Below are 56,323 nucleotides of genomic sequence, written 5' to 3' on the forward strand. Positions count from 1 at the left end.
CCCTCACCCCGCGTGGCACCCCCCCCCCCCCCCCCCCGCCCGCCCCCCCCCCCCCCCCCCCCCCCCCCCCCCCCCCCCCCAGCTCCAGCGCCAGCAGCACCGTCAGCGACAGCGGCAGCGCCTGAAGGACCCCTTCAGGTACTTCGGGCGCCCCTGGCAAAGGAAAAGCCCGGACGCACGAGGCGCGTCCGGGCTTTCCGGTGTTACGGGCTCGAACTCAGAAGTCCATGCCGCCCATGCCACCGGACGGGTCGGCGGGAGCGGCCGAGGCCTTCTCCGGCTTGTCCGCCACGACGGCTTCGGTGGTCAGGAACAGCGCCGCGATGGAAGCGGCGTTCTGCAGCGCGGAGCGGGTGACCTTCGTGGGGTCCGGCACGCCGGCGGCGAGCAGGTCCTCGTAGACACCGGTGGCGGCGTTGAGGCCGTGACCCTGCGGGAGGGACTTGACCTTCTCCGCCACGACGCCGCCTTCGAGGCCGGCGTTGATCGCGATCTGCTTGAGCGGCGCCTCGACGGCGACCTTGACGATGTTGGCACCAGTGGCCTCGTCGCCCTCGAGCTTCAGACCGGCGAAGGCTGCCTCGGCGGCCTGGATGAGAGCGACGCCACCACCGGCGACGATGCCCTCTTCGACGGCGGCCTTGGCGTTGCGCACCGCGTCTTCGATGCGGTGCTTGCGCTCCTTCAGCTCGACCTCGGTGGCGGCACCGGCCTTGATGACGGCCACGCCGCCGGCCAGCTTCGCCAGACGCTCCTGGAGCTTCTCGCGGTCGTAGTCCGAGTCCGAGTTGTCGATCTCGGCGCGGATCTGGTTGACGCGACCCTGGATCTGGTCGGCGTCGCCCGCACCCTCGACGATGGTGGTCTCGTCCTTGGTGATGACGGCCTTGCGCGCCTTGCCCAGCAGGGAAAGGTCCGCGTTCTCCAGCTTGAGGCCGACGTCCTCGGAGATGACCTGGCCACCGGTCAGGATCGCGATGTCCTGCAGGATCGCCTTGCGGCGGTCACCGAAGCCCGGGGCCTTGACGGCGACGGACTTGAAGGTGCCACGCATCTTGTTGACGATGAGGGTGGCCAGGGCCTCGCCCTCGACGTCCTCGGCGATGATCAGCAGCGGCTTGCCGGACTGGATGACCTTCTCCAGCAGCGGCAGGACGTCCTTGACGGTGGAGATCTTGGAGCCGAAGAGGAGGACGTACGGGTCCTCGAGCTCGGCTTCCTGACGCTCCGGGTCGGTCACGAAGTAACCGGAGATGTAGCCCTTGTCGAAGCGCATACCCTCGGTGAGCTCGAGCTCGAGCCCGAAGGTGTTGCTCTCCTCGACGGTGACGACGCCTTCCTTGCCGACCTTGTCCAGCGCCTCGGCGATGAGCTCGCCGATGGTGCGGTCAGCGGCCGAGATCGAGGCGGTAGCAGCGATCTGCTCCTTGGTCTCGATCTGGACGGCCATCTTGTGCAGCTGCTCGGTGATGGCCTCGACGGCCGCCTCGATGCCGCGCTTCAGGCTGATGGGGTCGGCCCCGGCGGCGACGTTGCGCAGACCCTCGCGGACGAGAGCCTGGGCGAGCACGGTGGCGGTGGTGGTGCCGTCACCCGCGACGTCGTCGGTCTTCTTGGCAACTTCCTTGACGAGCTCGGCCCCGATCTTCTCCCACGGGTCCTCGAGCTCGATCTCCTTGGCGATGGAGACACCGTCGTTGGTGATCGTCGGCGCGCCCCACTTCTTTTCGAGCACGACGTTCCGGCCCCGCGGGCCGAGGGTCACCTTGACGGCTTCGGCGAGGATGTTCAAGCCGCGCTCAAGACCGCGGCGGGCGTCCTCGTCGAACGCGATCAGTTTGGCCATTGCGGTGTGGTCCTCCGGTATTGGGCGCCGCCGCACGCCTACTACAGCGCGGCGGCAGGACTCTTCCTCGGCCAGGCTCGGTGCCCGCGACGGACGACCCACCCGATCAAGGGTGCGGCCTCACCGTCCCGACCTTCAGGCGAGCGATCGGTGACCGCTCTGCCTGGCACTCGACGGCGTCGAGTGCCAATGTCGTGTTTAGCACTCTCCACGGTCGAGTGCAAGAACCGCAGGTCAGCGCGGTGGTATTCAGTTGCTCGGCTTGATGGAGATCGACGAGGGCGGCGCCTTCAGCGACGATCCGGGGGCCTGCGACTGCGAGCCGCCGGGGCCGACCGGGATGTTCGGCGCGGTGGTCTGCGGGCCGTTGCCGCCGCTCGAATCACTGAAGATGAAGATCGCCGCGACGATCGCGCCCGCGACCACGAGGGCGCCGACGACGATCCAGATCCACTTGGCGCCGCTCTTCTTGGGCTGCTGCCGGAAACCGCCCTGCTGCTGCGGCGGGCCATAGCCAGGGGGCGGGCCCTGCTGGAAGCCACCCTGTTGGAAGCCGCCCTGCTGCTGCGGCGGGCCGTAACCGGGGGGCGGTCCTTGCTGGTACCCGCCCTGCTGGAAACCACCCTGCTGCGGCGGCGGGCCATAGCCGGGCGGCGGCCCCTGCTGGGGCGGGGGACCCTGCGGTCCCGGTCCCTGCTGGCCGTAGCCGGGCTGCTGTCCTCCGTACGGGTGCACGGGGCCCCCCTCTCCCTGTGGCGGCGTGTTCTGCCGTGGCGCCTGCTGCGGTGCGGTCTGCTGGACCGGCGCCGCGGCCCCGGGCGGGCCGGGCGGCTCGTTCGAAGTCGCGAGCGGACCGAGCGCGCGCCTGGCGGCCGCGATCATCTCAACACAGTTGGGGTAGCGATCGGCGGGATTCTTCGCCATTCCCTTGCGGACGACCTCGTCGATCCCGGCAGGCAGGCCGACGATCCGCGAGATGGCCGGGGGCTCCCCGTTCAGATGTCCCTTGATGACCGTCTGCACGTCGCCCTTGAAGGGCGGGCTGCCGGTCAGGCAGGCGTACAGGACACAGGTGAGCGCGTACTGGTCGGTGCGGCCGTCGAGCGGCTCGCCGCGCAGGTGCTCGGGGGCCGCGTACGTGGGCGAGCCGAGGAAGTCGCCGCCGCGGGTGCGGTGCCCGGTGGCGCCGCGGCGGGTCAGGCCGAAGTCGGCGACGTAGACGTGCTCGCGCGAGGTCTCCTTGCTGGTGACCAGGACGTTGGCCGGTTTGACGTCGAGGTGCACGAGACCCCGGTTGTGCAGGGTGTCGAGCGCGTCGGCGACCTGGTCGAGCATGGTCAGCGCGCGGGCGGGCGCGATCGGGCCGCCGGAGATCAGCCCGGCGAGGTCTCCGCCGTCGACCATCCGCATGGCGATGTAGAGCATGCCTTCGAGCTCGCCGAAGTCGTACAAGGGCACGACGTTGGCATGGTCGATCGCGGACGTGTTCCGCGCCTCGTCGACGAAGCGTTCGCGGAACTCGGCGTCGGCCCCGAGGTGATCACCGATGACCTTCAGTGCCACCTTGCGTCCGAGCCGCACGTCCGTGGCCTTGTAGGTCACGCTCATGCCGCCCTTGCCGAGCACACCGTCGATGCGGTAGTTGCCCAGCCGGCGACCGGTCAGGTCCCCCGACTCATCGCCTGTCACGCAGCGAAGCGTAACGCGCCAGTTCCGGAGGCCGCCGGGGGTCGGCCGAAGTCCCGCTAGGAGACCTTGCGTACGTCCGCCGCCTGACTCCGCCCGTCACGCCCGGACTGGACTTCGAATTCCACGCGATCACCCTCGTCGAGCGTCCGGAATCCGTCGGCCTGAATGGCCGAGTAGTGGACGAAGACGTCGGGCCCTTCGGTGGATTCGATGAATCCGTAGCCCTTTTCCGAGTTGAACCATTTGACGGTGCCGACTGTCACGACGCACTCCCTCAGCACAGGATCCGCCGGCCTCGCCTGCCCCGGACGGCGGTTTCGAGTGCAGTTCACGCTACCCGAATCACCGGCGTCGGCAATGCTCAATTCGTCTTAAGGTCATCCGCGAAAAAGCCGCCTATTGCGCGCTTGCACAAGGACGCGTCCTGGTCCCGCGAAGTCCAGCGCGAGCCCTTCGCCGGTGCGGACGGACTGCGGGCCGGACTGGTCGACCGCGCGGAGACGGCACTGCACGGTGTCCGGGTAGGCGAGCAGGAAGTCCGGCCGCACGGTGACGAGTTCGCCCGCGGTGAGTTCGAAGGCGTCGACCGGGCCTTGCGCGGCCAGCACGAGCGGACCGGTTCCGCTGTAGTGCTCCAGAAAACCGGAGTCGGCGCCGAAGAGTTTCTGCAGCGGCGCCCAGCCCGGATCGAGCCGGACGGTCGCCGGCCGGGCGAGGATCGCGTCCCGGCTCACGCACCAGCCCGCCCCGCCGGTGAACTCCAGCGGGTAGACGTCGCCGGCGGTCAGCGGCGCGAAGTCGATCCAGCCGCCGCCCTCCGGCGCGTTGAACACCGAAGGCGCGGCCTTGCCCGCCCGTGAACCACCACGGGCGGGAACGGTTTCGGTGATGCCGAAACTGCTGGCCAGCATGGTGTCCCCGGCGGCCTGGACGGCCTCGCCGGGGGACAGCAGCACGCGTGCGACCCCGAAGTTCGGGGTGTGCCTCGTCTGGACCCGCATGCGCTCAGCGGGAGGGGACCTGGGCGATCACCCAGGCGGACAGCGCCGACGGGTTGCGGGTCTGGGTGAGCAGCTGGCCCGGACCGGCGAAGTCGAAGACGAGGCCTTCACCGCTCTTCATCGACTGGATGACGCCGGTGGCGACCTTGCGGATCTGGTACTGGAGGGTGTCGGCGAAGGCGACGACGTGCCCGGTGTCGATGGTGATCACCTCGCCCTGCTGCAGGGTGACCGTCTCCAGCGCGCCGTAGCAGGCCACGACCAGCGGGCCCTGTCCCGTCGCGTGGGTGAGGAAGCCGCCCTCGCCGCCGACGAGGTTCTTGAGCCCGCCCCATTTGGTCTCCGTCTGCACGCCGTGCGAAGACGCGAGCCACGAGCCGCGGGTGACGCACCAGCCGGTGCGGCCGTCGAGGTTGATGATCTGCATGTCGCCGGGCAGGTTCGCGGCGACGTCGACCCAGCCGCCGTTCTGCGGGGCGGTGTAGGTGGAGATGAAGAAGGACTCGCCGGAGAGGAAGGCGCGGCCGAGTCCCTTCATGATGCCGCCCTGCGCCTGCGACTGGACCTGCACGCCGTAGCTCGTCGCCATCATCGCGCCAGACTCGACCTGAGCCGGTTCGCCCGGGGCGAGGACGAGCCTCGCCACCGCGAACGACGGCTGGTGACGGATCTGAACCTGCATGTCTTGTACTCCCCGGTGGTCGTTGTGACGCGCAGAGTCTTGCATGCGACCCCCGACCGAGGAGGATGGTCGGCGTGATCTCCGTCGACGCCCACCGTGAGACCGTCACCGGCCTGCTCGGAAACGCCCCCGTCATCCGCCTTCCGCTCGCCTCCGCCGCCGGGCTCGTCCTCGCCGAGGACGTGCGCGCGGGCGTTTCGCTGCCGCCTTTCGACAACTCGGCGATGGACGGTTACGCCGTTCGCGCCGAAGACATCGCCTCCGCCGAGGAAGCGCCGGTGACGCTGCCGGTCGCCGAGGACATCCCCGCCGGCCGCGTCGACATCACGAAACTGGAGCAGGGCACCGCGCACCGGATCATGACCGGCGCCCCGCTGCCGCCCGGCGCGGACGCGGTGGTGATGGTCGAACACACCGACGGCGGTGTGACGGACGTCCGGATTCTCAGGACGGCCGTCCCGGGCGCGCATATCCGGCGCCAGGGTGAAGACGTCGTCGAGGGCACGGTGGCGCTTTCGGCCGGAACCGTGCTCGGCCCGGCGCAGCTGGGGCTCGCGGCGGCCGTCGGGCTCGCCGAGGTGCCCGTGTTCAGGCCGTTGAAGGTGCTCGTCGTGTCCACCGGGACCGAACTCGTCGACGCGCCGGAACCCTTGCGGCACGGCCAGATCTACGAGTCGAACAGCATCATGCTGGCGTCCGCGATCCGCGCGCTCGGCGGCGAGGCGGAAGTCGTGCGCAGTGTCGTCGACGACGTGGACGAGTTCCGCGCGGTGATCGAGCCGCGGCTGGCGGACGTGGACCTGCTGGTGACCTCGGGCGGGGTCAGCGCGGGGGCGTACGAAGTGGTGAAGGACGCGCTGACCGGGCAGGGCGTGGAGTTCCGGAAGGTCGCGATGCAGCCGGGCGGGCCGCAGGGCTGCGGGCGGTGGAACGGCGTGCCGGTGGTGACGTTGCCGGGAAACCCGGTGAGCGTGCTCGTCTCGTTCGAAGCGTTCCTGCGGCCGGCGTTGCTCGCGGCGATGGGGCACGCGGGCGTCGACCGGCAGCGGGTGCGGGCCCGGCTGACCGAGGCGATGACCTCCCCCGCCGGACGGCGCCAGTTCCGGCGGGGCTTCTACACGCATTCCGAAGGCGAGGTCACCGGCATCGTCGGGCCGCGCGGCGGGCCGGGATCGCATCTGCTGGCGTCGTTCACGCAGGCGAACTGCCTGATCGTCCTGCCGGAGGACGTGGACTCGGCCGAGCAGGGCGACGAGGTGGACGTCCTGCTGCTCTGACGTCTCGTTCATCCCGCAATCAGTCACCTACTTGCGCCCGGATACGGGCGCAAGTAGGTGACTGATTGCGGGGCGTCAGGTTGGGAAGTCGCGGCACCGGCCGATCGGCGTGAACAGGAGCGCGAAGACGGCGACGACCTCGAGCCCGGCCATCAGGCCCAGCGTCTGCCGCACGCCGACGGTCTCGCCGAGGATCCCGCCGAGCAGGCCGCCGAGCGCGATCGCGCCGAAGCTGAGTACGGACATGCTCGCGGTGACCCTGCCGAACATCGACGCCGGGACGTACCGCTGTTTGAAGGTGGCGTTGAGGACGTTCGAGCCGACGACCCCGGCGCTGAGCGCGAACCCGGCGGCGACGAAGAACGCGAGCCCCCAGCCGCCTTGGGCGAGCGGTCCCAGCAACATCATCAGTGCCCCGAAGGCCTCGCAGAGCACGAAGGCGCGCGCGGTGCCGATCCGCGCGGCGAGCTTGCCCGAAAGCGCGGCACCGGCGACGCCACCCGCACCGACGAGCGCGAGCACGAGCCCGACGGTCGCCTCTCCCACGCCGAGGTCGCGGGCGAGGAAGACGACTTCGATCGACTGGTAACCCATGAGCGCGACATTCGAGACCGCGCCGAAGACCGCCAGGACAAGCAAGTACCGGTCGTGGACCACGAAATCGAGGCCCTCGCGGATCTCGTCCCGCAGCCGCGAGCGCGTCTTCGCCGGGCGTTCTGGCTCGCGAAAGCGGATGGATCGCAGGCACAGTACGGAGATCCCGAAACTGACGGCGTCGGCGAGCACCCCGGCGACGGCGCCGAAACCCTGCGCCAGCAGACCGGCGAGACCGGGTCCGCCGATCTGCGCGGCGGACTCGCTCCCCTGCAACTTTTCGTTGGCTTCCTGGAGGTCCTTCTTCTCGACCAGCGAAGGCAGGTACGCGCGGTACGCGACGTTGAAGAACACCTTCGCGACACCACCCGCCAAGGCGACGACGAGCAACTGGGTCATCGTGAGCCACCCGAACCAGGCGGCGACCGGGACGCTCAGGAACACGAGCATGGAGACGGTGTTGCAGGCCAGCATGATCGGGCGTTTCGGCCGTCTGTCGACCCAGGCGCCGGCGGGCAGGCCGATCAGCAGCCACGGCAGCCAGGCGACCGCGGTCAACAGCCCGACCGCGAACGTGCTGGCCTGGAGGGTGACCACCGCGACGAGCGGCAGCGCGACGACGGCGATGGAACTGCCGAGCACGCTGGTCGTCTCGCCGGTCCACAACAGCCGGAAATCGCGTGAGCGCAGCAATCCGCCGCGTTCGCGGGTGGTCACGGGCGGGCCGGGACGGCGCGGGTCGCGAAGAACACCGGCCTGCGTTCCTGGCCGTCGTCCGGCTGTTCGCGGTCGCTGTACTCCCGGACCAGCGCTTGGATCCGGCGCTCGATTTCGGCCAGTTCCGTCACCGACAACTTCATCCAGCTGTCGGTGGCGAAGGCGGCGCGATGCCACTCCTCCGGGTAGGTGTCGCGTTCGGCGAACCATTGGCGCGCCATGGAAACCTGGCGTTCGAGGGCGAGGGATTCGGCGGCGGCCGCGACCGGGTCGTCGGGGAAGTCCGACGGCGACCAGGAAACCGCGTAGCCGACGCGGCGCCACCAGCGCTCGCGCCGGTCGCGGGCGAGCTCCGGCGCTTCCTCGACCAGATCGCTGGCGGCCAGCACCTTCAGGTGGTGACTGACGTTCCCGACCGCCTGCCCGGTCCGCTCGGCGAGCACGGACGCCGTGCACGGGCCGTCGAGGCGCAGGACGTCGAGCAGTCGGCGCCGCAACGGATGCGACATCGCGGCGAGCACTTTCGAATCGTGGACTTCACGTACCTCACGGTCGGCCATAACGCACAACAGTAGTTGCACAACAGGTCTTGTACAAGTGCTCTTGTGTGCTGCCGGTCGCGTCAGGTGGCCGGTCCGCACCGTCCACGTAATCTCGACGGCATGGGTTTCTTCTCGTGGATCGTGTTCGGCGCCATCGCCGGGTGGCTGGCCAACGTCGTGGTCGGCGGTCCGGACCGGCGGGGTGGCTGCCTGTTCAGCATCCTGATCGGCGTGCTCGGGGCGGCACTGGGCGGTTTCGTCTACCGGCTCGCGACGGGCACCGAGCGGAGCTTCGAGTTCGACTTCCCCAGCTTCGGCGTCGCCATTCTCGGTTCGATCGTGCTGCTCGCCCTGCTGCGGCTGGTGCGCGGCTCCGGGCGGAGCGACGCCTCGCGCCGATGATCAAAGGAGTGACCGTTGGTAACGGTTTTCTCGCGACGGGTGATCGCGGGCGTCCGGCGAACTAGAGTGGGACGTTCGCTCAGTTCCAGCTGCCGCGTCCGGGTGCATGTGCCGTCGGGGGGCATATGCACCCGGACGCGCGTGCCTCGGCGATGACCGAGGCGGCGCGGACGGGGTCGATGAGCGAAGGCATCGGCGCCGCCGAAATGTCCCTCTTCCAGGCTCGGAACAGCTCGGCGAGTCGCTCGCCTGCGGGGTCCGGGCTGGCGGGCATTCACGGGTCCTCAAGGTCGGCGATCGGCTTCAATCACCTAGAGTTATCGCTTATTTCCACCGACCGTTACCGGGATGTGGTGCCTCCCACCCACGCCGGGGAAACCCTTCCGGGGGAGGCACGGCCCTGGCCCGGACAGGGCGGTAGCGTGGTGGCTCTTCATACCCAACCCCCGACACGAACTGCGGTGAACCCGACCAATGAGCGGCAACCGGCCGGAATCCACTGGAAACCCACTCGCGCACGCCGTGAAGCTGGCCCGCGAGACCGTTCCGCCGATGCACCCGGCAGGCAAGCCGTTCGTGCTCGGCGGCCTCGCCGCGACGCTGGTGCTGCGGAAGTTCTCCAAGCCCCTCGGCGTCCTCGGCGCGCTCGCGACGGCCGCCACGGCCGCGTTCTTCCGTGAGCCCAAGCGGGTGCCGCCCGCCCAGTCCGGCCTCGCGGTCGCGTCGGCGGACGGCCTGGTCTCGCTGATCGAGGAGGCCGTGCCGCCGCCCGAGCTGGGGCTGTCCGCCGAACCGCGGATGCGGGTGAGCGTGTTCCTGTCGGTGTTCGACGTGCACGTCCAGCGGATCCCGGCGTCGGGTGTGATCGAGCGGGTCGCCTACCGGCCCGGGAAGTTTCTGTCCGCGGACCTGGACAAGGCGAGCGACGACAACGAGCGCAACTCCGTGCTCATGCGCACCGAAGACGGTCACGAGCTCGTCGTGGTGCAGATCGCCGGGCTGGTGGCGCGGCGCATCCTCTGCGAGATCCGCGAGGGTGACAAGGTCGGCGTCGGTTCGACGTACGGCATCATCCGCTTCGGCTCGCGAGTCGACCTGTACCTGCCGCCGGGCAGCAAGGTCCTCGTCTCGAAGGGCCAGCGCACGATCGGCGGCGAGACGCCGATCGCCGAGCTGCCCACGGCGCCGCACCCGGAAGGCTGATCCATGGTCCGCGTGACCACGACAACTCCCGGCGTCCGGCTGTTGCCGAACGCCATCACGGTGCTCGCCCTGTGCGCCGGTCTGTCGTCGGTGCAGTTCGCGCTGATCGGCAACTACCCGATGGCGATCGCGTCGATCGGGATCGCCGCGGTGCTCGACAGTCTCGACGGCCGGATCGCGCGGCTGCTGGACGCGACGTCGAAAATGGGGCAGGAGCTCGACTCGCTGTCCGACGGCATCTCGTTCGGTGTCGCGCCCGCGCTGGTGCTGTACGTCTGGCACGCCGAGGGTGAGCGGATCGGCTGGGTGGCGTCGCTGATCTTCGCGGTCTGCATGATCCTGCGGCTGGCGCGGTTCAACACGCTGATCGAGGACACCGAGCAGCCGCCGTACGCCGGCGAGTTCTTCGTCGGTGTGCCCGCGCCCGCCGGTGGCCTGCTGGCGATGCTGCCGCTGATCCTGGAGCTGCAGTTCGGGCAGGGTTGGTGGTCGCACCAGTACATGGTGTGGGTGTGGACGATCGCCGTGGCCGCGCTGCTGATCAGCCGGATCCCGACGCTTTCGCTGAAGACGGTGAAGGCTCCGCCGAAGGCGATCGCGCCGCTGCTGGTCGGGGTGGGCCTGCTGGCCGCCGCGATCATCCAGTTCCCGCTGGTGGCGCTGGCGATCGCGCTGATCCTGTACCTGGCGCACATCCCGTACTCGGTGTACCGGTACCGCTGGCTCGCGCAGCACCCGGAAGCGTGGATGGCGCCGCCGAGGGAACGGCGCGCGATCCGGCGCTCTTCGAGCCGCCGCCGTCTGGGCCTGCGCCGCCCGCCGCTGCGGCGAGTGGTGGCCGGGGCCGCTCAGCGCGTCCGGCTCCAGCGAGGCGAACAGCACGTCGCCCGCGCTCCGCGCACCATCAGCACCGACAAGGACCGGGACAACGGCCGAGGCCCACGGCGCCGCTCGTGGCGCCGGATCGGCCTCCGGAAACGCTGACCCGCGCCACCCCAGCCCCCCGCCCGTCCCTGGGGGACGGCCCCGCGCCCGGCGTATCGGTGCCCACTGACGGGACCGGGGGAAACGGGGGTCGGAGGCGGGAGTTGTCCACAAGTGGGTGAGCCTGTGGACAACTCGGAAGTCGAGTACATGAAGGCCCCCTTCCTTGCGCTGGGCGCAAGGAAGGGGGCCTTCATGTACTCGGTCGAACGCGGTCGTGAGGCTTGTGCGGCGCGCGGCGACCGCTGGGAGCCCGCCGCGTAGATAGGGTGACGGGGTGAGCGCACCCCAGATCACGCTGACCGTCCGGCACACCCCGTCCGCCCTGGACTCCCGCCGCGGCGTCGTCCGGCTGCACCCCGAAGTCCTCGACGCGCTCGGCCTGATGGCCTGGGACGCCGTCCGCGTCACCGGCGCCCGCGTCAGCTCGGCGCTGGCCGCCCCGTCGGACGCCGAGGGGATCCCGGGCGTGATCCTCCTCGACGACGTCACGATGTCGAACCTCGGCGTGACCGAGGGAGCGGAAGTGGTCGTCGCTCCGGCGGAGGTGTCGGCCGCGAAGACGGTCACCGTGTCGGGTTCGAGGATGGCGAGCGTCTCGCTCTCCCCGCACACCCTGAGGCTCGCCCTGATCGGCAAGGTCCTGACGGTCGGCGACGCTGTTTCCCTGCTCCCCCAAGACCTCGCGCCCGCCCCGGGCTCCGATGTCTCCGCGGTCCGCGGCCAGCTTTCCCGCGCCATCGGCATGACGTGGACGAACGAACTGCTCACCGTCACCGCCACCGAGCCGCCGGGACCGGTCGCCGTCGGACCGTCCACTGTGGTCAGCTGGCGCGACGGCGCCCGCACCGGCGAGGCCGCGCCCGCCGCCGTCCCGGCCCGTGCCGGGACGACGCTGGTGCGCAGCACGCCCTCCACGCCACACGAGGACTTCATCGACGCCGAGATCGTCGAAGACGAGCGGGTCGACGAAGTGGCCGAGGAGTCCGTGCCTCCCCTGTCGGATCTCGCCGGCTCCGAATCGGCCGCGCGCAAACTCGCCGAATGGTTCGACCTGGCCTTCCACCGGCCGGAGCTGCTGGCGAAACTCGGGACGTCGGCGCATCTCGGGGTCCTGCTGTCCGGGCCGGAAGGTGTCGGGAAGGCGACGCTGGTCCGCGCCGTGGCGCAGGCCGAGAAGGTGCGGGTGGTGTCTCTCGCGGCGCCGAACATCGCCGTCCTCGAGCCGAACGTGGCCGCCGCACGACTGCGCGAGGCGATCGAACAGGCCACCCGCGACGAAGATCCCGCCGTCCTGCTGATCACCGACATCGACGCGCTACTGCCCGCGTCCCAGCCGCCGCCGCTCGCGACGGTCGTCCTCGACGACCTGCGTAACGCCTTGCGCAGCAAGGGATTCGCGGTCATCGCCACCACGGGACGGGCCGAGTCGGCCGATCCCCGGCTGCGCGCCGCGGACCTGCTCGACCGCGAACTCGGCCTGCCGCTCCCGGACTCGAAGACCCGCACGGAACTCCTTCGTGTGCTCCTGCGCGAAGCCCCGCTGGAGTCCGGCGTCGACGTCGGCCCGATCGCCGAGCGCACGCCCGGTTTCGTGGCCGCGGATCTCATCGCGCTCCGCCGCGACGCCGCACTCCGGGCCGCGCTGCGGCAGCGTGACGCCGACGAGCCGCGGATCTCCCAGCAGGACCTGCTCGACGCGCTGACCACCGTCCGCCCCATCTCCATGTCCACTTCGGACAATCTGGCCACCGGCGGACTGACGCTCGACGACGTCGGCAACATGACGGACGTCAAGCAGTCGCTCACCGAGGCGGTGCTGTGGCCGCTGCGCTACCCGGACTCGTTCGCCCGCCTGGGCGTCGATCCGCCGCGCGGCGTGCTCCTGTACGGCCCGCCGGGCGGTGGCAAGACGTTCCTGGTCCGCGCGCTCGCGGGCACCGGCGCGCTGAACGTCTTCGCGGTCAAGGGCGCGGAACTGATGGACAAATGGGTCGGCGAATCCGAGCGCGCGGTGCGGGAGCTCTTCCGCCGCGCCGCCGAGGCCGCGCCGTCGCTGATCTTCCTCGACGAGATCGACGCGCTCGCCCCGCGCCGCGGCCAGTCCTCGGATTCCGGCGTGTCGGACCGGGTCGTCGCGGCCCTGCTGACCGAATTGGACGGTGTCGAGCCGATGCGCGAGGTCGTCGTCCTCGGTGCGACGAACCGGCCGGAGCTGGTCGACCCGGCGCTGCTGCGGCCAGGACGGCTGGAGCGCCGCGTCTACGTCCCGCCGCCGGACGCTCACGCGCGCGAGGCGATCCTGGCCGCCAGCGCCAAGAACACGCCGCTCGCGTCCGATGTGGACCTGGCGGCGTATGCGGCCACTTTGGACGGTTACTCGGCGGCGGACTGCGCGGCACTGATCAGGGAGGCCGCGCTGACCGCTATGCGCGAGTCGCTGGAGGCCAAGGAGGTCACCGCGGAGCATCTGACGAAGGCGGCTCAAGCCGTGCGTCCGTCGCTCGACCCGGCACAGCTGGCGGCGCTGGAGGCGTACGCGCAGACCCAGGTCTGAAGTACGGGAAAGGGCCCTCTTCCTCGCGAGGAAGAGGGCCCTTTCCGTAGCTGCTAGGAGCCGTCTTTGTCGTTGGTCTTGTAATCCTTGGTGAGGATGACGATCACGCCGGGGCCGATGTTCTCGATCTCCTTGAACCTGGGCTCGGCGCGGAAACCGAACTCCAGCGCCAGCGCCTTCGCGGCCGCTTCCTCGTCGGTGCCCGGCCGGAAGTAGGCCACGGTCTCGGGGAGCCTGCCCGGATAGCCCTTGACCTCGGAGACGTTCCAGCCGGAAGCGCGGAAGTCCTGCGCGGCCTGCTCGCCGAGCCCCTGGATCGTGCTGTTGTTGTAGACCCGCACGGTCACCCATTTGTGGGACGCTTGCTGATCGCCACCAGGCTGCCCCGGGCCGGGCTGCCCCGGCTGACCGGTCTGCCCGGGCTGGCTCGCCGGCGGGGCGGAACTCGCGGGCGCGCTCGACGGCGGCGCCGACGAGGCGGGCGGCGTGCTGGCCGAAGGCGACCCCGGCGCCGGAGACGAAGGCTGCGTCGCACCGTCTGAGGTCGTGGGCGTGGTGCCGGGCGGCGTGGCGGTGTCCGAGTCACCTCCGCCACTGGTCAGGGTGATTCCGCCGATCACGGCGGCGATCACGGCGACACCGACCAAGGCCAGTCCGGCGGCCTTCATCGGCCGGGACAGCCCCGAAAACAGACTCATGAGAGATCGATCCCCAGTCGCCGGGCCGCGCGATTGCGCTGCCGGGCCGCTCGCGTCTTTCGCAGGCGCTTCACCAGCATCGGGTCGGCCTGCATGGCTTCGGTCTTCTCGAGCAGCCGGTTCAGCAACTGGTAATAGCGCGTCGACGACATAGAGAAGCGTTCGCGGATCGCCTGTTCCTTCGCGCCGGCGTATTTCCACCACTGACGTTCGAACGCGAGCATGTCGAGCTCGCGCTCGCTGAGGCCGTTCACGGTCTCCGACGGGGACGGCTGGTCGGGCTCGGCCATCGACTCCGCGGCGTCCATCCGACTCCTCGCAATCAGGTCAGTGCTCGGCGGCGTGAAACCACAGGCTTGTCATTCCGCGGCGCCATTAGACCACGGAACCGGCGCCCGGCCTCGGTATCGGCGTCGGCGCGTCATGGGTAAGGGTCTACCAGAAGGGTCCGACTAAACTGCGCGCGTGACCGTCCATCCCATCGTGATCGCCGGCGAGCCAGTGCTGCACAACCCGACTCGGGAGATCACCGAGTTCGACGACAAGCTGCGCACCCTCGTCGACGACATGTTCGAGACCATGTACGCCGCCGAAGGGGTGGGCCTCGCGGCCAACCAGATCGGCCTCGACCTGCGCGTGTTCGTCTACGACTGCCCCGACGACGAGGGCACCCGCCACAAGGGCGTCGTGGTGAACCCGAAGCTCGAGACGTCGGAGATCCCGGAGACGATGCCGGATCCGGACGACGACTGGGAAGGCTGCCTGTCGGCGCCCGGCGAGTCGTACCCGACCGGCCGCGCTTCGTGGGCGAAGGTCACCGGCTTCGACGTCGACGGTAATCCGATCGAGGTCGAAGGAACCGGCTACTTCGCGCGCTGCCTGCAGCACGAGACCGATCACCTGGACGGCTTCATCTACCTCGACCGGCTGGTCGGGCGCCACGCTCGCGCGGCGAAGAAAATGCTCAAGTCGAACAAATGGGGCGTTCCGGGCAACTCGTGGCTGCCGGAGGCGCAGCCCTCCGACGACTGACTCCTGCCCGGCGCGACGAACCCCCTCTCACACCCGCCCCGCGTGCAATGAAGGGGCCTTTCATAGCAAAATTTGCTATGAAAGGCCCCTTCATTGCACTAGCGGGCCGGAGTCAGCAGCCCAGGAAGTGGCACCGCACCACCCGCGGCTGCTCGATCACCTTCCCCGCCTGCACCGACCACGCGAGCCGCAGGTACTGGGCGTGCGTCCACGCCAGCGGTGTCGCGGACGCCGTCGGAGTGCCCGCTGGGAAGCCGGGCTGCCCCGAAGGCGCGTTCTCGTCCCAGACCTGCTCCGGCATCGTGTCCCCGGAGCTGCTGACGCGCCCCAGGTCACGTAGGCGCTTCGCGGCCGTACCGCGGTCACCGGCGGCGAGGTCGTACTCGCCGCGTTCACCCGCGAGCAGCGGCCACAGTCGCCCGAAAGTGGTCCGGCTTTCCGCCGGGAACGTGTAGTCCCACGGTGCCCCGTCGGCCTTCTCGCCGTAGCCGTCCTTCGTGTACCGGTGCCAGAACTGACCCGTCGGGGTGGTGAAGGCGATGTCGGCGTCGGTGACCTTGACGCTGTTCCTGATCACCGGATCGTCGGCGCGGTAGATGCCCAGCCTCACCAGTTCGAGGAAACCGGCGTCGGTCACGGCACGCTGGTCCATGGTCACGCTGGAATTGCCGAGGTTGTACTTCGTGCCGTTGTTCGCGTTGCCGTCCTTGGTCAGCCGGACGAAGTACGGGTCCTTCGACAGCGGACCGTTCGTGGTCACCGTCCATTGGGCGAGCTTCGCCTTGAACGCGTCGGCGGTGCCGAGGTAGCGCTTCGCGTCGGCGACCGCGCCGTTCGCCTTGGCGATGTCGGCCGCGCAGACCAGTCCGGCGATCACCGCGGCGATCGTCGAAGGCGAGTAGCCGTCCTGTTCTTCCCAGCGTTCCTGCTGGCTGTACGGCGACGCGTGCCCGTTGTCCGCCTTGTAGGACAACAGGAATTCCGCCGCCTTGCGCACACCCTGCCAGGTCTTGGCGTCGGTGCGGCCGAGTTGCTGGGCGAGCACGATCGGCAGCGCGGTCTCGTCGAGCTGGATCGACGTCCAGTACGGCGTGCCGTCGACGTGGCTGTTCTGCGGCAGATGCCCGTCCGGCAGCTGCTGCGTCCCGAACATGTAGTCGATCGACCGGTCGGCGGCGTCGCGGTCGCCGGCGGCGAGCAGGCCGGTCGCGATCTGGTAGAGGTCGCGCGGCCAGACCAGGTGATAGGTGCCCGACGGCGACCATTCCGGGTCGTTGTTCCCGAACCGCCACGGCATACTCGGCGACGCGATGAGCGCCCCCTGGTGGATCTTGTCCTCGCTCGCCGCGAGCATGAGCACGGACGCCTGGTAGAGGTCCCGTTCCCGCTTGGTCTTGAGCGACGACGGCGCGTCCTTCACCTGGCGGAGGTACTGCTTCCAGCCGCGGTCGTACGCGCGGGAGGCGTCGGTGAATCCGCGACGTAGCGAGGCTTTCGCGGTGGAGAGCGCGTCGGAGTCCTTCGCGCCCATGCCGAGCGAAAGCGTGAAGTCCCGTGAGCGGACACCGTCGACGGTCGTCTGCCCGGTGATCAGCACGTTGCCCTTGGCCGCGGTCGCGTAATCCTTGAGAGCGAACGACTTCGTCAGCTGCGTGATGCCGTCGGAGGAACCCGCGTAACCGACGGAAGTGCGCGAGAACGCCGGTTCCGCGGTCAGCGCGGCAGCGGTCTTCGCGTCGGACGCGACCGCGTTCAGCCCATCGGCGCGTGCGGAGTCGTCGGATCCTTCGTTCGTGAGATCGGGATCCGCGACCGCGTACACCTGGTAAGGACGGCCGGTCAGCGAAACGAAGTCGACGTCGATCAGCACACTCGTGCGCGCCGGATCGGTGACGTAGGTCTTGCGGAGCTTCCAGCGGCGCTGGTCGTCGGTGATGGTCTGTTCGTAGGTGAGGCCGTCGGTGCGGCGCACCTGCCGCGCCTTGGCCGAGGAATCGACCGTCGCGAAGCTCGTCCCGTCGGTGACGACGAGGTCGAGCGCGCGGACGCTCGGCGTCGACAGATCCGGGTAGTAGACCTCGGACATCCGGCCACCTTGCAGCGTGAACCAGACGTTGCTCGCGCGTTCGCGGGCGGTGCCGAAGCCGGTCTTGTCCGCCGGGAGCCAGCTCGGATGCGCGCCGGGCGCACCGGGCGCCTCACCGCCCTGTGCCGCGGCCACCGCCGGGACCAGCCCCGCGACCAGCACTCCTGCCAGTGCCGGGAGCATGAGTTTTCGCATATCCACCCCAGACTTCTGTAACGGTGCAGAACCTCCGGGATTCTGTCGTGAATCCCCCGCGAGCACATGCTCCAAACCGGTGAACCGCTAACGCTGTCGACATGTCGGCGCCGGAAATCGCGTTGCTCTCGGCAGGCCTCGTCGCCGACGATCGGGGAATGCCGAACCTGCTGGCGTTCATCCCCGCCGCCTTCCTCATGGCGATGGTCCCCGGCCCGGCGACGGTGATGCTGATCAAGCAGTCGGCGAAGGGCTCACGCCGGAACGCGTTCGCCACCGTCGCGGGCATCGAGGCGGGCGTCGCGTTCTGGGGACTCGCCGCGGTGTTCGGTCTCACCGCGCTCCTCATCGCCTCGCAGGTCGCCTACGACGTCTTGCGCATCGCGGGCGCGGTCTTCCTGATCTACCTCGGCGTCAAGGCGCTCTTCTTCCGCAAGGGCGCCGATGACGCCGCCGAACCCGCCGGGCGCGGCTTCCGATCCGGCTTCCTGATCAACGTGAGCAACCCGAAGGCGGGCGTGTTCGCGATCTCGTTCCTCCCCCAGTTCGTCCCCTCCGACGCCGGACCGTGGCCGCTGCTGCTCTGCGTCGCGGTGTGGATCGCCGTCGACATCGTCTGGTATTCGTCGCTCGCCTTGCTGGTCACACGCCTGGGTGAGTGGCTGCGCCGCGATCGCGTCAAGCTGTGGCTGGAGCGCACGTCCGGCGGCGTTCTGGTCGGCTTCGGAGTGACCGTCGCCTTGGAGGGTTGATTGTCCGAGCCCCGGCGTGGCATGGTCGGGGCACAACCAAACAACGCGGGAGCTCGCGCCATGGCGGGCTGAGAGGGCGGCTGGAGTCTTTTTTTCTGGAAGACCCGGCGCCGCCGACCGCATGAACCTGACCGGGTAATGCCGGCGTAGGGAGTGAACGTCGTTGACGACGCTTGACAGTGCCTTTGAAAAGGGTGCCCAGGGCATCACGCCGACCGTGACCACCGGGCCGATCACCGGTTCCCGCAAGATCTACCACCAGACGGAATCCGGCCTCCGGGTCCCCGCGCGGCGGATCGATCTTTCGAACGGCGAGCATTTCGACGTTTACGACACCTCCGGCCCGTACACCGACGACGACGCGCAGATCGATGTCCACAGTGGACTGCATCGATTGCGTGCCGGCTGGGCCGACGGTCGTGAACACAACACCCAGCTCGGCTGGGCGAAACAGGGCGTCATCACCCGCGAGATGGAGTACGTCGCGGCACGCGAGCGCTGCTCGCCGGAATTCGTGCGGGACGAGGTCGCTCGCGGCCGCGCGGTGATCCCCGCCAACCGCAAGCACCCGGAGACCGAGCCGATGATCATCGGCAAGAAGTTCCTGGTGAAGATCAACGCCAACATGGGAAACTCGGCCGTCTGGTCCTCTGTGGAGGAAGAGGTCGACAAGATGGTGTGGGCCACCCGCTGGGGCGCCGACACGATCATGGACCTCTCCACCGGCAAGCGGATCCACGAGACACGCGAGTGGATCGTCCGCAACTCGCCGGTGCCGGTCGGCACCGTGCCGATCTACCAGGCACTGGAAAAGGTCAACGGGGAGCCGGAAAAGCTGTCGTGGGAGGTCTACCGCGACACCATCATCGAACAGTGCGAGCAGGGCGTCGACTACGTCACCGTGCACGCCGGGGTGCTGCTGCGATACATCCCGCTGACCGCGCGCCGGGTCACCGGCATCGTCTCGCGCGGCGGCTCGATCATGGCGGCCTGGTGCCTCGCGCACCACAAGGAATCGTTCCTGTACACCAATTTCGCCGAACTCTGCGAGATCCTGCGCGAGTACGACGTCACGTTCTCCCTCGGTGACGGCCTGCGGCCCGGTTCGATCGCCGACGCCAACGACCGCGCGCAGTTCGCCGAACTGGAGACGCTGGGCGAGCTCACGCACATCGCCCGCGAACACGACGTCCAGGTGATGATCGAAGGCCCCGGCCACGTGCCGATGCACAAGATCAAGGAGAACGTCGAACTCGAGGAGAAGCTGACCGGCGAGGCGCCGTTCTACACCCTCGGCCCGCTCGCGACCGACATCGCGCCGGCGTACGACCACATCACCTCGGCCATCGGCGCGGCGCAGATCGGCTGGTACGGCACGGCGATGCTCTGCTACGTCACGCCGAAGGAGCACCTGGGCCTGCCGAACCGCGACGACGTCAAGACCGGCGTCATCACCTACAAGATCGCCGCGCACGCCGCCGACCTCGCCAAGGGGCATCAGTACGCGCAGGAGTGGGACGACGAGCTTTCCAAGGCCCGTTTCGAATTCCGCTGGAACGACCAGTTCAACCTGTCGCTGGACCCGGACACCGCCCGCGCGTACCACGACGAGACGCTGCCCGCGGAACCGGCGAAGACGGCGCACTTCTGCTCGATGTGCGGGCCGAAGTTCTGCTCGATGCGCATCACCCAGGACATCCGCAAGTACGCCGACGAACACGGACTGTCCACTGTGGAGGCCATCGAGGCCGGCATGGCGGAGAAGTCGAACGAGTTCGCCGAGCAGGGCAACAAGGTGTACCTGCCGGTGGTCAATCAGTGACAGCCACGCCCAGGACCGCCCTCACCATCGCCGGATCGGATTCCGGTGGTGGTGCGGGCATCCAGGCCGACCTGCGCACCTTCTTCGCCAACGGGGTGCACGGGATGGTCGCGCTCACCGCGGTCACCGTGCAGAACTCGCTGGGCGTGCAGGGTTTCAGCGAGATCCCGGTCGACGTCGTGACCGGGCAGATCAAGGCCGTCGCCACAGACATGGGCGTCGACGCGGCGAAGACCGGGATGCTCGCGACGGCCGAGATCATCAACGCCGTCGCGAAGACACTCGACGAGGTCCACATCGGACGCTCGTCGAACACGCCATTCGTCGTCGACCCGGTCGCCGCTTCGATGACCGGGCACGCGTTGCTGCGCGAGGAAGCGCTGGAGGCGATCCGCACCGAGCTTTTCCCGCGTGCCACGCTCATCACGCCGAATCTGGACGAGGTACGGCTGCTGACCGGCGTTTCCGTGACCGGGCCGTCGACTCAGCGTGAGGCGGCGGAGGCGTTGCTGGAGTTCGGTTCCGAGTGGGTGCTGGTGAAGGGCGGGCATCTCGACGCGGCGCAGGACTGCGTGGATCTGTTGTCCGACGGCGAATCCTGGGTGGAGCTGAGCGGGCCTCGCTTCGACACGCGGAACACGCACGGCGGCGGTGACACGATGGCTTCGGCCATCACGTCTTCGCTGGCGAAGGGCGCGGACGTGCCGACCGCCGTCGCCGAGGGGAAGCGGTTCATCGAGCGGTGTGTGGCGGAGTCGTATCCGCTGGGGGCCGGGGTGGGGCCTGTTTCACCCTTCTGGGCGTTGCGGTAGACGGCGGCCAGTGGTTGCGGGTCCGTGAAAGTACATGAAGGCCCCCTTCCTGTACCTAGGCGCAAGGAAGGGGACCTTCATGTACTGCGGGGGTCCTGCTGGGCGACGCGCCCCACCGGGGGTTGCGAAAGCCACTTTCGCAACCTTCAACGTTGCGAAAGTGGCTTTCGCAACGTCGGCCCGCGGCCGGGGGCCGGTGTCGCCGTTCTGGCGGCTCAAGCAAGGAGCGCGAGAGTGTCATGAAAGGGTCGTTCAGGACAAAAGATGTCCTCAACGACCCTTTCATGACATCCGCTACCGGATCGTGACGCGAGGAGCGTCCACGGCCCAGTACCAGTTGTTCCCCGCCGCGTAGAGCCGCCAGGTCAGCTTCACCGAACGAGCCCCCGCGGGCACCTTGACCGAAACCGACGTCGGCACCGAAAGCACGTCGCCCCCCTTGTTCGCCGTACCGGATTCCGGTCCGTAGGCCAGCACGTTCTGCTCCAGACCACCGTCGAACGACGCCGTCAGCGCACCCCGCTGCGTCCCGTCCTGCCGATAGTGCGAGACGAACGAGACGTCCACAGTGGACTTCCCGGAAACGTCAGCCGAAGGCGAGATCAGAGAAGAGTCGAAGGTCCCGCGCGACGAGGGCGAGCCCTTGTCGTCCCACTCGTCCGGGTCCGCGACCGCGAAGACGCCGCGCGCTCGCGCGTTCGCCTCGCGCTGCTGGCCGGGAGCGGTGCGGGTCCAGAAGTCGTCGGTGGTGAAGGACCAGCCCTGCCACTCCGTCACGCCGGCGGGCATGCCGGAGGCGTTGCGCACGGTCCAGCCGCCCGGCGCGTCGTGCGTCCAGCCGAGTACTCCCGCCGGGACGCCGGCCTCGTCTTGCCGCGCCTTCAAAACGGCTGTGTCGAAGACATCCGAAGGCGCGGCGCCGAGCGCGTAGCCGTCGTAGCCCGCCGGGGCCGCGATGCCGAGGTGCCGCAACACCGTGGGCGCGATGTCGACGATCTTCGGTGCCACGGCGGGGGTTCCGGCCGGGACCGCGCCACCGGCGGCGATCACGAACGTCATCCGTTCCTCGGGCGTGTCGCCGCCGTGGCCACCCGAAGGCGTGTGGCCGTGGTCCGAGGAGATCATGATCAGCCAGTCTTCGTCCGCGCGGTTCGCGCGCGCGTCGACGGCGGCGAGCAGACGGCCGATCAGCGCGTCGTCGGTGCGCAGGCTGGCTTCGTACTGCGGGGAGTCCGCGCCGTGGTCGTGGCCCGCGATGTCCGTCTGTCCGAAGTAGACGAACGAGGCGTCGGCCTTGTCCTGCTCGAGGTGTTTCTCGGCGTCGACGGCGACCTGTTCGTCGGTCTTCTCGTAGCCGTCGCTGTCGCCGTTCCGGACGAACTTGCGGTCCTGGCCGGTACGCAGGATCCGGTCGCTGATCGGCGTCCAGTCGACCGCCGCGTACGTGTCGAGCGCCGGGTTCGCGGTTTCGGCCCGGGCGAGCCAGCTCGGATGCGAGGCGAGGTCGTTGCCGGTGAAGGAGTTGTCCTTCACCTTGTGCTTGTCCGGCCAGACGCCGGTGAGGATCGTGGACCAGCCGGGACCGCTCACCGTCGGCGCCATCCCGCTGCCGTACAGCGAACTGCGCGAGGCGTAGCCGCGCTCCACCAGCGCGTGGACGTTCGGGGTGTCGGCGGCCATCAGCTTGTCGAAGCGGGCCCCGTCCAGGCCGATGACCAGCACCTTCGGCGCCTTGGCCGCGGCAATGGCCACGCCGGAGGTCAATCCGGCGACGGCCACCAATGCCGACAGGAGGGAAAGCGTTCTGCGCACGAAGCCTCCAGATAACTTGTACAAACCAATTCTTCGGTCAAGTTAGTGCGCCGAACTGTCTTCTCGATGAAGTCCGCGTGCCCCCGCGAAGGACTTCAGCCGACGGGCTCCCTTGGGAGAGCGCGTGGAAAATGGACCCATGAGCGAGAACCCGAGCCCGCCGTCGGCGCTGACCATCGCGGGGTCCGATTCCGGCGGTGCCGCCGGCCTTCAGGCGGACCTGCGCACGTTCCTCACCTGTGGCGTGCACGGTCTGGTCGCGGTCACCGCCGTGACCGTCCAGAACACCCTCGGCGTGCACGACCGCACCGATATCCCGGCGAGCATCGTCGCGGGCCAGATCGAGGCCGTCGCGGCCGACATGGGCGTCAACGCGGCCAAGACCGGCATGCTCGCCTCGGCCGAGATCATCCACGCCGTCGCCGCGGCGTGCGACAAGGCCGAGATCGGCCGCGACGCCAAGGTGCCGTTCGTGGTCGACCCGGTCGCGGCGTCGATGCACGGCCATCCGCTGTTCGACGAGGCCGGTCTGGTCGCGCTGCGGGACGAACTCCTGCCGCGCGCGACCGTCCTCACGCCGAACCTCGACGAGGTCCGCCTGCTGACCGGGATGACCGTGACCACCCGCGAACAGATGCATCAGGCGGCCGTCGTCCTGCATCGGCTCGGGCCCGAGTACGTGCTCGTGAAGAGCGGGCACCTCGTCTCCGACCCGGAATGCGTCGACGTGCTCTTCGACGGCTCCACGTTCGTCGAACTGCCGGGCGAGCGGTTCGCGACGCAGCACACCCACGGCGCCGGGGACACGATGGCGTCGGCGCTGACGGCCGGTCTCGCGAAGGGGATGTCCGTCGTGGAGGCCGCCCGCTACGGCAAGTGGTTCGTCTCACACGCGGTCGAAAACGCCTATCCGATGGGCGCGAAAGTCGGTCCGGTCTCGGCGTTCTGGCGGCTTGCGCCGGAGCACTGAGCACACGTCCGGTTACGATCTGTGCCGTGACCGGACGTGAAACGGTGGCCAGGGTCGTCGAAGACCGCCGCTTCCAGAACTTCATCATCGCGGTGATCGTCTTCAACGCCGTCACCCTCGGCCTGGAGACCTCGACGAGAATGGTCGCGGAGTACGGGTCTCTGCTCCACACGGTCGACTACGTCGCGCTCGGGATCTTCGTCCTCGAACTGGGCGCGAAGCTCTACGCCTATCGCTCGAAGTTCTTCCGCGACCCGTGGAACATCTTCGACCTGGTCGTCGTCGGCATCGCGGTGATCCCCACGACCGGCCCGTTCGCGGTGCTCCGGGCGTTGCGGGTCCTGCGGGTACTCCGGCTGATCTCGGTCGTGCCGTCGATGCGGAAGGTCGTCACCGGCCTGCTCGCGGCGATCCCCGGCATGGCGTCGATCGCCGCGCTCCTCGCGCTGATCATCTTCGTCGCGGGCGTGATGGCGACGAAGCTGTTCGGCGCGATCTCCCCGGAGAACTTCGGCGACCTCGGCACTTCGCTGTTCACGCTGTTCCAGGTGATGACCGGTGAAGCTTGGCCGGACATCGCCAAGGAGGTCATGAAGGAAGCACCCTTGGCGTGGGTGTTCTTCGTGGTCTACATCCTCGTGTCCAGCTTCGCGGTGCTGAACCTCTTCATCGCCGTCGTGGTCAGCGGGATGGAGGACGAGCTTCGCCAGGACATCCGCGAGGAAGAGGCGAAGCAGGCCGAGACACAGGCTGTGGCGAACAAGGAGATCCTCGACGAGATCCGCGCCCTTCGCGCGGAGGTCGCGGAACTCAGCGCTCTTCGTCAGCGATGAGCGCTTCGAGTGCCGGAAGGGCCGCCGCCAGGGCCGCCTGATGCTCCGGGGTCAGCCGTTCGAGGCGTTTGCCCAGCTCGTTCACCCGAGTCGACCGGACACCGGAAACCAGCCTCTCGCCTTCTTCGGTGGCCTCCGCGAGCCAGGCGCGCCTGTCGATCGGGTCCGATTCACGGCTGACGTAGCCCGCTTCGACCAGCGAAGCGACGATCCTCGACATGGTGGCCGCGGCGACGCCTTCCTTCGCCGCGAGATCACCCAGGCGGAGCTGGCCGTAGTTCACGAGCGTGGCGAGCGCCGAGATCGCGCCGTGGCCGGGTCCTGGCACGCCCGCCTGGCGCAGTGACCGGGACAACCTGCCCACCGCCAGGAACAACCTGCCCGAAACGTCCTGGACCGCTGACGTGGTCACCACTGGCTCCTCTGGGTACACGGCGGCGGGCGCCTCCGGAAAGTGCCGTCAACCATACGGGCAACCGGAGTGCGCTCGCTGTCAAGGCCGTGAACCGTACAAAAGGGTTATCGAGGCGGGCTCGAAGCGTGCGCCCAGAACCGCTGGGGAATCCGTCCCGCACCGGCGGCGAGCCGTCCGGCGGTGACCGCGGCCCGCATCGCCGACGCCATCCGCTCCGGGTCCGCGGCCCTGGTCACGGCGGTGGAGAGCAGGACGGCGTCGCAGCCGAGCTCCATCGCCAGCGTCGCGTCGGAAGCCGTGCCGATACCGGCGTCGAGGATCACCGGGACTCCCGCGCGCGACACGATCAGCTCGATGTTGTGCGGGTTCCGGATGCCGAGACCGGTGCCGATGGGCGCGCCGAGCGGCATCACGGCCGCGCAGCCCGCCTCCTCCAGCCGCAGCGCCAGCACCGGGTCGTCATTGGTGTACGCCAGCACGGTGAAGCCGTCCGCGGAGAGCTGTTCGGCCGCTTCGACGGTCTCGAACGGGTCCGGCAGCAGCGTGCGGTCGTCGGCGTGGACCTCAAGCTTGATGAGGTCGGTTTCGAGCGCTTCACGGGCGAGCTGGGCGGTGAGGACCGCTTCGGCGGCCGTCCGACACCCCGCGGTGTTGGGCAGCAGCCTGATGCCGAGCCGCCGAAGCAGTTCGAGAACACCGGAGCCGCCTTCGGCGTCGGCTTTGCGCATCGCGACGGTGGTCAGTTCCGTACCGGACGCCACCAGCGCGCGTTCCAGGACGGCGAGGTTCGACGTGCCGCCGGTACCGATGATCAACCGCGACGAAAGCTTGTGCTCGCCGATGACGAGGTCGTCACCATTCATGTCAGCCTCCTTGCACAGCGGTGAGGATGTCGACGCTGGCGCCCTTGCGCACCACCGCTTCCGGCCATTCGCCGCGCCGGACGACCACGCCGTCCACCGCGACCGCGACACCTTTCGTCGCCGTGCCCAGTGCCTCCAATACGCCTTCGACGGTGGTCCCGTCGGGGAATTCACGCCACTGGCCGTTGACCTGGATCTCCATCACACCCGCTCCTCGCTTCGCCGCGACGGCGTGGCCGCCGCGACCTCGTCCGGCAACGGCACGCCGTCCAGCCAGGCGACCGCGGCGTCCGCGGTGACCGGGGCCATCAGGAGGCCGTTGCGATGGTGACCTGTCGCGGCGAAGACGCCTTCGCCCAGCTCACCGATGAAAGGCATCGTGTCGACACTCGCAGCGCGAAGCCCGGCGGCGGTCTCGACGAGTTCGTACTCGGTGATGCCGGGGAAGACCCGCTCCGCGCCTTCGAGCAGCTCACGAACGCCCCGGACGGTGACGGTCTCGTCGAAACCCGCCTCGTACTGGGTCGCGCCGAGTACGAGCTGGCCGTCGTCACGCGGGACGAGGTAGATCGGGCGGCCCTCGACCATCGCGCGGACGGTCCGTTTCGGTGGCGGCAGGCAGCCCCGCCGCGGCCGGAGGCGGAGGATCTCACCCTTCAGCGGGCGGACGGCGCCGGCGAGCGCGGGGTGCAGGCGTCCGGTCCAGGCGCCCGCGGCGAGGACGACGCCGCCTTCGAGGGTTTCGAGATCCGTGACCGTCTCGTGGCGGAACTCGACGCCGTGCCTGCCGCAGGCGTGTGCGAGCGCGTGCAGCAGCCTTCTGTTGTCCACGGCCAGATCGCCGGGTACCAGCAGTCCACTTCGGACGGACCCGGCGAGGCCGGGTTCGGCGCGGCGGGCCTCGCGGCCGGTCAGCTGCTCGACCTCGCGGCCGAGTTCGGTGAGGTACGCGGCGAGCATCTCGAGGTTGCCCGCGTCGGCGCTGTCCAGCGCGGCGACCAGCGTGCCGTGCGGCGAAAGACCCGGATCGATGCCCTCTTCGGCCAGGTCACGGGCGAAATCCGGCCAGCGCCGAAGCGACGCTTCACCGAGTGCGAGGACGTCCTCTTCGCCGGGCCAGGCCTCGGTGACCGGCGCGAGCATGCCGCCCGCGAGCCACGACGCGCCGCGCCCCGGCTCGGGGTCGTACACGGTGACGCGATGGCCGCGCGCGGACGCGCGCCAAGCGACCGAGAGGCCGATGACCCCGCCGCCGACAACCGAAAGTTCCCTCATGTGCGATCACGCTCCCTGCGCCGGCATGACCCGGATCAGGTTCCACGGTCGGAGCGGTCTCGGCTCCCTCTCAGCCCGTCCTCGGGCTCCCGTGCGGACCACCCCACCGTAGCGCGCGGGTACCGTCGCCGCCATGCCCACCCTGTCTGGTTCGCTGATCCGCGCCCGGCTCGCGGACGCCCGCCTGTACCTCTGCACCGACGCCCGGTCCGGCCGCGGCGATCTCGCCGAATTCGCCGACGCGGCGTTGGCGGGCGGCGTCGACATCATCCAGCTGAGGGACAAGACCGGCGGTGCCCCGATCGAGGCGAAACACGAGATCGCCGCACTGGAAGTGCTGGCCGAGGCGTGCGCGAAGCACGACAAGCTGCTGGCGGTGAACGACCGCGCGGACGTCGCGCTCGCCGTCGGCGCGCACGTGCTGCACCTCGGCCAGGACGACATCCCGGTGTCACTCGCCCGGCGGGTCCTCGGCGAAGACGTCGTGATCGGCCGGTCCACCCATTCGGCCGAACAGGCCGAGGCCGCGGCAGGGGAGGACGGCGTGGACTACTTCTGCACCGGCCCATGCTGGCCGACCCCGACGAAGCCGGGCCGGGACGCCCCGGGGCTCGGCCTGGTGCGCTCGACCGCCGCACTGGGGACGTCGCGACCGTGGTTCGCGATCGGCGGGATCGACGCCGACCGGCTGCCCGAGGTGCTGGACGCCGGCGCGTCGCGGATCGTCGTCGTCCGGGCGATCACCGAGGCAGAAGACCCCGAAGCGGCCGCTCGCACGCTTCGCTCCGCCCTCCCCTGACGCAATTCGGCACCTGGTTGCGGTAGTCGGGGATGCGAACTATCGCAACCTGGTGCCGAATTGCGGGAGGGGTCAGGGTGCGGGGGTGTTCGAGGCACGCGGGGCCGAGGGGGTCGTCGGGGGCGCCTGCGAGGTCGAAGGCGTCGTTGACGGCGCGGTCGGCGTCGTCGGGGGCGCCTGCGTAGTGGTGGGCGTCGTCGACGGGGTCGGCGTGGTCGACGGCGTCTTCTCGGGCTGGTCGTCCCGAGTCTCCGAAGGGGTCGTCGCCGGCGGGGTGTCGTGCTTGTCCTGGCGTTCCTGGGCCTGCCCGCCGCCGATGATCTTCCCTATGGTCGTCCCGGTGCCGCCGCCGAAGGTCTTGCCGGTCGCCCCCTCGAAGCCGGTGATGGCGACGAGCGCCACCGCGAACGCCGCCACGCTGACCCCGGCGATCACCGCCCAGCGCGGCTTGAACTTCCGCCCCGACGGTTCCTCTTCGTCCTCGGACGGCTTCAACCGGACGGTTTCCTGCTCGCCGGGGTCGAGCACCCGGCGCCGTCCCGGCACGGTCAGCACCACACGCGCCTTCAGCGCCGCGTCCTTCGTCCGCTGAAGCGAACGCAGGTACAGCTCGCCACCGAGCGTGGTGATCACGCTCGCCAGCCCGGCACCCGCCACCGTTCCGGCGACGCCGAGCGTGGAACCCAGCAGTGCGGCGGTGATCGCGGCCATCGCGGCCGCGGTCACCTGGACGATCCGGCCCTGCTTTTCCGTCTTTTCGGTTTTCTCGGTGTCCTTCTCGGAAGTCTCCTTGGTCATGATCCCGTTCTGCAGCTAGTCGGTCCTCACCCAGTCCTAACGAGTAAGGCGCACGGGATGCTCCCTTCGTTGTCCGCACGTGAGGAGCGCCACGCCCTCTGTCCAAAAAGGACTGTCCACGGTTCACGACTCCTTGACATAATCGGCCGTATGGACCTGGTATCGATCGAGGAAATCCGCGACGCGGCGAGCCGTGTCAAAGGCGTCGCGGTGCGCACACCGTTACTGGAACAAACGTGGGCGCCGTTGTGGCTCAAACCGGAAAGCCTTCAGCCGATCGGCGCTTTCAAGGTGCGCGGGGCGTACAATGCGATCGCCGCGTTGAACGAAGATCAGCGTGCCCGCGGTGTCGTCGCGTTCTCCAGTGGCAACCACGCGCAAGCGGTCGCCTACTCGGCGAAGCGATTCGGAATCCACGCGGTGATCCTCATTCCGGATGTCGCGCCGCGCGCCAAGATCGAAGCCACCAAGGCGCTCGGCGCCGAAGTGATCGAGGTCCCGATCGACGCTCAGGAGTCCTCCGCGCTCGCCGTCGCCGAGGAGCGGGGACTCACCATGATCCCGCCGTTCGACCACCGCGACGTCATCGCCGGACAGGGCACCGTCGGCCTGGAGATCGCCGAAGACCTGCCGGACGCCGGCGTCGTGCTCGTTCCACTCAGCGGCGGTGGGCTGGCCTCGGGCGTCGGCACGGCGATCAAGGAACTGCTTCCCGGCGCGAAGGTCATCGGCGTTGAGCCGGAACTGGCGGCCGACACCGCCGAGGGCTTCCGCGCGGGCAGGCGGATCGAGTGGCCGATGGACTTGCGGGCACGGACCAGCGCCGACGGCCTGCGCGCCCAGCCGTCGGATCTGACCTTCGCCCACCTCCAGGCGGTGCTCGACGACGTCATCACCGTTTCCGAGGCGGAGATCGGGGAGGCCGTCCGGACGCTGGCGCACCGCGCCCGCCTGATCGCCGAGCCGAGCGGCGCCACCGCGACCGCGGCGTTCCTCTCGCACCGCGACGCGCTCCCGCCCGGCAAAGTCATTTCGGTCGTTTCGGGCGGCAACCTGGACCCGGCGACCCTGGCCACCCTGCTGGCGTAACTCGCGTGTCCCGCGCCGTAACTCGCGTGATTAGAGCCGTATCTCGCGTGATTGAAGGCGTAACTCGTGAGTTACGCCTTCAATCACGCGAGTTACGGCTTCAAGCACGTGAGTTACGCGTCTGATCACGTGTGTCCGGCGGGGCGGACGTGCGTCGGCGGCGAGTCGACCCCGCAGTGGAGACATTCACCGGGGTGAGGCGACTCGGCGGCGTCGGAGGTCTCGGCGGTTTCGGGTGCGGAAGGCGTGTCGAGGACACCGTTGTGGATGCCGAGTGCGATCAGGCCGCCGCCGATCGCGAGTGCCGCGCAGACGAGCAACGCCGTCCGCCAGCCCGCGGTCAGCGCCACCGGATCGGTGTAGGCGGCGCCGGACAGTCCGGCGACGGCGGGCAGCACGGCGATCGCGAGCAGGCCACCGGACCGGGCGATGGCGTTGTTGACCCCGGAGGCGACGCCGGCGTACCGGTCCGGCGCGGCGGCCAGCACCGTCGCGGTCACCGGTGCGACGACCGTCGCCAGTCCGGCGCCGAACACGACGACCGCGGGCAGCACCGAACCGAGGTACGAAGATCCCGGCCCGACGCGCATCAGCAGGAGCATCCCGACGCCGACCAGGATCGGGCCGGCGACCAGTTGCGTACGCGGCCCGATCTTCTGCGCGAGCGCGCCGGACCGGCCGGAGAACAGCAGCATGATGACGGTGATCGGCAGCCCGGCGAGGCCGGCCGCGGTCGGCGAATAGCCCAGCGACACCTGTAACTGCATGACCATCAGCATCATCACGCCGCCGAGTGCCGCGTAGACGACGAAGGTCAGCGCGTTGGCGAGGCTGAAGGTCCGGTCGCGGAACAGTTTCGGCGGCACCAGCGGATCGGCCGAGCGGTGCTGGATCACCAGGAACGACACCAGCCCGGCGACGCCGAGCACGATGGCCACCAAAACGACGACGTCACCGATACCGCGTCCCGGCGCCTCGACGAGCGCGCCGGTCAGTCCGGCCAGCCCGATCGCGCCGACGGCGGCGGCGAGGAAGTCGGGACGCCCGGTCGCTTCCTCGTCGCGGGACTCGGGCACGTAGCGCCGGGCGAGCAGGACGCAGACGGCGGCCAGCGGCAGGTTGATCAGGAACGCCAGCCGCCACGACCACACTTGGACGAGCACGCCGCCGAGCAGCGGGCCGATGGCGGCCGCGATGCCGCCGAGCCCGGACCAGGCGCCGATCGCGCGGGCCCGGTCTTCGTGGGCGAAGGACGCTTGGAGGATCGCGAGCGAGCCGGGCGTGAGCAAAGCTCCCCCGATGCCCTGGAGGATCCGGGTGGCGACGAGCATCTCGGTCGTCGTCGCGGCGGCGCACAGCCCGGAGGCGATGCCGAACCAGACGACGCCGACGAGGAACATGCGGCGGCGGCCGTAGCGGTCGCCGAGTGATCCGGCGACGAGGATCAGCGCGGCGAGGGCGAGCAGGTAGCCGTCGAGGATCCATTGAAGGCCGGCGACGGAGGCCTTGAGTTCTTCGCCGATTCTCGGCAGGGCGACGTTGATGATCGTCCCGTCGAGCATCGCCATGCCCGAGCCGACGATGGTCGTCGCGAGTACGCCGCGCGCCACCGGCGTCCCCCACCGAATCCCCGTCGCCACCCCGTCACTCATAAGACGACTGAATCACGCCACCACGCCCACAGCCACCAGAGCGGCAAATTACCTGACACGTCAGAGAATCAAAGGACCGAAACCACTGGAACCGGCGGACCTGACTCCCCGAACGCGCGTCAGCGCGGACGGGGAGTCCGCACAGGCGCGCCCTCTTTCGGCCGAAGGCCACGGAAACATTTTGTAGGGCGCCCTTCGAGATCACCGGGAGTTCTCTTCGGTCCAGCGCCCTGCGAAATGTTTCCGTCAGCGCGCCTCAGGCAACAGCGTGGTGACGAACTTGTAACGGTCACCCCGGTAGATCGCCCTGGCGAACTCGACCGGTTTTCCGTCGGTGGCGAAGGAATGCCTCGAAAGGAGCAACATCGGCATTCCGACGTCGGCGCCGAGCATCTCCGCTTCATGCGGTCCGGCGAGGGCGGTCTCGATGGTTTCCTCGGCCCTTTCGAGCTCGACGCCGTAGTGCTCCCTCAGTACCGCGTACAGCGAGCCACCTGCGGAAACGTGTTTGCGCAAACCGCGGAAGCGGCCGAGTGGGAGATGCGTGGTCTCGAGTGCCATGGGCTGCGAATCGGCCAGCCGGAGACGGCGAAGGCGAAGGATTTTCGCGCCGACCCGGATTCCGAGGAGTTTCGCGAGGTCGGCCTCGACCGGTAGTTCGTCGATCTCGAGGAGCTTCGACGACGGTTTGAGGCCTTGCTTGCGCATGTCTTCGGTGTAGGACGACAGCTGGAGGCGCTGCGCGAGTTTCGGCTCGGCGGCGAAGGTGCCCTTGCCCTGTACGCGGTGGAGCCTGCCTTCGGCGGTCAGGTCGGCGAGAGCTTGCCGGACCGTGGTGCGCGAAACGGTGAATTCTCCCGCGAGCGCCCGTTCCGTCGGAATCGGCGAACCCGGGGGCAACGCGTCGAGCAGATCGAGCAGATGCTGTTTCAGCGCCCAGTACTTGGGTTCGCGTTGTCCGCGCATCCCTGCCGTAGCGCCCGCCTCACTCGCGGTGGTTGTCTCCAACATGACCGACTCCCTAAGCCTTCCCACTCGAACGCGCACCGTCCCCGCTAGGAAACGTACCCTTCTCCACAAACGTCCATTCGGGCTAGCATTGGTCTAGACCTACTCGGGGGACGAAGTACGTCCCGGTCGAAGGGAACGAGATGACCGAACAGCGCCCCGGCGAGCACATGGCCGCGGAGATCTCCCAGCAACCCGCCATTCTGGCAGGAATCGTGGAGCGACAGGCCGAAATCGCCGAGGTGGCCGAAGCCATCTCCAAGCGCCCGCCCAGGTTCGCACTGCTCGCCGCCCGCGGCTCCAGCGACCACGCCGCCCTGTATGCGAAGTACCTGATCGAAGTACTCCTCGGTCTCCCCTGCGGTCTCGTCTCGCCCTCCACCGCGACTTTGTACGGCGCCCGTCCCGATCTGCGGGACGTTCTCTTCATCACAGTAAGCCAAAGCGGTGGTTCCCCGGATCTCATCGAGGTCACCGAAACCGCGCGTCGCCAGGGAGCGCTGACCGTCTCGGTCACCAACACCCTGTCCTCGCCGCTGCGCGCCGCCGCCGAACTCGGTGTCGACATCGGCGCGGGGCTGGAAAAGGCCGTCGCCGCCACGAAGACGTACTCGGCCACCTTGCTTTCGCTTTACCTTCTGATCGACGCGGTCCGCGGCGGCAAGGGTGAGGACGCGAAGAAGCTGGGCGAGCTCGCGGAGCAGACCCTCGACGGCTCCGAAGAAGGCGTGCAGCGCGCGGTGGACCGCTACCGCTTCGTCGACCGGGTGCTCACCACGGGCCGCGGCTACTCCTATGCCACGGCGTTGGAAGGTTCGTTGAAGCTGGCCGAAACCAGCTACCTCGCGGCGCGCGCGTACAGCGGCGCGGACCTGTTGCACGGTCCGGTCGCCGCGGTCGACGGCGAGACCGCCGTGCTGGCCGTGACGAGTCAGGGCCACGGCGTCGGCGCGATGCAGGAGGTTCTCGAAGCCGTCGGCAAACGCGGCGCGGACGTGCTCGCGGTCGGCTCCGCTTCGGCCGACGTCCCCGCCGCGCTGCGGATCGGTGTCGCGCCGTCCGCCGAAGAGGTCGCCCCGATCCTGGAGATCCTGCCGATCCAGCGGATCGCGCTCGGCCTCTCGCTGGCACGCGGCGGTGACCCGGACAGCCCGCGCGGGCTGCTCAAGGTGACCAAGACCCGGTGACCCACGTCGTCGGTGTGGACGCCGGAGGCACGTCGACGCGAGCGATCGCGGTCGACGCCTCCGGCGCCGTCCTCGGGACCGGGCGCGCGGGCGGGGCGAATCCGAACTCCCATCCGCCGGCGGAAGCCGCCGCGCGGATCGCGAGCGCGATCGCCGGCGCGCTGGGCGGGCTGGACCCGGCCGCGACCAAGGCGTGCGTCGTCGGCATGGCGGGGGTCAGCAAGCTGAGCGATCCGGCGGTCGCGGAGATCTTCGAAGCCGCTTGGAAGGACCTGGGGATCAGTCCGGTGCGGACGGTCCCCGATCCCGAAGTCGCCTACGCGTCGGCCACTTCCGCGCCGGACGGTTCGGTTCTCGTGGCGGGCACCGGGTCGATCGCCGGCCGGATCCGCGGCAGGCGGATGGTCTCGACCGCCGGCGGCTACGGCTGGTTGCTCGGCGACGAAGGTTCCGCGTACTGGCTCGGCAGGGAAGCCGTTCGCTCCACTTTGGATGTTCTGAGCCGCGGCGGCGAACTCGGCCCGCTCGCGCGCGCCGTTCTCGCCGAAGCGCTCGGACCGTCCGCAGTGGACCCCGCGAGCGACCGGGCGCCGCTGCGGCACGCGCTCGTCACGAGCGCCAACTCCGAGGCGCCGATCCGGCTCGCCAGGTTCGCCCCGTTCGTGAGCGAGGCCGACCGCGAAGGCGACCCCGCGGCGGACGAGATCACCACCCGGGCGGCCGCCCTTCTCGTGACGAACGTCATGGCCGCGCGGGATCCCGGCGAAACCACACCGATCGTCCTCGTGGGCAGTGTGTTGTCGCCGAAGGGCCCGGTCGGGGCGAAAGTGCGTGCCGAACTGACCGGGATCGAGGCGCTGACCAGCACCGACGGGGTACTCGGTGCCGCTTGGCTCGCCGCCGTCGAGGCGTATGGGGAAGACACGCCGAGACCGGCGCCATCCTGAAAAAACACCCAAAACAAGCCCGAAAAGACCAAACCATCGACTCCGGGGCCGAACTCCGGGTACCGTAGGACCCGGCCCCCGGACCCTCCCCCCTCGCCGGGGGCCGCCTTATGTCCTGGGTAGCCCGTCCGGCTCGGAATCCGAGGGATCCCCGTTCTCCTCCACCACCCGCAGACCGGGATGTTCCGGGGGCAGCGTGCGGTACAGCACCCAGCCGCTCACGGCGACCGTCAGCGCGACCAAGGGCCAGGAGAGCACCGTGCGCGCGATGCCGAGCGGGACCACCTGCCCGCTCCACCACAGCGAGCCGTACACCGCGACCCGCAGCGTGTACTGCAGGAAGACCCACACCCAGCTCGCCCGCGAATACGCGCGCAGCAACGCGGGGTCGCGGCGCCAGCGGGTCTTCTGCCCGATGACGAGCCCGACCACGACACCGAGCAACGGCCACCGCACCACGATGCTGGCCGCCCACAGCAGCGCGCTGGCCACATTGGACAGCAGCTGGATGAGGAAGAAGTCCTCGGCGCGGCCGGTGTGCAGGGCGATCAGCGCGGCGGCGATCACCGCGGCGAGACTCACCACGACCGCGCGGGCCTTGTCACCGCGCGCGACCCGGTAGACCCCGAGCAGCACCGCCACCCCGATGGCCACCCCGGCGCCCCAGGCGATCGACTGGCCCGCGATCAGCCAGCCGGCGACGAAGGCCGCGGGCGGGATGCTCGCGTCGATGGCGCCACGCCGCCCGCCGAGGATCTGGGCGAGCGACTCGCGCGGGGGTCGTGAGGTCACCCTTACAGCCTGCCGGATCCATGACCCCGAACACCCGGGCGGGGAGACGTTCGCCACATACACTGTCCGGTTTACGCCCACTTGAGGGGAATCTGCGCTGCGCAGACGTGTAGATCCCGGTAATGGGGATGCAGGGACGTCCGACAAAATAAGAGACTGTGTCAACGGCCTGAACCACGGGTTTCGCTGAGGTGGGATTGCAGGGGCACTCTCAGCTGTTAGTTGTGGTGTACAAGTACCACCGGGGGCACACGGACGGAAGGGGACCCAACGTGTACGGATTCGACAGCTACGTGGCGATCGGTGACAGCTTCACCGAAGGACTCAACGATGACCTGCCCGACGGCACCTTCAGGGGCTGGGCGGACCGGCTCGCGGAGATCCTCGCCGAAGGCAGGCCCGATTTCCAGTACGCGAACCTGGCCCTCCGCGGGAAGATGCTCGACGAGATCCTCGAAGAGCAGCTGCCGATCGCGCTGGCGGTGAAGCCCGACCTGGTCACCCTGTGCGCGGGCGGCAACGACATCATCGTGCCCGGCGCGGACGTGGACGCCGTCGCCGCGCGGCTGGAGGCGGGGGTCGCCAAGCTGCGCGAGGCCGGGATCCCGGTGCTCATCTTCAACGGGCCGGACACCAAGTACCTGTCCGTGATGCACGTCCTCCGGGGGAAGGTCGGCATCTACAACGCGCATCTGTGGGCGATCGCCGACCGGCACGGCGCCAAGATGGTCGACATGTGGGCGATGGCCCCGCTGCACGACCGCCGCGCCTGGAGCGACGACCGGCTGCACTTCACCCCCGAGGCCCACCGGCGGATCGCGCTGCGCGCGGCCGAGGTCCTCGGCGTCCCGGCCGCCGACGACTGGCGTGAGCCGTGGCCGGCGTCCGATCAGCCGAGTACCTGGATCACTTCGCGCCGCTCCGACCTCGAGTGGACGAAGGCGCACCTGCTGCCGTGGATCCGGCGTCAGCTCAAGGGAGAGTCCATGGGCGACGGCCTGTCCCCGAAGCGCCCCCAGCTCGCGCCGCTGCTCCCGCTGGAGCAGATCGACGCGACGGGCGTCTCGCTCCCGGCGGAGCAGCTGCGCCCGGCGCGGGAGATCCAGCACCACGCGAGCTGAACGCCGGCGGCCCAGGTACCTGCCGGGTTCGGCTGATCGCGGGACCGCGGTCCGTGAAGGACTCCTTGAGGGACTCTGGGTCCCTCAAGGAGTCCTTCACGGACTTCGGACCCACCCCGCACCCTCGATCGGTGTCACCCAGAAGGGTCATGTACTGACCGTCCGGTGCACCCGCGCCGGCGCTGGCGCGCGGTCTGGCGCTCTTCCCGGACTCCCTCGACGTCGCAGGCCAGAGACGTGCGGCCGCCTCTCGCGAAGCAGCCCTGAAGGTGGCGAAGCACTAGGCCGAACGTGACGAAAGCCGGTTCGCTAACCGGCCGAACGCGGCTTACAGTCCCTTCATGCCCGGTACACGCTGGAGCCGCTTGCTGCCTACAGCGCTGCTGGTCACGCTCGCCTTGACGGCGATCACCGTCTGGTCGGCCTCGGACGACATCGAGGCCGAGCTGTCGGCGCGCGCGAAGGAGGCGCTCGCCGACGTCGGCGTCTCCGGCGGCCAGGTGAGCTTCTCCGGCCGCGACGCGAACCTCGCCGGCTTCCCGCCGGACAAGGCCGCGCAGGCGATGGACGCCATCCAGCGGATCGACGGGGTCCGGACGGTCGAGATCTCCGGTGACACCGCCCCGCCCGCCGGCCCGGTGACGACCAGCGGCGAACCCTCGAGCCAGCCGCCGCCGAGCCCATCGCCGAGCCCGACGCCGACCTCGGCCAAGCCGGCGGACAAGGCCGGGTTCCAGGCCGAGCTCGACCGCCTGCTGACGGCCACGCCGATCACGTTCGAACCGGACACCGCCGAACTCACCGCGGACGGCGAGCGCGGCGCGCTGGAGATCGCGAAGCTGCTCACGGACGCCCCCGCCGATCTGCGGTTCCGGATCACCGGGCAGGTGGCGACCGGTTCGGACCGGCGGCTCGCGCTGAACCGGGCGCTGACGGTGGAGCGGCTGCTGGAGCGCAACGGGGTCAAACGCGACCAGGCGTACTCCACCCAGCGCAGGAACTCCGACGGCGCGAGCGGCGAGGGCCGCCGCGTCGACATCACGGCAGAACAGAGGTGATGGCTGAATGCTCTGGCTTTTCGGGCAGATCTGGCTTTGGCTGCTCATCGCCTTCGCCCTCGGCTGTGGTGTCACCTGGCTGCTGATGCGCGGCGAACGACGTGAGCGTCCGGACGCCGAACCGGTGGCGCACGAGCTGGTCCGCGCCGTCGCGCCCGAACCGGAGCCCGAACCCGTGCCCGAACTGCTGTCCACCGAACGGACGCAGTTCATCCCGCCCGCGCGGATCCACGAAGACGACGAGCCGTTCGACCAGGAGGCGGAAGGCCACCGTGAGGGGCAGCTGACCCCGGAGCTGGTGCACGGCTACCACCCGGAGCAGCCGGAACCGGCCGCCAAGAACGGCGAGAGCGGGCACGAACCCGAACCGGTCTGGCCGAGCGACGAGGACTGGCCGCCCGCCGGACGCGCGCCCGAGCACCGGCCGGGGCAGGGCGGCTGACACCCGCCTGGTAAATTCGGCTACGCACTGTGAGCGTGACGCCGGATACGTTTCTTCGATCGAGAGCTCCGGCACACGAAGGAGGCTCCGATTTGGCGCTCCCCTATTGGACGCCGCACAACCTGCTGCCTCCGGGCCGCCATCCCGCCGATCTGGCCGATGTCTACGAGCGGCTGGTGTTCGACGCGCCGCATCAGAACGACCGCGAGATCCTGTTCAGCGCGCTGAACAGTTACCTGGGTGTCGCCCGGCGGATCATGCCCACCGGCCGCGCGTGGATCGGCGGCGATCTGACCGCCAGGACCCCGCACGCGCCGATCGGGCTCGACGTGGTGCTGATCCCGGACGAATGGGGCGCGCTCAAACGGCTCGACGACGCGGGCCGCTCGGCGCTGTACGGGCTGCTGACCTTGCGCGGGGTCATCGTCGGCCAGCCCGCCATGTATCTCGACCAGGTCCAGCCCGTCGGCGGGATGCTCGACGGCTTCCTCTGCCGCCCCGGCGACGAGGAGATCTGGGAGGAAGTGTGGGCATCGGATGGCAGGGGAATCCCGGAAGTGATCTGGTGAGGAACGAATTCCGGCGTATCGCCGACGAGATCCCCGGCGGCACCTGGCTCGACGACCTCGCCCGCGCGTCGGCGATGGCCGCGTACGCGAAGTTCGAGCGGACGTCGCGTTCGCCGCTGCTTCGCGTGTCCGTGCTCGGCGAGTCGCATCTGGACGCGTACACCTTCTCCGACATCAGCCGCGCCTTGCAGGACGCGACGGCGAAGATCGGGCACATCATCCGCAACCCGTCGGGCGAGGTGACCTTCGTCCAGCCCGCGGACCGGGAGAAGGCCCCGCTGATCCAGCGCGGCCAGGCGGGCAACGCGATCTTCTTCGGGTTCCCCGAGCCGGCGCTCGACGACGCGCTCATCCACGACGGGCTCGAGTCGCTGTCCGAACGCGCGGTCAAGGAGCTGTGCGACTTCCTGCCGGCCAACGGCTCCGACGACGGCGCGCTGGACGCGGTGCTGCTGCAGCGCGACACCGTCCGCAACGCGGTCAGCGACATCGTCAACGCGGTCAGCAAACACGCCGGGATCGGCATGGCGCTGACCCCGACCGCCGGCGACGAGCTGACCCGCAGCATGACCACCGAGCAGGCGAGGATCCTGTCCGGGAGCCTGCGCGAGTCGCGGGAGGCCGTCGGCTACGAGACGGTCAGCGGCAGGCTGGACGGGGTCCGCACCCGGCGCCGGATCTTCTATCTCGAACGCGAATCGGGCGGCACGATCCAGGGCGCGGTCGCGCCGGATCTGCTCGACGAGATCAAGGAGAACCTGGACCGGCCGGTGACCGCGCGGCTGCGTGTCGTGCGCACCACGACCATCGACGGCCGCCGCGGCCGTCCGGTGCACGAACTGCTGGAGATCACCCCGGAAGTCAGCCTGTTCGATCAGTGATCGGGTTTCCGACATTCGGCGATGCCACAATTCTCGTCAGAAAATGTCGGTATTCGCTTGATCATCGTTGAATGATGACTTTTTCCGGCAGGTAACAATTTCGGCCATTACCCCGAACGATGGGTTAACGTCTTCGGACGGAAGCCTCCGAAAGGGCATGTATGCCGACCGATCCACCACTCCCGCACCCGCCGGCCACCCGCTATGGGCCTGGGTTCGCCGCGCACGGAACAAGGCACCGGAAACCCAAGAACGGCCTGGTCATCGCGGGTTTTCTGGTCGGACTCGCGGCGCTCGGGGTCGCCTTCGTCCCGGTCGCGGGGATCGCCGCATGGCCGCTCGCCGTAATCGGGTTGACTCTTTCCGTGATCGGTTTGACCAAAATCAAGAAGGGCGAAGCCGACAAGAAGGGAATGGGGATCGCGGGACTCGCGCTTTCCATCGCCGGTTTGGTGGCCGCGGGCGGGTTACTGGTCTACACCAGTTTCTTCGCTACTGGCGAGTCGGGACTGCACATCCCGGCCGTCGCCGGGGACAAGAACACCGTCGAGTTCGTCGTCAGCGCTTCGGGCGGCGCGACCGTCCGCTTCGGCTCGCTCAACGACCAGCGCACCGAGACGACCCCGGCCAGCACCGACGAATGGCGCGGCACGGCGTCCTTCAACTCGGGCGAATACCTGCTCACCGTCACCGCGGACACCCGGAACTCGTCGGTCAGCAACCAGATCGCCTGCTCGATCCTGGTCAACGGCCGGAAGGTCGCGGAGAACAAGGGCCAGACCATCGCCCTGTGCACCGCCGGCACCGGCTGACTCCCGCAATTCGGCACCTGATTGCGGGTGACCGCGTACGCGACCATCGCAATCAGGTGCCGAATTGCGAGGGCCGCCTGGCGGCCGGCCGGTATCGCCCCCACCTCCACCGGCCGGACCGCCACGAGCCGCTCCTGGCGACTCTTCAGACGGGCCGCGAGAAGGGGCCCGCCCGAGCGCCGATCCTTATCGCGTGCCCCTCCCCTAGGGCTCGATCGACGCTGAACGGGACCCTACGCGCGCGAGCCGAGAGGCCACTAAGAATCCGCTAAGGATCACTCACGGACTTTCGCCGAGGTCGGTGAGTTCCGCACGGACGAGTCCCGCGAGTTTCGGATTGGCGTCCGAGAGGATTTTCAGCGCGAGCGCGAATTGCTCGCGGGCACCGTCCACATCCGACCCGGCCCGCAGCACCCGGCCCAGTGTCAGCCGCAGCACGCCTTCCTGGAGGACGAACCGCCTGCTGATCGTCAGGTCCACGGCCTCCCAGACGTACCGTTCGGCGGCGGCGAGTTCGCCGATCCGCATACTCAATTCGGCGAGGTTGTTCAGCGAGACGACGACGTAACTTTCGTCGCCGAGAGTCCGGTCGATCTCCAGCGAAGCGACCTGATGCCCGATCGCCTCGATGAATCGCCCCGCTCGTTTTTCCGCCTCGGCGCAGTTGTTGAGCGCCTGCCCGCGCAGTTCGAGATCGCCGGTCCGGTCGGTCTCCTCGACCGCCTGCCGCAACGTCCTGATCGCCTCGTCGTACCGTCCCAGCAAGGTCAGCGCGGAGCCGAGGTGGATGTTCGCGGAGACCATCAGGCGGTTGTCGCCGATCGCGGTCGCGAGTTCCAGCGCGCGTTCGGCGTCGGCGAGACATCCTTGCGGCAGTTCGAAAGTGAGCGCGATGGCGCAGCGGGAGATCAGCATCCAGCACTGGCCGAGGACGTCACGGGACCGCTCGGCGGCCTCCAGCCCGATCTCGATCAGCCGCCGCCACTCGTCCAGCAGCGGGTACACCGCCCGATAGGTGTGCGCGACCCTGGCCAGCCGCCAGACGTCGTCGTGACGGCCGCCGGCACGGGCGGCTTCGAGAACCTCCAGGAGATTCCCCCACTCCGCGGTGAACCAGTCCTGCGCGTCGGTGAAGGAGGTGATCGGCGGCGTCTGCGCGTCGCTCAGCGCGCCGGTGAAGTCGAGCGGGTCGACGATCCGCAGCATCTTGCGCCGGGCCCGGTCGGCGACGGCCTGATAGAACCGCACCGATCGCGTCAGGACGTCTTCCCGGTCGGCCTCGTCGAGTTCGTTCTCCGCCAGTTCGCGCAGGAACAGGCGGACGAGGTCGTGCGGAACGAAGGAGTCGCGGCCGGTTTCGGCGAGCAGGTTGTGCGCGGCGAGCACCCGCAGATGCCGTCGCGCCTCGGCGACGGTGATCCCGCCGATCGCGGCCGTCAGATGCGAACCGGCGGAAACGCATTGGACGACGCCGAGCCGCAGGAACGTGTTCGCGACCTCGGGCGGCAGGCCCCGGAACGAGACGTCGAACGCCGCGCGGACCCCGTCGTCCGGTCCCTCGACATCGAGGGCGGCCAGCCTGGTGCGTTCGTTGCCGAGTTCGTCGACCAGATCCTGCGCGGACCACTGCGCGCTGGCGGCGAGCCGGGCACCCGCGATCCGCAGCGCGAGCGGGAGATAACCGCAGAGCCGGGCGAGCGCGTGATTGAGGTCGAATCCGGCGGGACCGGCGAGTTCCTCGATCAGCCGGACGGCGTCACCGGGCGCGAGCGTGCCGAGCACCCGCAGTTTCGCGGCGTTGGACACGGCGAGCCCGTCGAGCCGGGACCGGCTGGTCACCAGCGTCATCGACCGCGAACCGGGCGGCAACAGCGGCCGGACCTGCTCGGCGGTGCGGGCGTTGTCGAGGATCACCAGCATCCGGCGGCCGGCGATCATCGACCGGTAGAGCGCGATGCGTTCGTGGACCTGCTCGGGCACCCCCTCGGCGGGGACACCCAGGCCGAGCAGGAACTGGATGAGCAGATCGGCGGGTTCCAGCGGCGGATGATGCGGATCGAAACCCCGCAGCGAGGCGAAGAGGATGCCGTCAGGGAAGCGCCGGGCGGCGCGATGCGCCCACCACACCACCAGGCTGCTCTTGCCGATCCCGGCGGTGCCGGTGACCACGCCGACCGCCGTCTCGCCCGCTTCGGCCCGCTCGGCGAGCTCGTCGAGCCACACCAGATCGGCCTCGCGACCGGCGAGGTTCGGCACGGCGGGCGGCAGTTGCTGGACGGGCGCCGACTCGGCCTTCGGTTCCGCGACGACCTTGACCGGCAGGTCGTCATTGAGCACCCGTTCGTGCAGCCAGCGCAGCTCCGCGCCGGGCTCGACGCCGAGGGTGCGCAAGGTCGCGCGGGACACCGTGCGGTAGAGCTCGAGCGCGTCGCCGCGGCGCCCGGCGTGGTAGAGCGCGCGCATGAGCTGACCGGCCGTGCGTTCGGCGAGCGGGTTCGCGCGGACCAGGGGGCTGAGCTCGACGATCAGCTCCGCGTGCCTGCCGAGTTCGAGATCCGCGTCGACCCTGGCACCGTGGACGGCGAGCCGCAGATCCTCCAGTTCGGGGGCGCGGACCGAACCCGGAACCCCGGCCAGCGTCGGCCCCTGCCACAGCGCGAGGGCCTCGGCGAGCAGTTCGGACGCCTTCTCCGGATCTTCGGCCGAAGCCCGCTCCAGCAGCGACCGGGCGCGGTGGACGTCGATCCGGCCGGGTTCGACGGTGAGCTGGTAGCCGGGCGGGGCGGTGTGGATCCGGGCGCCGCGCGGATGATCGCCCTGGATGTCGCGGAGCACGCGCCGCAGATGCGAGACGTTGCCGTGGACGATCGTGCGGGCCGTGGCGGGCGGATCGTGACCCCAGAGCGCGTCGATGATCTCGTCGAGCCCGACCACCTTGTTGACCTTCAGCGCCAGCAACGCGAGCAGACCGCGGACGCCGGGACCGCCGACGGGGACCGGGCGATCGCCGTCGAGAAGCCGTACGGGACCGAGGAGCTGGAAACGGGCAGGGGAACCGCTTTCGCCCATGACAAGCCCCCTCCTCCGATCTCTCCCCTTACCGGAGTAGCCAACCTACCGCGCGAAGACGCCGCCAACCAGAAAAGCCTCGTGCGACGCACCAGGTCGTGAGGTTGCCCTTACCTACCTTGAGCTGCACTCGGTGCTTCGCGGATACGGACAAACGCGCCCAATGTGGCATTGGGGACGTGGAGCGTCCCCAATGCCACATTGGGCGCGTCGAGTGAGGGGCGACCGCCGCGTGACGGGGTCTTCACGCGGCGGAGGCCAGGAAATGAAAAGGCTCCGTGCCATCAGTCCCGATCTGATGGCACGGAGCCGGGAGATGTCCGATTTGGGCCGCCTGGGGGCGCGACCCACACCGGACATCGGCGTCCACGTCCGTCCGGGTGGGCTCACCCCGAGCGAAGAACCCGTTCGGTCGTCGACAACACCTACGTGAGCGAGCCCACTGGCCCGCACGCGTGGCGACAACGTAACAGGGCGCACACCGACGGCTACAGGCGCCCCGTCATGGCCTTCGCTACCTGCGGTTCCGTCAGCGCGACAGGGGAGTCGAGTCGCGGCCGGCGATGAACGCCGGACGCGGTTCGATCGCGGCGAACGGCTCCCGCAGCGCGTTTTCGACGCTGTTGAACACGAGGAAGATGTTCGAACGCGGGTACGGCGTGATGTTGTTCGACGAACCGTGCATCACGTTCGAATCGAACCAGAGCGCCGATCCGGCCTGTCCGGTGAATTGGTCGATCCCGTATTCGGCGGCGAGTTTGGTGATGTCCTCTTCGCGCGGGACACCGACCCGCTGCTCTTTCAGCGAACTCTTGTAGTTGTCCTCCGGGGTTTCCCCGGCGCACTGCACGAAGGTCCGCTGCGAACCCGGCATCACCATCAGCCCGCCGTTGAACGGGTAGTTGTCGGTGAGCGCGATGGAGCAGCTGACCGCGCGCGGCGCGGGCATGCCGTCTTCGGCGTGCCAAGTCTCGAAGTCCGAGTGCCAGTAGAACCCGGTGCCCTTGAAGCCGGGCATGTAGTTCACGCGGCTCTGGTGGATGTAGACCTCGGAGCCGAGGATCTGCCGGGCCCGGTCGAGGACGCGCGGGTCGCGGACGAGTTCCGCGATCAGCTCGTTGGTCTCGTGGACGTCGAAGATGGAGCGCACTTCACCGGTCTTGGCCTCGGTGATGACGCGCTCGTCGCCGCTGTGGTCGCCGGAGGACATCCGGACGAGTTCCTGCCAGTACGTCTGGACCTCGCCAGGCGACAGCAGCTGGTCGACGACGGTGTAACCACGCGTTTCGTGGTTGGCGAGAGTGGCCGCGTCCAGGGGACCGTCGGCCTCACTGCCCCAGACGGTGGGGTGCGCCCTGGGCAGGTGTTCGGGCTTACCCGTGATGCGGGTCGGGTAACTGTCGTCGACTCGGGTGTCGGTCAGCGTCAATGCAGTCGCCTCCTCGAGCGATTTTCTACGGTTCGGTGACGAGCGGGTACACGCCGTTTTCGTCGTGGACCTCGCGGCCGGTGATGGGTGGGTTGAACACGCAGACGCACTTGATCTCGGTCTTGGGCCGGACCTGGTGCTTGTCGTGGTCGTTGAGCAGGTACAACGTGCCCGGCTTCAGCTGGAAGACCTCGCCGGTCGCGGTGTTCTCGAGCTCGCCTTCACCGGAGGTGATGAACACCGCTTCTATGTGGTTCGCGTACCAGAAGTCGTTGACCGTCCCGGCGTACAGCGTGGTCTCGTGCACCGAGAAGCCGACGCCCTCCTTGGCCAGCACGATGCGCTTGCTGCGCCAGTTCGGGGTCTTGATGTCGGCGTCGGTGTCGGTGACCTCGTCGAGTGTTCTGACAAGCAACGGAAAACTCCTTCTCGTTCCTGGTTGGGGACGGTCAGTTCAGGACAGTGGCGACGGCCTCGTCGATGATCGAAAGGCCCTTCGTGAGCTCTTCGTCGGTCAGCGTGAGCGGCGGGAGCACCTTCATGACCTCGCCGTCGGGGCCGGAGGTCTCCATCAGCAGCCCGCGCTCGAAAGCGGCGGCGCAGACCTTGCCCGCGAGGTCGCCGTTGGCGAACTCGATGCCCCGGGCGAGGCCGCGGCCCTTCGCGTACAGGTTCGCGTCCGGGTACGCCTCGACGATGCCCTGGAAGGCGGCGCCGATGCGCTCACCCTTGGCCTTGGTCGACTTCTCCAGCTCGTCGTCGCTCCAGTAGACGCGCAGCGCCTCGGTCGCGGTGACGAACGCCGGGCTGATGCCGCGGAAGGTGCCGTTGTGCTCACCCGGCTCCCAGACGTCGAGGTCCGGGCGGATCAGCGTCAGCGCCATCGGGATGCCGTAGCCGCCGATGGACTTCGACAGGCAGACGATGTCGGGTTTGATGCCAGCGTCCTCGAAGCTGAAGAACGGGCCGGTGCGGCCGCAGCCCATCTGGACGTCGTCGAGGATCAGCAGGATGCCGTGCTTCTTGCACAGGTCGTCCAGCGCCTTGAGCCACTCGACGCGCGCGGCGTTGATGCCGCCCTCGCCCTGCACGCCTTCGACGATGACGGCGGCGGGCTCGTTCAGGCCGCTGCCCGAGTCTTCGAGCAGCTTCTCGAAGTACAGGAAGTCCGGGATGGAGCCGTCGAAGTAGTTGTCGTACGGCATCGGGGTTGCGTGCACCAGCGGGACACCCGCGCCGCCGCGCTTCATCGAGTTGCCGGTCACCGAGAGGGCGCCCAGCGTCATCCCGTGGAAGGCGTTGGTGAAGTTGATGACCGATTCCTTGCCGGTCACCTTGCGGGCGAGCTTCAGCGCGGCCTCGACCGCGTTCGCGCCACCGGGGCCGGGGAAGACGACCTTGTAGTCGAGTTCGCGCGGCTGGAGGATCTTCTCCTTGAACGTCTGGAGGAAGTCCCGCTTGGCCACGGTGAACATGTCGAGCGCGTGCGTCACGCCGTCACGGGCGATGTAGTCGATCAGCGCCCGCTTCAGCGCGGGGTTGTTGTGCCCGTAGTTGAGCGCACCGGCGCCGGCGAAGAAGTCGAGATAGGCCTTGCCGTCCTCGTCGTACAGGTAGCTCCCCTGCGCCCTGTCGAACACCACGGGCCAGCCGCGGCTGTAACTGCGTACTTCGGATTCGAGTTCCTCGAAAATGCTCATCACGTTTTCTTTCTCCCTGAGATCCCCGGATTTACGTTCTAGTTACTGCCGAGCGGACCGATTCGGTACAGGTCCTCCTGCTCGTGCGTTCCTTCCTCGGCCGGGAAATCCGTCGCGGAGAACAGATCCTGGCGTTCCACGGTGGCATCCCACCGCTTGGCGAACGAGGCGAACAACCGGATCGAAGCCTCGTTGTCCGGCGTGATCGTCGTTTCGAGGTATCGCACGCCCTGGGCGGTCAGGCGGCTGAACAGCTCGTCGAGCAGGGCTCCGGCCAGGCCTTTTCCTCGCTGGGACGCGTCGACCGCGACCTGCCAGACGAAACCGGTGTCCTGCTTCCGATACCCGATCACGAAGCCGACCGGGGTGCCGTCGACTTTCGCGACGACCGAGGTGTCGGCGAAATCGTGGCACCACAGCAAATAGGCGTAAGGCGTGTTGAGATCGAGCTTCTTCGAATCGCGGGCGATTCTCCAGAGCGCGGCACCGTCCGCCTTGGTCGGATTTTCGATCAAGTGCTTTCCGGACATGTCCAAGAAACGTACCGGAGGATTCGGGCGCGGTCAGATCAGCGCGGCGGCGGCAACGCGGCTACCTGCAACAACCCTGAAACACACGTGACAAAGGTAACGGTAACGTTTGAAGCGCAGCACTTGTGGGTAAGGCCGCTCCGGTGCGGTCTCACTGCATGTGACGATACCAACCGTTACCACTTCGTCGCAGGGTCAGGGCGCGATTCGGGCCCCTGTTGCCGCAAGAAGAGGGCTATTTGCGGCGTGCGCGCCCCCGGAAGACGGAACCGACCGGCGTCCAGACGGCGGGCAGCACGAGCAGCAGGCAGACGACCAGCCACCAGACCGGTGCCTCGCCGCGCCGCCAGCCCGCGACGACGTCGCCGAGCCAGCCGAACAGCGGTTCGCGGACGGGTGGCAGGAACGCGGCGAACAGCAACGCGGCCCCCACCAGCACGCCGAGCACCGTGAGCACCATCCGCCACGTCTTGCGCAAGGTCATCAGGCTGACCACCAGGAACACGATGGCGCCCGCGGCCACGGGCACGCCGACCCACTGCAGGACGGGACCGCCCTGTCCGCCGATGACGAACCCGGCCAGCACGGTGATCATCGCGGCGAGCACGTTCCACGGTGACGGCAGGGTGGCCGCGCCGCGCGTGATCCACCACGCGCTGCGGCCGGCGGCCTTGGCGAAGGTCGCGGCGGGCTGGACCGACTTCGGCACGCGGGTCGCCCCCGCGGCCGCGTTGAGCCCGGCGGCGCCGGCCTTGACCAGGGTCTTCGTCAGCAGCATCGTCCCGCGTTCGTGTTCGAACCGTTCGCCGGAGACCTGGCACGCCTGGAACGCGCGCTGGGTCTGCTCGCCGGTTTCCGGCTCGTTCTCGATCAGGCGCCGGAACCGTTCCGACGGTTTCCCGTTCCCCTTGGCCGTTTTCATGTCGTGTCCACAGTGGAGGCCGACGCAGGGCAGCTCCTCGCGGGCGATTTCCAGCTGCCGGACCCTGGCGAGCACCATGGCCGTCACCGGCATGCTGATCGGCAGGGCGGCTTCGGCTTCCACGTCGGCGAGCTCACCGTCGAGGCCGAGGAAAGCCAGCTCCTCGGCCAATTGCCCGCGCAGGGCGTCCGCTTCCTCTTGCGACAGACCGTCTTCGGTTCCCGGTCGCCGCCAGCCGATCTTCTCGAAGGTGTCCCGCACCTGCTCCCGGAACGCCTCCCGCCCGACGACGTCACGCAGCAGCCGCAGGCGCTTCGGATCGAGCAGGCACTGGACCAGCCAGCCCGCGCCGTCGACCCGGCCCCACATCCAGTCGTTCGCACGCCAGGAAGCCTTGTAGAAAGCGCCGAAGTAGTCGGCCTGCATACCGGTGAGCTTGTCCCACGACCGGCGTCGCTTCATGTCCAGCAGCGTCCGTGAATCCGCGCTCACCTGGACGAGATCCACCCGCTGGTCGACCGACGGCGGCTGCGCGAGCAGTCCCCTGGTCGCGATGTGCAGGCGCACCAGCCGCGAGGTGACGATGGTGTCCCCCGCGCTCTTTTCGTCCGAGGTGAGCCCGGTCCACGCCAGCAGCGTGCTGACCGTGTCGGCGGCTTCGGTGTCGGGTTTCGCCCGCGCCAGCGGCAAAAGGATCGGCGTCGCCTGCCGGAGCGCGGCGACCACGAGCGGCCACGCCTCCTTCAGTGTGTCGGCGCGGCCGAGCGCGGCCCATTCCTTGGCGAGCCCCTCGATCCAGGCCGCCAGCGTGGCGCCTGCCGCCGGCGGATCCTGTTCGGCGACCCAGCCCGTGAGCCGTTTCCCCCGCGCGGCCTTGTGCCGCGCCTCGTGCAGCAGCACGCGGCAACGGTTGAGCTGGACCGCCTGCTCGGGTGACGGATCGAGCCGGAAACCCGCGTTCACCAGTTGCAGGCCGGTGGCCACCGAATCGTCGAGCGCGGTGGTGCGGAAGGCGATCAGATCGCCGAGTTCGCAGGTGTCCTTCGGCGGCTCGGCGGGCAGGCCGTCACGCAACCCCGCGGCCGCGGCCGCGCGCAGCTGCGCAGCCGTCCCGGACGCCCACTGGCGACCCTGATCCTCCACATCGGACAGTGAGAGCCGACGGGTCGCGTCGCGGACCAGCGCGGTGGCGTCCTCCTGCACCCGCCGATCGCGGTAGTCGTTCATCAGCCGCTGGTCGACCAGCGCCTCCGGACCGCCGCGAACCCCCATCGCGGCAAGGGAAACCCGGGTCCCCCTGGTACGGACGACGGCGTCGTTGTGCCGTGTCAGGTCCTCGAGTTCGGCGCTGATCGTCTGGCTCAGCACCGTGCCGACGACCTTGCTCATCGCGCTGCCCAGCAACGGCGGCCGCTCCGGATCGACCGGGACCCGCTCGGCCTCGCGTTCCGCCGTCGGCACCACGTACAGCAGCAGCCGCCGGACATCCGAATGCGACTGCCGTTCGAAGATCTCCCGCAGCGCCGGGCGCAACGGCTTGTTCAGCAGCACACCGCCGTCGGTCAGCCAATGCGACCGCGTGACGTCGGTGTACTTCGTCATGTCCGGATGCAACGGGCCGGTCTTCTCGCCGATCGGCATCCGGGAAAGTTCGAAGGCGCCGGGGAACGACGCGGTGGACCGGGCCGCGAGCGCGAGCGGACCGACGACGTCATCCGTCCATAAAGGACCATCGAAGCGGAACAGGAGGCGATGTTCGGTGTCCCGCACCAGGTTGCCGAGCGCGTCGTCGAACCTGGTCGTCTCGCCGTCGATCATCGTGCCGGTGAGCAGGACGGTGATGTCCGGGCAGTCGGGTTTCACCGTCGCCTTGTCGGTGATCCGGTGCAGCGCGTCCTTGAGATCGGCCAGCAGCACCTTGTCGCCGTCGAGCAGCGAACGCGGCTCCTTCTCGCCGGGATCGCGGATCAGGTTGTCGAGCGAGCCCGTGCTGATCCACGTGTCCCGCAGCACCTGCGGGCTCGACCGGAACGCCTCGGCCAGCCCGAGACACGCCGCGTTGATGCCGCCCGCGCTCGTGCCGGTGAGCACGTCGAGCGAGACGGTGGCGTTGAGCAGATCGAGCAGGGCGCGGTACGGGCCCTCGGCTTCCGGCGTTCTCGACGCCTGGAGCAGATGCGAGGTCTCGGTGGCGACCCCGCCCATCCAGACCGCGAGGCTCGCCCCGCCCACCATGGTCATCGCCAGCCGGATCTCCTGCGGCCACGGACTCCCCGCGTCGGCCATGTGCGCCCTCCCCAAGGCTTTGTGCACCGAGCACCTTAGACCGGACGGGCGAACCGGTGTACCACCGTTAGTGCCGGAATTCGTTCGCCCGTCAGGGCGGTTTCACGCCCCCGCAATCAGGTGCGCGGTCGCTGTGCCTGGATACGTGCCCCCCTTCCGGGTTCCGCCCCCGGAGCTCGATGCCCCCAATGTGGCATTGGGGGCGCTGAGCGTCTCCAATGCCACATTGGGGGCATCAGGGCGTTCGAGTCCCGACCGCCCACCCCCGCGTCTCGTCACCTACTTGCGATGACCGCGAACGCGAACTTTCGCAAGTAGGTGACGAATTGCGGCGGGGGCGTCAGGCGGCGAAGTGCTCCAGCAGCAGGACCTGGGCTTCACCGACGGCGAAGCCGAGGGCGGCGCCGGTCGCGATGAGGATCCATTCGTCCTGCTGGAAGGCAGGCCGCAGCAGGCCCTCGAACTCGCGCGGCGACAGCTCCTTCATCTTGGTCACCAGCACGTTCCGGATGTCCATCGCTTCGTTCGCGTAGTCCTCGATGTACCGCATGGTGTCCGGCAGCTTGTCCATGATCTTCTCGGCGATGTTCAGCTTCATGTCCTGATACCGCCTGCTGCCGACGGCGAACACCACCAGCGGTTTCCCGACGCCGACGCGGCGGCCGAGTTGTTCGTCGAGCTGGCGCTGGATCAGGCCGAGCACCCGGTCCGACAGCGGGCCGTGCAGCACCGCCTCGATCACGTTGTGCGGGGTGATGATCTCCTTCGCGATCAGCGCGCCGTACGCCTCCGCGACCTCGCCGCGCCGCTTCAGGAACAGGCCCTGCCAGCGCACGCCGAAGTACCGGCGTTCCTCGATCGGGTAGAAGATCATCCGCAGCGCCAGCCAGTCGGTGAACCAGCCGGTGAAGAGCCCGAACAGCGGCATGATCAGCGGGAACTTGAACAGGACCCACGCGATCATCTGGATCACGCCGATCAGCCCGCCGAAGAAGATGCCGGAGCGGGCGATGAACTTGAACTCCTTGTCGCCCGCCTCCTGGAAGATCCGGTTCAGCAGCCGTTTGTCCTTGACCAGTGCGGTGACCACCATGCCCTTGAGGTCGAACACACTGTCCACATCGGACTTGATGAGCTCCAGCACGGCCGCGACCATCCGCGGCGACTCGGCCTGGACGCGCTGGATCACCAGCCGCTGCACGCTCACCGGCAGCGATTCCCACAGCCCCGGCTGGTAGTGGGCCGCGACGTCGCGCACGATGTCCTCGACGGCCGCCTGGAGCGGTTTTTCGATCTCCTTGGCGATTCTCTGCGGATCGAGCCTGGCGACGACCTCCGCCGGTTTGATCAGCTGCTCGGTCATCGTGTCGCAGGCGATGCTCGCCATCCGCGCGGCGCGTTTGGGCACGATGCCCTGCCAGCCGAGGAAAGGTTTGATCCCGACGAACTCGACCGGCTGGAACATCATCCGGATCGCGACGAGTTTGGTGGTGTAGCCGATCAGGGCGGCCACGATCGGGATGGAGACGTAGAGCGGCCAGTGCCGTCCGAAGTCGGCGAGGATCCCGTCGAGGAACGCACCCATGCCGAGGTCAGCCGGCGCTCGGGTCGCAGGCCTGCCAGAACTGGGCGCCGAGCCGGGAGATGTGGACCGTGCGTTTGACGAACTTGGCCCGTTTCACCGACTTCTCCGCCTCGCGGACGGTCTCGTCGGTCAGCAGGATCTCGTACTGTGTTTCGAGCGCGGGCACCTCTTCGTCCAGCTCGACGAGGCCGAGCCCGATCAGCCTGGTGAGGTAGCCGGGCACCTGGTCGGGCAGCGACACCCCGGCGGCCTTGCCGACGGTGGAGGCGTTGCGCAGCACGAACCGCCCGGCTCCACCGAGGTTGGTCCGCTCGGCGACGTCGACGGCGGGGAACGGCGAGCCGTCGGAAAGCGCGGAAAGGATGCGGGCCTCGTCCGGCGTGAGCTGCCGCAGGATGATGGCGTAGAGGTATTCGCGGGCCCGCTCGCGGCCGAAGCCGATGGAGTGGTTGAGCAGTTCGGCCATCGCCGCGCGGAGTGGTTCGAGCTGGGCGCGGCTGTGCACGAGGGTGATGGTCGCTTCGACCGGGCGCGCGCCGTCGGCGGCGGGCCGGTTCATCGCGGACGCGGCGGTGAGCGCGGCGTGGTACGGGTCGTCGACCTCGTCGAGACGGCGGCGCAGCTCCGAAAACAGCTGCCGCTCGCCCTGTTTGACGATCTGTTCCGCGATTTCGACGCCGGGGAGTTTGCGGGTGAACTCGAAACCCGTGCGGGCGGCCCAGCCCGCCAGCTGCCCCGCGCGTTTGGCGAAAGCGGCCAGGTCGTCACCGGCGGGTCGTTCGTTGCTCACGGGCACTCCCCTCACGTTCGCGCTGATGCTACCTGCGAGTAGGCCGAATGGCCGAAATTGTGATCGACGCGGGTGTTTGGATGGACACCATGAGCTTCACGCGCTGGGGTCCGCCGATCGACGTCCTCTCGCTGTTCGCGCGCGAGGAGCAGGCTCTGCTCGACGTGCTCACCGGATTGGACGCGGAGCGGTGGGCCGCGCCGACGGTGTGCACGGGCTGGACGGTGCACGATCTCGCCGCCCACATCCTGGGCGACAAACTCGGCAGGCTGTCCCGCGACCGCGACGACTACCGGGCGACGGCGCCCCGCGAGGGTGAACGGTTCGAGGACTTCATCGACCGGATCAACGACGAATGGGTGGTCGCGTGCCGACGCCTGTCCCCCGAAGTGCTGTTCGCGATGCTGGTGGACAGCACCTCGCAGATCGCCGAGATGTGGGGCCGCGCCGACCTCGACGCCGTCGGCGATCCGGTGAGCTGGGCGGGCGACGAACCGGCGCCGGTCTGGCTCGACGTCGCACGGGAGTACACCGAGTTCTGGGTGCACCAGCAGCAGATCCGCGAGGCCGTCGGCGCGCGGACGCTCGACGAGACGGAGTTCCGCGGCCCGGTGGTCGACACCTTCATGCGAGCACTTCCGCACACGCTGCGTGACGTCGACGCGCGCGTCGGCAGACAGGTCGGCTACACCGTGACCGGCCAGGGCGGCGGGAAGTGGACGGCCGAGCGGACCGCCGGCGGCTGGGCGCTCGACCGCGTCGCGCCGACGTCGCGCTCGCCGCTGGCCTCGGTGACGACGGACGCGGACACCTTCTGGCGGCTGTGCACCCGGAACCCGGCGGACCGCGACCGGGTCACCGCCAAGGGCGACGAAAACGTTTGCGCCATCCTGCTCGAAATGACGTCGATCATCACATCAGGTAACGGCTCACCTTCTCCGGCCGGATGACGAGCCGGACGAGGTCCAGGCTCTGGATCCCGGCGAGTTCACCGGAGTGGGCCGGGTCTTCGAGGTCCCAGTAGCGCTCGGCGAGGCGGGCGGCCAACTCGTGCGCCCCGCCCGGCTCCACCGTGACGCGGCCCGCGACCGACACCCAGCGCTCACGTTCACCCACCGGCGCGGCCACGATGATCGAGGCGCGGGAATCGTCGTCCAACCGCCGGACCTTGGGCGAGTCGCGGGGCGTGAACAGCTGGATCGTGCCTTCGCCGGTGGCCTCGAACCACACCGGCCGGACCGGGCCGCCCGCCACGGTCAGGAACCCGTGCAGGGGGCGGCGGAGGAATTCGAGGTCGTCGGTGGTCAGCATGCACTCGATTCAACCCGGCCGATTTGGACGTGCCCATAGGTGAAAGGCCGGATCGCCTGCGTATTCGTCTAACCTCGCCGGGGTGGACGTCTTCAGTGACCTGATCCGCGGTGTGCGGTCCCACGGTTCGTTGTTCGGCAGTTCGACCCTGTCCCCGCCCTGGTCGCTGCACTTCGTGGACGGCGCGCCGCTCACCCTGTGCGCCGTGCTCACCGGGGCGGGCTGGATCGTGCCGGAGGACGGTCCGCCCGAGCCGCTTCGCGCGGGCGAGTCGGCCATCGTGCGTGGCCCTTCGACCTTCACCTTCGTCGACGAAGTCGGCACGTCGGCCGTGCCGATCGCGTGCGGCGAGCACTGCGCGACGCCCGAGCAGGGCGGGACGCGGCATCGTCTCGGCTGGGTCGGCGATCCCGGCGGGGAGACGTCCCTGATCGTCGGCGCGTATCCGGTGCGCGGCGAGATCGGCCGTCCGCTGCTCGACGCGCTGCCCGTCGTGTTGCGGGTGGACTCCGGGGGCGCGGGCGATCCCGTGCTGGAGCATCTCGCCGCCGAGGTCGCCATCGACGCGCCGGGTCAGCAGGTGGTCCTCGACCGGCTGCTGGACTGGTTGCTGGTCTGCTCACTGCGCGAATGGTTCGACCGGCCCGGCGGGCGGCCCCCGGCTTGGTGGGCCGCGCAGCGGGATCCCGTGGTCGGCGACGCGTTACGGCTGCTGCACGCGGAACCGGCCGCGCCGTGGACGGTCGGCGCGCTGGCCGGGCGGACCGGGGTGTCGCGGTCGACGCTGGCGAAACGGTTCGCCGACCTGGTCGGGGAACCGCCGCTGACCTATCTCACCCGCTGGCGGATGACGCTCGCGGCGGACCTCCTGGCCGGTCCGGGGTCCGCGACCATCTCCGACATCGCCCGCACCGTGGGCTACGCCGATCCGTTCGGGTTCAGCGCGGCGTTCAAACGCGTGCGCGGCGTCAACCCGAGCGACTTCCGGCGCGGTGCCCTTCAACGCAGCTGATGCCGGGACTTCTTGGCCTGCTTGCGCAATTGCAGGATCCGGGCGCCGCCGACGAGCGCGACCAGCGCGCCGCCGGCGATCACGGAGAACAGCATCGCGACCGCCAGCGGCATGCTGCCGGACATGCCGAGGAAGTGGACGGTGGCCGTGTCCTGGTTCTGCAGGATGAACACGAGCAGGAACACCAGCACGATCAGCGCCACGATGACGGCGATCCAGGTACCGCTGACCCTGGTCCGTTTGAGTTTCGGGGCGGCGTCGAACTTACCGCTGTGGCGTCCGCCGCCAGCGGTGTCGGACGGGTTGACCGGAACCTCGGCGGCACCCTCCTGCGGCTGCGTCATGCACGACAGTGTCCGCCGAAACGGGTTTGATCGCGCTCTCAAGCGTCCGAACGGGTGACCTCGTCCGCCGCGCGCAGCACGCGCAAGGTGTTCTTCCCGGCCAGTTTCGCGCAGTCCTCTTCGCTCCAGCCGCGTTCCAGCAGCGCGGCGAACAGCACCGGGTACTTCGAAACGTCTTCGAGGCCTTCGGGCAGCGTCGCGACTCCGTCGTAGTCGCCGCCGAGGCCGATGTGGTCGACTCCGGCCACTTCGCGCGCGTGCTCGATGTGCGCGACGACGTCGTCGATGCCCGCCTTCGGCTTCTCGGGCCCGCCTCGCTCCGCGGTGAACTTCGTGCGCTGGTCGATGTTCCGGTAGTCCTTGCCCGCGGCTTCCATGTCCTGGCGCAGCTGGTCGTCCCACTCGGCGACCTTCGGCGAGATGAAGCCCGGCACGAACGTCACCATCGCGACGCCGTCCTTGGCGGCCAGGGTTTCCAGGACGTCGTCGGGGATGTTGCGGGGATGGTCGTTGACCGCGAGGCACGAGGAGTGGCTGAAGATCACCGGCGCGGAACTGACCTCCAGCGCGGCGCGCATCGTGCTCGGCGCGACATGTGAGAGGTCGACCAGCATGCCGATCTTGTTCATCTCGCGGACCACGTCACGGCCGAACTCGGTGAGCCCGCCGTGCGCCGGTTCGTCGGTGCCGGAATCGGCCCAGGTGGTGTTGTAGTTGTGCGTCAGCGTCATGTAGCGGACGCCGAGGCGGCGCAGGATCCTCAGCACGCCAAGGGATTCCGCGATGCTGTGACCGCCCTCGGCGCCCAGCAGCGACGCGATCTTTCCGTCGCGGAAGGCGGCTTCGGCCTGGTCCGCGGTGTCCACGAGGGCGAGACGATCGGGGTACCGCTCGGCCATCTGGTGCACGATCTCGATCTGTTCCAGCACCGCCGTCACCGCGCTGTGCCCCTCGAACTGGCAAGGCACGTAGACGGACCAGAACTGCATTCCGAGCCTGCCTTCGGCGAGCTTCGGGAAGTCGGTGTGCAGATGCGGCTGACGGACCGTGAGATCCGTGCCCGCCACGGCCGCGACCGGATCCGGCCCGGTCGTGACCCGCAGCTCCCATGGCAGATCGTTGTGCCCGTCC

53 protein-coding genes and 2 riboswitches (1 of these 55 cut by a window edge) are annotated in these 56,323 nt (G+C 69.1%); of the genes, 23 read left to right on the plus strand and 30 right to left on the minus strand.

The features are described from left to right. Positions 1-217: 217 nt before the first annotated feature. The 5 genes from groL to ACIHAO_RS19690 all read right to left on the minus strand — a co-directional run bounded on the left by groL (position 218) and on the right by ACIHAO_RS19690 (position 5,218). Positions 218-1,846 carry a chaperonin GroEL gene (gene groL / locus ACIHAO_RS19670; RefSeq protein ID WP_125782140.1) on the minus strand — a complete coding sequence of 543 codons (1,629 nt, stop codon included), beginning with the start codon at positions 1,844-1,846 and terminating at the stop codon, positions 218-220. Positions 1,847-2,095: 249 nt separating this feature from the next. Further along, positions 2,096-3,535, minus strand: coding sequence for a serine/threonine-protein kinase (locus ACIHAO_RS19675; RefSeq protein WP_396559751.1), 1,440 nt, complete (start codon positions 3,533-3,535; stop codon positions 2,096-2,098). A 56-nt stretch (positions 3,536-3,591) separates the two neighbouring features. Further along, positions 3,592-3,798, minus strand: a complete 207-nt coding sequence (locus ACIHAO_RS19680; RefSeq protein WP_247058582.1) for a cold-shock protein — start codon at positions 3,796-3,798, stop codon at positions 3,592-3,594. A 114-nt stretch (positions 3,799-3,912) separates the two neighbouring features. Continuing rightward, on the minus strand, positions 3,913-4,536 hold the full coding sequence (locus tag ACIHAO_RS19685; RefSeq protein ID WP_396559753.1) for an AIM24 family protein: 624 nt from the start codon (positions 4,534-4,536) through the stop codon (positions 3,913-3,915). Between the two features lie 4 nt (positions 4,537-4,540). After that, entirely contained in the window at positions 4,541-5,218 is a 678-nt protein-coding gene (locus tag ACIHAO_RS19690) for a TIGR00266 family protein (RefSeq protein ID WP_125782145.1), read from the minus strand. A 74-nt stretch (positions 5,219-5,292) separates the two neighbouring features. Between ACIHAO_RS19690 and glp the strand changes: the two genes are divergently transcribed. After that, positions 5,293-6,495, plus strand: a complete 1,203-nt coding sequence (gene glp / locus ACIHAO_RS19695) for a gephyrin-like molybdotransferase Glp (protein ID WP_396559755.1) — start codon at positions 5,293-5,295, stop codon at positions 6,493-6,495. Positions 6,496-6,570: 75 nt separating this feature from the next. Here glp and ACIHAO_RS19700 read toward each other — a convergent pair whose 3' ends face one another. Both ACIHAO_RS19700 and ACIHAO_RS19705 read right to left on the minus strand, forming a co-directional pair. Further along, on the minus strand, positions 6,571-7,806 hold the full coding sequence (locus tag ACIHAO_RS19700; protein ID WP_396559757.1) for an MFS transporter: 1,236 nt from the start codon (positions 7,804-7,806) through the stop codon (positions 6,571-6,573). Continuing rightward, positions 7,803-8,366, minus strand: coding sequence for an ArsR/SmtB family transcription factor (locus ACIHAO_RS19705; RefSeq protein ID WP_396559759.1), 564 nt, complete (start codon positions 8,364-8,366; stop codon positions 7,803-7,805). The genes ACIHAO_RS19700 and ACIHAO_RS19705 overlap by 4 nt, the downstream gene beginning before the upstream one ends. 102 nt (positions 8,367-8,468) lie before the next feature. Between ACIHAO_RS19705 and ACIHAO_RS19710 the strand changes: the two genes are divergently transcribed. From ACIHAO_RS19710 to ACIHAO_RS19725, 4 genes are all read left to right on the plus strand, one after another. After that, entirely contained in the window at positions 8,469-8,750 is a 282-nt protein-coding gene (locus ACIHAO_RS19710) for a GlsB/YeaQ/YmgE family stress response membrane protein (RefSeq protein ID WP_396559761.1), read from the plus strand. Positions 8,751-9,224: 474 nt separating this feature from the next. Further along, complete coding sequence (locus ACIHAO_RS19715) at positions 9,225-9,953, plus strand: phosphatidylserine decarboxylase (RefSeq protein WP_396559763.1); 729 nt, start codon at positions 9,225-9,227, stop codon at positions 9,951-9,953. A gap of 3 nt (positions 9,954-9,956) precedes the next feature. Continuing rightward, positions 9,957-10,937 (plus strand): CDP-diacylglycerol--serine O-phosphatidyltransferase, encoded by a 981-nt coding sequence (gene pssA, locus ACIHAO_RS19720; RefSeq protein WP_396559765.1) that lies wholly within the window; start codon positions 9,957-9,959, stop codon positions 10,935-10,937. A gap of 277 nt (positions 10,938-11,214) precedes the next feature. Beyond that, positions 11,215-13,494 (plus strand): AAA family ATPase, encoded by a 2,280-nt coding sequence (locus ACIHAO_RS19725; RefSeq protein WP_396559767.1) that lies wholly within the window; start codon positions 11,215-11,217, stop codon positions 13,492-13,494. A gap of 53 nt (positions 13,495-13,547) precedes the next feature. On the opposite strand, the gene ACIHAO_RS19730 is transcribed toward ACIHAO_RS19725, so the two are convergent. Both ACIHAO_RS19730 and ACIHAO_RS19735 read right to left on the minus strand, forming a co-directional pair. After that, positions 13,548-14,192: a LytR C-terminal domain-containing protein gene (locus ACIHAO_RS19730; protein WP_396559769.1), complete on the minus strand. Its 645-nt coding sequence runs from the start codon at positions 14,190-14,192 to the stop codon at positions 13,548-13,550. Then, the gene (locus tag ACIHAO_RS19735) at positions 14,189-14,500 is read right to left on the minus strand and encodes a DUF3263 domain-containing protein (protein ID WP_005160574.1); all 312 of its coding nucleotides are present in this window, start codon (positions 14,498-14,500) and stop codon (positions 14,189-14,191) included. Before ACIHAO_RS19735 ends, ACIHAO_RS19730 begins: the two co-directional genes overlap by 4 nt. A 157-nt stretch (positions 14,501-14,657) precedes the next feature. Between ACIHAO_RS19735 and ACIHAO_RS19740 the strand changes: the two genes are divergently transcribed. Further along, on the plus strand, positions 14,658-15,224 hold the full coding sequence (locus ACIHAO_RS19740; protein WP_396559771.1) for a peptide deformylase: 567 nt from the start codon (positions 14,658-14,660) through the stop codon (positions 15,222-15,224). Between the two features lie 112 nt (positions 15,225-15,336). On the opposite strand, the gene ACIHAO_RS19745 is transcribed toward ACIHAO_RS19740, so the two are convergent. Then, positions 15,337-17,505, minus strand: a complete 2,169-nt coding sequence (locus ACIHAO_RS19745) for a glycoside hydrolase family 15 protein (RefSeq protein ID WP_396559773.1) — start codon at positions 17,503-17,505, stop codon at positions 15,337-15,339. A gap of 101 nt (positions 17,506-17,606) precedes the next feature. On the opposite strand from ACIHAO_RS19745, the gene ACIHAO_RS19750 reads away from it, so the two are divergent. From ACIHAO_RS19750 to thiD (ACIHAO_RS19760), 3 genes are all read left to right on the plus strand, one after another. Beyond that, entirely contained in the window at positions 17,607-18,257 is a 651-nt protein-coding gene (locus tag ACIHAO_RS19750) for a LysE family translocator (RefSeq protein WP_396559775.1), read from the plus strand. A 35-nt stretch (positions 18,258-18,292) separates the two neighbouring features. Continuing rightward, positions 18,293-18,427: riboswitch (TPP riboswitch) on the plus strand. Then, the gene (thiC, locus tag ACIHAO_RS19755) at positions 18,421-20,079 is read left to right on the plus strand and encodes a phosphomethylpyrimidine synthase ThiC (RefSeq protein ID WP_396559777.1); all 1,659 of its coding nucleotides are present in this window, start codon (positions 18,421-18,423) and stop codon (positions 20,077-20,079) included. It overlaps the preceding riboswitch by 7 nt. Further along, positions 20,076-20,891: a bifunctional hydroxymethylpyrimidine kinase/phosphomethylpyrimidine kinase gene (thiD, locus tag ACIHAO_RS19760; RefSeq protein WP_396559779.1), complete on the plus strand. Its 816-nt coding sequence runs from the start codon at positions 20,076-20,078 to the stop codon at positions 20,889-20,891. The genes thiC and thiD (ACIHAO_RS19760) overlap by 4 nt, the downstream gene beginning before the upstream one ends. A gap of 294 nt (positions 20,892-21,185) precedes the next feature. On the opposite strand, the gene ACIHAO_RS19765 is transcribed toward thiD (ACIHAO_RS19760), so the two are convergent. Then, entirely contained in the window at positions 21,186-22,703 is a 1,518-nt protein-coding gene (locus ACIHAO_RS19765; protein WP_396559781.1) for an alkaline phosphatase family protein, read from the minus strand. Between the two features lie 139 nt (positions 22,704-22,842). Here ACIHAO_RS19765 and thiD (ACIHAO_RS19770) point away from each other — a divergent pair, with 139 nt between their 5' ends. Continuing rightward, entirely contained in the window at positions 22,843-23,673 is an 831-nt protein-coding gene (gene thiD / locus ACIHAO_RS19770; RefSeq protein ID WP_396559783.1) for a bifunctional hydroxymethylpyrimidine kinase/phosphomethylpyrimidine kinase, read from the plus strand. A gap of 26 nt (positions 23,674-23,699) precedes the next feature. After that, positions 23,700-24,506 (plus strand): ion transporter, encoded by an 807-nt coding sequence (locus tag ACIHAO_RS19775; protein WP_396559785.1) that lies wholly within the window; start codon positions 23,700-23,702, stop codon positions 24,504-24,506. Here ACIHAO_RS19775 and ACIHAO_RS19780 read toward each other — a convergent pair. From ACIHAO_RS19780 to thiO, 4 genes are all read right to left on the minus strand, one after another. Beyond that, positions 24,484-24,918, minus strand: a complete 435-nt coding sequence (locus ACIHAO_RS19780; RefSeq protein ID WP_125782174.1) for a MarR family winged helix-turn-helix transcriptional regulator — start codon at positions 24,916-24,918, stop codon at positions 24,484-24,486. The two genes, ACIHAO_RS19775 and ACIHAO_RS19780, sit on opposite strands and share 23 nt — an antisense overlap. A gap of 107 nt (positions 24,919-25,025) precedes the next feature. Then, positions 25,026-25,784, minus strand: coding sequence for a thiazole synthase (locus ACIHAO_RS19785; protein ID WP_396559787.1), 759 nt, complete (start codon positions 25,782-25,784; stop codon positions 25,026-25,028). Position 25,785: 1 nt separating this feature from the next. Next, the gene (gene thiS / locus ACIHAO_RS19790) at positions 25,786-25,986 is read right to left on the minus strand and encodes a sulfur carrier protein ThiS (RefSeq protein ID WP_005160548.1); all 201 of its coding nucleotides are present in this window, start codon (positions 25,984-25,986) and stop codon (positions 25,786-25,788) included. After that, complete coding sequence (gene thiO, locus ACIHAO_RS19795) at positions 25,986-27,059, minus strand: glycine oxidase ThiO (RefSeq protein WP_396559789.1); 1,074 nt, start codon at positions 27,057-27,059, stop codon at positions 25,986-25,988. The genes thiS and thiO overlap by 1 nt, the downstream gene beginning before the upstream one ends. Further along, positions 27,055-27,162, minus strand: a riboswitch (TPP riboswitch). (Overlaps the previous gene by 5 nt.) A 30-nt stretch (positions 27,163-27,192) precedes the next feature. Here thiO and thiE point away from each other — a divergent pair. Beyond that, on the plus strand, positions 27,193-27,858 hold the full coding sequence (gene thiE / locus ACIHAO_RS19800; protein WP_396559791.1) for a thiamine phosphate synthase: 666 nt from the start codon (positions 27,193-27,195) through the stop codon (positions 27,856-27,858). A gap of 72 nt (positions 27,859-27,930) precedes the next feature. Here thiE and ACIHAO_RS19805 read toward each other — a convergent pair whose 3' ends face one another. Further along, entirely contained in the window at positions 27,931-28,656 is a 726-nt protein-coding gene (locus ACIHAO_RS19805) for a hypothetical protein (protein WP_396559793.1), read from the minus strand. 150 nt (positions 28,657-28,806) lie between these two features. Here ACIHAO_RS19805 and ACIHAO_RS19810 point away from each other — a divergent pair, with 150 nt between their 5' ends. Continuing rightward, entirely contained in the window at positions 28,807-29,745 is a 939-nt protein-coding gene (locus ACIHAO_RS19810) for a threonine/serine dehydratase (RefSeq protein ID WP_396559795.1), read from the plus strand. A 125-nt stretch (positions 29,746-29,870) separates the two neighbouring features. Here the strand turns inward: ACIHAO_RS19810 and ACIHAO_RS19815 are convergent, their stop codons facing one another. Next, positions 29,871-31,397, minus strand: a complete 1,527-nt coding sequence (locus tag ACIHAO_RS19815; RefSeq protein ID WP_396559797.1) for an MFS transporter — start codon at positions 31,395-31,397, stop codon at positions 29,871-29,873. Between the two features lie 246 nt (positions 31,398-31,643). Continuing rightward, positions 31,644-32,408 carry a GntR family transcriptional regulator gene (locus ACIHAO_RS19820; RefSeq protein WP_093936492.1) on the minus strand — a complete coding sequence of 255 codons (765 nt, stop codon included), beginning with the start codon at positions 32,406-32,408 and terminating at the stop codon, positions 31,644-31,646. A gap of 140 nt (positions 32,409-32,548) precedes the next feature. Between ACIHAO_RS19820 and ACIHAO_RS19825 the strand changes: the two genes are divergently transcribed. Both ACIHAO_RS19825 and ACIHAO_RS19830 read left to right on the plus strand, forming a co-directional pair. Then, on the plus strand, positions 32,549-33,592 hold the full coding sequence (locus ACIHAO_RS19825) for an SIS domain-containing protein (RefSeq protein WP_125782190.1): 1,044 nt from the start codon (positions 32,549-32,551) through the stop codon (positions 33,590-33,592). Next, complete coding sequence (locus ACIHAO_RS19830) at positions 33,589-34,539, plus strand: N-acetylglucosamine kinase (protein ID WP_396559799.1); 951 nt, start codon at positions 33,589-33,591, stop codon at positions 34,537-34,539. The genes ACIHAO_RS19825 and ACIHAO_RS19830 overlap by 4 nt, the downstream gene beginning before the upstream one ends. Before the next feature lie 108 nt (positions 34,540-34,647). Here ACIHAO_RS19830 and ACIHAO_RS19835 read toward each other — a convergent pair whose 3' ends face one another. Then, positions 34,648-35,331 (minus strand): DUF3159 domain-containing protein, encoded by a 684-nt coding sequence (locus ACIHAO_RS19835; protein ID WP_396559801.1) that lies wholly within the window; start codon positions 35,329-35,331, stop codon positions 34,648-34,650. Between the two features lie 272 nt (positions 35,332-35,603). On the opposite strand from ACIHAO_RS19835, the gene ACIHAO_RS19840 reads away from it, so the two are divergent. The 6 genes from ACIHAO_RS19840 (at position 35,604) to ACIHAO_RS19865 (ending at position 40,214) form a co-directional block, all read left to right on the plus strand. Further along, positions 35,604-36,452 (plus strand): SGNH/GDSL hydrolase family protein, encoded by an 849-nt coding sequence (locus ACIHAO_RS19840; protein WP_396559803.1) that lies wholly within the window; start codon positions 35,604-35,606, stop codon positions 36,450-36,452. Positions 36,453-36,793: 341 nt separating this feature from the next. After that, a complete protein-coding gene (locus ACIHAO_RS19845) occupies positions 36,794-37,510 on the plus strand; it encodes a cell envelope biogenesis protein OmpA (protein WP_396559805.1) in 717 nt (238 codons plus the stop codon). A 7-nt stretch (positions 37,511-37,517) separates the two neighbouring features. Further along, positions 37,518-37,952, plus strand: a complete 435-nt coding sequence (locus tag ACIHAO_RS19850) for a hypothetical protein (protein ID WP_396559807.1) — start codon at positions 37,518-37,520, stop codon at positions 37,950-37,952. A 92-nt stretch (positions 37,953-38,044) separates the two neighbouring features. Next, the gene (locus ACIHAO_RS19855) at positions 38,045-38,521 is read left to right on the plus strand and encodes a DUF6932 family protein (protein WP_396559809.1); all 477 of its coding nucleotides are present in this window, start codon (positions 38,045-38,047) and stop codon (positions 38,519-38,521) included. Next, positions 38,518-39,402 (plus strand): hypothetical protein, encoded by an 885-nt coding sequence (locus ACIHAO_RS19860; RefSeq protein ID WP_125782202.1) that lies wholly within the window; start codon positions 38,518-38,520, stop codon positions 39,400-39,402. The genes ACIHAO_RS19855 and ACIHAO_RS19860 overlap by 4 nt, the downstream gene beginning before the upstream one ends. Before the next feature lie 161 nt (positions 39,403-39,563). Further along, complete coding sequence (locus ACIHAO_RS19865) at positions 39,564-40,214, plus strand: DUF4190 domain-containing protein (RefSeq protein WP_396559811.1); 651 nt, start codon at positions 39,564-39,566, stop codon at positions 40,212-40,214. A gap of 279 nt (positions 40,215-40,493) precedes the next feature. Here ACIHAO_RS19865 and ACIHAO_RS19870 read toward each other — a convergent pair whose 3' ends face one another. The 8 genes from ACIHAO_RS19870 to ACIHAO_RS19905 form a co-directional block, all read right to left on the minus strand. Next, positions 40,494-43,283: a BTAD domain-containing putative transcriptional regulator gene (locus ACIHAO_RS19870; protein WP_396559813.1), complete on the minus strand. Its 2,790-nt coding sequence runs from the start codon at positions 43,281-43,283 to the stop codon at positions 40,494-40,496. 529 nt (positions 43,284-43,812) lie between these two features. Beyond that, positions 43,813-44,712: an ectoine hydroxylase gene (gene thpD, locus ACIHAO_RS19875; protein ID WP_396559815.1), complete on the minus strand. Its 900-nt coding sequence runs from the start codon at positions 44,710-44,712 to the stop codon at positions 43,813-43,815. A gap of 25 nt (positions 44,713-44,737) precedes the next feature. Then, positions 44,738-45,127, minus strand: coding sequence for an ectoine synthase (locus ACIHAO_RS19880; RefSeq protein WP_007033454.1), 390 nt, complete (start codon positions 45,125-45,127; stop codon positions 44,738-44,740). Between the two features lie 34 nt (positions 45,128-45,161). Further along, positions 45,162-46,412 carry a diaminobutyrate--2-oxoglutarate transaminase gene (ectB, locus tag ACIHAO_RS19885; RefSeq protein WP_396559817.1) on the minus strand — a complete coding sequence of 417 codons (1,251 nt, stop codon included), beginning with the start codon at positions 46,410-46,412 and terminating at the stop codon, positions 45,162-45,164. A gap of 38 nt (positions 46,413-46,450) precedes the next feature. Further along, complete coding sequence (gene ectA / locus ACIHAO_RS19890; protein ID WP_125791314.1) at positions 46,451-46,942, minus strand: diaminobutyrate acetyltransferase; 492 nt, start codon at positions 46,940-46,942, stop codon at positions 46,451-46,453. 235 nt (positions 46,943-47,177) lie between these two features. Further along, positions 47,178-50,150 (minus strand): patatin-like protein, encoded by a 2,973-nt coding sequence (locus tag ACIHAO_RS19895; RefSeq protein WP_396559819.1) that lies wholly within the window; start codon positions 50,148-50,150, stop codon positions 47,178-47,180. Between the two features lie 340 nt (positions 50,151-50,490). Beyond that, the gene (locus tag ACIHAO_RS19900; protein ID WP_396559821.1) at positions 50,491-51,735 is read right to left on the minus strand and encodes a DUF445 domain-containing protein; all 1,245 of its coding nucleotides are present in this window, start codon (positions 51,733-51,735) and stop codon (positions 50,491-50,493) included. A gap of 7 nt (positions 51,736-51,742) precedes the next feature. Next, positions 51,743-52,525 (minus strand): Abi-alpha family protein, encoded by a 783-nt coding sequence (locus tag ACIHAO_RS19905; RefSeq protein ID WP_396559823.1) that lies wholly within the window; start codon positions 52,523-52,525, stop codon positions 51,743-51,745. Between the two features lie 80 nt (positions 52,526-52,605). Between ACIHAO_RS19905 and ACIHAO_RS19910 the strand changes: the two genes are divergently transcribed. Further along, positions 52,606-53,475, plus strand: a complete 870-nt coding sequence (locus ACIHAO_RS19910) for a maleylpyruvate isomerase family mycothiol-dependent enzyme (RefSeq protein ID WP_396559825.1) — start codon at positions 52,606-52,608, stop codon at positions 53,473-53,475. Here ACIHAO_RS19910 and ACIHAO_RS19915 read toward each other — a convergent pair. Further along, on the minus strand, positions 53,438-53,836 hold the full coding sequence (locus tag ACIHAO_RS19915; protein WP_396559827.1) for a pyridoxamine 5'-phosphate oxidase family protein: 399 nt from the start codon (positions 53,834-53,836) through the stop codon (positions 53,438-53,440). The genes ACIHAO_RS19910 and ACIHAO_RS19915 overlap by 38 nt on opposite strands. 82 nt (positions 53,837-53,918) lie before the next feature. Here ACIHAO_RS19915 and ACIHAO_RS19920 point away from each other — a divergent pair, with 82 nt between their 5' ends. Next, a complete protein-coding gene (locus ACIHAO_RS19920; RefSeq protein WP_396559829.1) occupies positions 53,919-54,848 on the plus strand; it encodes a cupin domain-containing protein in 930 nt (309 codons plus the stop codon). On the opposite strand, the gene ACIHAO_RS19925 is transcribed toward ACIHAO_RS19920, so the two are convergent. Together ACIHAO_RS19925 and ACIHAO_RS19930 are read right to left on the minus strand one after the other, a co-directional pair. Continuing rightward, positions 54,836-55,192 carry a lipopolysaccharide assembly protein LapA domain-containing protein gene (locus tag ACIHAO_RS19925; RefSeq protein WP_396559831.1) on the minus strand — a complete coding sequence of 119 codons (357 nt, stop codon included), beginning with the start codon at positions 55,190-55,192 and terminating at the stop codon, positions 54,836-54,838. The two genes, ACIHAO_RS19920 and ACIHAO_RS19925, sit on opposite strands and share 13 nt — an antisense overlap. A gap of 38 nt (positions 55,193-55,230) precedes the next feature. After that, positions 55,231-56,323, minus strand: the 3' portion of a protein-coding gene (locus ACIHAO_RS19930; RefSeq protein WP_125782226.1) for a dipeptidase. It continues 56 nt past the right edge of the window; only the last 1,093 of its 1,149 coding nucleotides appear in the window; its start codon lies beyond the right edge, outside the window; the stop codon is at positions 55,231-55,233.

This window comes from Amycolatopsis sp. NPDC052450 (assembly GCF_044547565.1).
Classification (GTDB): domain Bacteria; phylum Actinomycetota; class Actinomycetes; order Mycobacteriales; family Pseudonocardiaceae; genus Amycolatopsis.

Excerpts from the sequence above, each read along its gene's own strand:
- groL (WP_125782140.1), bottom strand. The coding sequence starts at position 1,846 with ATGGCCAAACTGATCGCGTTCGACGAGGACGCCCGCCGCGGTCTTGAG.
- ACIHAO_RS19820 (WP_093936492.1), bottom strand. The coding sequence starts at position 32,408 with ATGTTGGAGACAACCACCGCGAGTGAGGCGGGCGCTACGGCAGGGATG.
- ACIHAO_RS19785 (WP_396559787.1), bottom strand. The coding sequence starts at position 25,784 with ATGAATGGTGACGACCTCGTCATCGGCGAGCACAAGCTTTCGTCGCGG.
- ACIHAO_RS19735 (WP_005160574.1), bottom strand. The coding sequence starts at position 14,500 with ATGGACGCCGCGGAGTCGATGGCCGAGCCCGACCAGCCGTCCCCGTCG.
- thiS (WP_005160548.1), bottom strand. The coding sequence starts at position 25,986 with ATGGAGATCCAGGTCAACGGCCAGTGGCGTGAATTCCCCGACGGGACC.
- thiO (WP_396559789.1), bottom strand. The coding sequence starts at position 27,059 with ATGAGGGAACTTTCGGTTGTCGGCGGCGGGGTCATCGGCCTCTCGGTC.
- ACIHAO_RS19895 (WP_396559819.1), bottom strand. The coding sequence starts at position 50,150 with ATGGCCGACGCGGGGAGTCCGTGGCCGCAGGAGATCCGGCTGGCGATG.
- ACIHAO_RS19730 (WP_396559769.1), bottom strand. The coding sequence starts at position 14,192 with ATGAGTCTGTTTTCGGGGCTGTCCCGGCCGATGAAGGCCGCCGGACTG.
- ectB (WP_396559817.1), bottom strand. The coding sequence starts at position 46,412 with ATGAGCATTTTCGAGGAACTCGAATCCGAAGTACGCAGTTACAGCCGC.
- ACIHAO_RS19805 (WP_396559793.1), bottom strand. The coding sequence starts at position 28,656 with ATGACCAAGGAGACTTCCGAGAAGGACACCGAGAAAACCGAAAAGACG.
- ACIHAO_RS19870 (WP_396559813.1), bottom strand. The coding sequence starts at position 43,283 with ATGGGCGAAAGCGGTTCCCCTGCCCGTTTCCAGCTCCTCGGTCCCGTA.
- ACIHAO_RS19715 (WP_396559763.1), top strand. The coding sequence starts at position 9,225 with ATGAGCGGCAACCGGCCGGAATCCACTGGAAACCCACTCGCGCACGCC.
- ACIHAO_RS19865 (WP_396559811.1), top strand. The coding sequence starts at position 39,564 with ATGCCGACCGATCCACCACTCCCGCACCCGCCGGCCACCCGCTATGGG.
- ACIHAO_RS19705 (WP_396559759.1), bottom strand. The coding sequence starts at position 8,366 with ATGGCCGACCGTGAGGTACGTGAAGTCCACGATTCGAAAGTGCTCGCC.
- ACIHAO_RS19900 (WP_396559821.1), bottom strand. The coding sequence starts at position 51,735 with ATGGGTGCGTTCCTCGACGGGATCCTCGCCGACTTCGGACGGCACTGG.
- ACIHAO_RS19925 (WP_396559831.1), bottom strand. The coding sequence starts at position 55,192 with ATGACGCAGCCGCAGGAGGGTGCCGCCGAGGTTCCGGTCAACCCGTCC.
- ectA (WP_125791314.1), bottom strand. The coding sequence starts at position 46,942 with ATGTCCGGAAAGCACTTGATCGAAAATCCGACCAAGGCGGACGGTGCC.
- ACIHAO_RS19825 (WP_125782190.1), top strand. The coding sequence starts at position 32,549 with ATGACCGAACAGCGCCCCGGCGAGCACATGGCCGCGGAGATCTCCCAG.
- ACIHAO_RS19915 (WP_396559827.1), bottom strand. The coding sequence starts at position 53,836 with ATGCTGACCACCGACGACCTCGAATTCCTCCGCCGCCCCCTGCACGGG.
- ACIHAO_RS19810 (WP_396559795.1), top strand. The coding sequence starts at position 28,807 with ATGGACCTGGTATCGATCGAGGAAATCCGCGACGCGGCGAGCCGTGTC.
- ACIHAO_RS19690 (WP_125782145.1), bottom strand. The coding sequence starts at position 5,218 with ATGCAGGTTCAGATCCGTCACCAGCCGTCGTTCGCGGTGGCGAGGCTC.
- ACIHAO_RS19710 (WP_396559761.1), top strand. The coding sequence starts at position 8,469 with ATGGGTTTCTTCTCGTGGATCGTGTTCGGCGCCATCGCCGGGTGGCTG.
- ACIHAO_RS19750 (WP_396559775.1), top strand. The coding sequence starts at position 17,607 with ATGTCGGCGCCGGAAATCGCGTTGCTCTCGGCAGGCCTCGTCGCCGAC.
- thiE (WP_396559791.1), top strand. The coding sequence starts at position 27,193 with ATGCCCACCCTGTCTGGTTCGCTGATCCGCGCCCGGCTCGCGGACGCC.
- ACIHAO_RS19745 (WP_396559773.1), bottom strand. The coding sequence starts at position 17,505 with ATGCGAAAACTCATGCTCCCGGCACTGGCAGGAGTGCTGGTCGCGGGG.
- ACIHAO_RS19910 (WP_396559825.1), top strand. The coding sequence starts at position 52,606 with ATGGACACCATGAGCTTCACGCGCTGGGGTCCGCCGATCGACGTCCTC.
- pssA (WP_396559765.1), top strand. The coding sequence starts at position 9,957 with ATGGTCCGCGTGACCACGACAACTCCCGGCGTCCGGCTGTTGCCGAAC.
- ACIHAO_RS19815 (WP_396559797.1), bottom strand. The coding sequence starts at position 31,397 with ATGAGTGACGGGGTGGCGACGGGGATTCGGTGGGGGACGCCGGTGGCG.
- thiD (WP_396559783.1), top strand. The coding sequence starts at position 22,843 with ATGAGCGAGAACCCGAGCCCGCCGTCGGCGCTGACCATCGCGGGGTCC.
- ACIHAO_RS19845 (WP_396559805.1), top strand. The coding sequence starts at position 36,794 with ATGCCCGGTACACGCTGGAGCCGCTTGCTGCCTACAGCGCTGCTGGTC.
- ACIHAO_RS19850 (WP_396559807.1), top strand. The coding sequence starts at position 37,518 with ATGCTCTGGCTTTTCGGGCAGATCTGGCTTTGGCTGCTCATCGCCTTC.
- ACIHAO_RS19685 (WP_396559753.1), bottom strand. The coding sequence starts at position 4,536 with ATGCGGGTCCAGACGAGGCACACCCCGAACTTCGGGGTCGCACGCGTG.